Origin of the sequence: Caulobacter sp. D5, assembly GCF_003185805.1 — a bacterium.
GTDB lineage: Bacteria > Pseudomonadota > Alphaproteobacteria > Caulobacterales > Caulobacteraceae > Caulobacter.
Map to the genome: position 1 here is coordinate 1 of NZ_QHJY01000137.1, position 52996 is coordinate 52996.

A 52996-nucleotide genomic window follows, 5' to 3' on the forward strand; every position below is an offset into this window, starting at 1 on the left:
CACGCCGGTCACCCGGCCCAGGGCCTCGCCGACGTTCTTGTCGGGGAACTGGCTGATGTCTTCGGCGACGATCGAGTCCGAGATCGTGCCCGCCCGCTTCTTGCGGCCCATGGCCGACTGCAGGCTGGCGCGGGTGCCGACGACGACGATTTCCGCGACCTTGTTCTCGACCGTGGCTTCGGGCGCGGCCTTGGCCGTATCGGTGGGCTGGGCGGCTTGGGCCAGGGCGATCGACGAGCTCGAGCCCAGGATGGCCGCGGCCAGGCCCGTGGTCATCAGCAATTGGGTTTCGAAGCGTGATCTGCGGACGTTCTTCATGAGTTCCCTCCGAGAGTGCAGGCGGTGACCGCCCTTGTTCAGCGCGGCGCCCCCTCCGGTCGCCGCGGTGTGTGTTGGCCGAAATCGAGACGCGCCAGGTCGAGCCGCCGAACGCCGCTGTGGTCGCGGGCGTGGCGGTTGGATCGAAGCTGGCGTGTGGAAACACCGGGGCCTTGGCGATCGGTCGCCGACGCTTCGTTGCGTCGGGAGCAGCGCTCGCTGGCAGAACACGAGCGCCGAAGTTTCGACGTCATGCCTCGATGTGTTGACGATCGTACGCGGGGGTTATCGCGGCGTCGCCTATGTGAGCGGTCTTCACGTTCGCTGCGGATCTTTGCGATCTCTGCAACGATTTTGGCAATCTTGTCGAAGTCGATGGTTTGTCAATTCGGAAGCGTGCGCTTCATGACTATATAACGGCGAATTTCGGCCAATCTGCATTCAGCGAAAACGAATGGAAATCTATTGGAAATCTATGTTTCAAGATTGAATTGAAATCTCAGCCTTCGAGGCGTTGTTTCCCAATTTGTGAAACGTTCGGCAGGCTTGTGGGAATCAAGATCGCCGCGTCCGAAGCCTGCTCTCGCCGCCAGCGGTTCGGCGAGCTGCCGACGATGGCGCGGAAGGTGCGGGACATGTGCGCCTGGTCGCTGAAGCCGCAATCCATTGCGATCTGACACAGTGGCAAGCGGGTATGCAGCATCAGGCTCTTGGCGCGCTCCAGGCGTCTGCGGATCACATATCCGCGCGGGGCGACGCCGAAGCTGCTCTTGAAGCAGCGCGAGAAGTGGCTGGGGCTGAAGCCGACGCCTTCGGCCAGTTCGGCGACGCCGATCGGTTGACCGAGGCGCTCGTCGATATGGCGCACGACCCTGCGCTCCTGCCATGGCGCGAGCGTCAGGTCCGAACGCCGCCTCGGCGTGAGGCGGGCATCGCGGGCCGGCGCCAGAAGGCGCGACACCTGGCCGATGAGGATCCGGGCCTGACGGGGATCGACCTCCACCGCCCGGTCGGCGCGATCCAGCATGTCCAGCACGGTCAGCGCCATCGGATCGATCGGCGAGGCGAGCGCCGAGGCGAGGTCCGTCTTGTCCATCGAGGGATCGCACATCGTCATCTCCGTCGGCGACCGTCGCTTGTGTCCGCCCGGGGAGGCATTACGCACGGGCGACGAAAACCCTCATTCGCCACCGGTGCGAGCCGGGCGACCCCGCCGGTCGATCCAGGAAATATTTTTGATGAGGACTTTCGCCGGCGCTGCGTTCTGCCCTTTCGAAAGCCCGCGCCACATGCCGTTGGACAGGGATCGGAGTCTCTGATGGGAATGGCGCGAGGGGAGCCCATGTCCGACGCCTCCGAGGCCGCTGCGCGCGCGGACGTCTTCGCCCGCCAGGCGTCGGCGATGCGCGGACCGCTGGCCGCCTATTTCCGACGCCGGGTGCGCAACCCCGTCGAGATCGAGGATCTGGTCCAGGAGGTGTTCCTGCGCCTGACCGTGCGCGGCACGCCCTCGAACACCGATCACGCCAGCGCCTACATCTTCCAGATCGCCGCCAGCGTCCTGGCCGACCGCTATCGGCGTCGGGCGGTTCGGCACGCCGACGGGCACGTGGTGCTGGACCCTAGCCTTCGCGACGAACACGACTTCGACCCCGATCGCATCTACGCCGGCAAGCAGGCGCTGAACGCCGCCGCGGCCGCCCTGATGACCATGCCGGAGCGAACGCGGACGATCTTCCTGCTGCGCCGGATCGACGGCCTGCGCCACCAGGCCATCGCCACGCGCCTTGGCCTTTCGATCAGCACGGTGGAAAAGCACATGGTCCGCGCCATCGAGCACCTGATGGCCCACGCGGGAGACGCCCGATGACCCGCGACGTCATGACCCCCGCCCAGGCCGCGGCGCGCTGGCTGGCCCGCGACGACCTCGATCAGTCGCCCCAGCGCGAGCAGTTCGCGGCCTGGCTGGAGGAAAGCCAGGACAACCGCGACGCCTGGATCCAGGCCCATCGGCTCTGGGACGTCTTCGAGGACGCCGAGGACAGCGACCTGATCGCCGCCATGGCGCGGGCGGCGCGGCGGGCCAGGCCCGAGCCGGCCGCCAAGCCGTTCTGGCCTCGGGCGATTGCGGCGTCGATCGCGGCTCTGGCGGTGTCGGCGACGCTGCTCACGGGCGTTCACCAAGGCTGGTTCGGCGGTTCAGGCGCGCCGGCCAAGGTGGCGGTCGAGGCGGGGCCTTCGCTCACCGCCGTCGGCCGGGCCGACTACGTCACCGGCAAGGGCCAGAAATCCATCGTCGATCTGCCGGACGGCACCCGGGTGACGCTGGACGTCGACAGCGGGATCGACGTGGCCTTTTCCGGCGGTCGGCGCGAGGTGCGCCTGCTGAGCGGCCGGGCGTTCTTCGACGTCGCCCATGACCGGGCCCATCCCTTCGCGGTTCGCGCCGGCGGGCGCGTGGTCACCGCGCTGGGCACCCAATTCGATGTACGCCTGGCGCCGGGCGCCTTGCGGGTCGTGCTGGCCGAAGGCGCCGTGTCGGTAGCCCCGGTCCAGGTGCGGGCGAGCGAGCCGCCGGTCCGGCTCGCGCCCGGCCAGGCCTTCACCGCCAGGGACGGCGCGCAGGGCAGGGTGGCGCCGGTCGATCTCGACGAGGCCCTCGGCTGGAAGCAGGGCGTCCTGGAGTTTCACGACCAGCCGCTGTCCGAAGCCGTCGGCCTGCTGAACCGCTACACGCGAGCCAGGATCGTCATCCGCGACCCGAAGGTCGCGGCGCTGCGCATCACCGGCGTCTTCAGGACGGGCGACGCCAGGCGGTTCGGACGTTCGGTGTCGCAGGTGCTGCCGGTCCGGATGGTCGCCCGCGACGCCGACACCTACGAACTCGTCTCCACGCGGCGCTGAACCGCGGCTTCCTGGTCCGATCGGACGAAGGGGGCAAGGCGTCTGCCTTGCCCCCCAAGGTCGATGTTGTCAGGGCTTGGGCGCGTCGGCCGCCTCGACATAGTCGGTGCTGGTCGGGCCGAAGCCGGAGATATAGACGCTGGCGCCTTCCGGTCCGGTCATGGCGAAATGCTCCACCCCGGCCGGCTCGCTGTAGAAGCTGCCCGGCGGCAGGATCTTGACCAGGGCCTCTTCGGCCTTGCGCCCGTAGCCGAAGCGCCAGACGCCGGCGACGACCACGGCGGTGCGGTCGTCGCGGTGCCCGTGGGCGGCGATGCGGGTGTTGGGCGGGACTTGCAGCGCGATCGTGTAGGGACCGGCCTTGATCGGGTCGCCGTACAGGACCGTCGTGCGGATGCCCGATACGCCCGAGGTGCCGGCCGTGGCGCCGCCCTTGGCCAGGCCGTCGATCTCTGACGGCGTCAGGCGAGCCAGGGGCTCGGCGGCCCAGGCGCCGCCCGCGAGGGCGAAGGTCGCCAGCAGGGTCGCGGCGCCGGCCGATATGGCAACGAGGCGGCTCACGGCTTGGCGTCCAGGAAGTCGCGCACCATCGCCACGGTGGCCTTGGGGTTCTCCTCCATGATCCAGTGGCCGGAATCGGGGACGACGCCTTGGGTCACGTTGCTGGCCGCGAACCGCATCACCGTCGCCATCATCGGTCCGAACGACTTCTCGCCGCCCAGCGCGAGCACCGGCACGGTCAGCTTGCCCTCGGCGACGAAGGCCTTGTTGTCGATGGCGTCCTGGTCGAAGGCGGCGAACTGCGAGAAGCCGCCGTGCATGGCGCCGGGCTGGGCGTAGAGCTTGGCGTAGTGCTGGCGCGAGGCCTCGGTGAACCGGGCGGGATTGGCCGAGAACTCGTTCCAGAAACGGTCGAGATAGATGCGCTCGCGGCCGGCGACCAGGCGCTCCATGTCGGGACCGCCGAACCGGAAGTGCCACAGCAGCGGGTTCTTCAGGATCTCGTCCCACGGCCCGACGCCGGGCAGCGGCGCGTCGATCAGCACGAACCGGCCCACCCGATCGCGATGCTCGGCGGCGAAGGCGTAGCCGACCATGTTGCCGATGTCGTGGGTGACCAGGTCGGCCTTGTTGATCTTCAGCGCGTCGAGCACGCCAGCCACGTCCTGGCCCTGGTTCTTCTTGTCGTAGCCGCCGGAAGCGGGCTTGGACGACAGGCCAAGACCGCGCAGGTCGGGCACGACGACGGTGTGATCCTTGGCCAGTTCGACGGCCAGCGGCTCCCACATGTCGCCGGTCTCGCCATAGCCATGCAGCAGCACGACGGCCGGTCCCGAACCGCCGACGCGGACGTGGATCGTCGCGCCGTTGGTGGCGATCTCCTGGGTCTTGAAGCTGGCCGGGAAAGGCTTGACCTGCGCCATGGCGGGGGTCGCGAGAAGTAGGGTCGCCAAGGCGATTGGCGCGAGCTTGAACACTTGCTGTCCTCCAGGGATGAGCGCGGCGCGAGGCCGCGTCCGGACGTCCGGGCGGACGCCTTCAGCGGGGGGAACGCAGGTTTTCCAGGAACCCTCATCCGGGCTCGCCAGGCCCTAGAAATGACCGACCAGGCCGAACTCGAAACGCCGCCCGCGCGGGTCGCCATAGGCGCTGTAGGGCAGGGAGCGGTCTGACGGGCTCGACTGCGCGATCAGGGGCGGATCGTGATCGAGGACGTTCTGCACGCCGAAGCGCAGCTGGACTTCCCGCAGCCCGCCGGCCGTGGTTTCGAGCGCCACGCGACGGGTCGCGTAGAGATCGACATAGGCCTGTGGCGGAACCCGGCTCGCGCCCTGTTGCAACACCTTCCTGGCCGCGGTGTCAGCGCTGTCGGTGCTGTCGAACACGCGATAGCCGTCATAGAAGGCCACGGTCACGCCCAGGGTCGTGGCCCCCTTCGCCCAGTCCAGGCCGCCGTTCGCGCGCCAGATCAGGGGACCGTCGGCGTAGCCCGCCGCTTCGACCGCCTCGCTCTGCGGATCGGCCTGCCGTCTCAGATGCGGCTGCCAGGTGGCCGCCGCGCGCAGCTTGAAGTCTCCCAGGCGCGCGGTCGGGATCAGGTAGTCGCCCTGCAGGTCGATCGCCTCGACCAGCGTCCTGCCGATGTTCAGGGCCGTGGTGTCCACGGCGGTGACGACGCCGGCGGTGAAGCCCCTGGCGCGATCGGCGTCGCTGAGCGGCGCGCGCGTCACGCGTCCGGGAAACAGCGCCTCGTTGTCGAGGAAGTAGTCCACGTCATGGGCGCTGGCGCTGACGATCTCCCGCCGCTTGTCGATCCGGGTGTAGTCGATGGAGACCCGCAGCCGCTCCAGCCAGGTCGGCGTCAGCACGACGCCAGCGGACAGGCTGCGCGCGCGCTCCGGCAGCAGGTTCGTCGATCCGCCCTCGACGATGTCATAGCCGCCCGCGAGGCCCAGCGCCTCGCCGCCGCGCCTGGGGTCCTTCGGAGCGAACGCGGCCGGCAGGTAGAGATAGCGCGACGAGGTCGCGAACGTGTCGGGGTCAGAGGTGTAGGCGCCGGTCGTCGACCATAGCTGGTCGGTCCGAGGCGGCAGGAAGCCCGACGCCGCGCTGGCCCGGACCATCAGGCCGGTGACGGGAAAGACCTTGAAGCCCGCAGTGTAGACCGTCGTGGTCTGGGCGGCCTCTTTCGTGGTCTCGTAGCGTGGATCCTCGGAGGCGAGGTTGGCGGGCAGGCGTTCCCGGTTGCGTTCGCGGCTGACGGCTAGCTGGAACTCCAGGCCCTTCAATCCGGTCGGGCCGTCGCGGCGGTCCGTCAGCGGCGCGCGGAGTTCGGCGTCGTAGTGGCGGGCCGACTGGGTCAGGCTCGTCATCGGCGCCTCGGTGGCGAGGCCGGTAAGCGGGGCCCATCGACGATAGACGGCGCTCGGGACATGGTCGCGCCGGTCCCCCGCCGTCAGGGACAGGGTCAAAGGACCGCCGCCGAGGTCGAGGATCGGTCCCGCCAGCCGGATCGACCGGTCCTGGAAGCGGTCGACCTGCGAAAACGCATAGCCGGCGTCGACGGTATGGCTGGCCAGCGCGCCGAGAAACGCCTCCAGCCCGCCCAGGGGGCTGAGCGGCGCGCTGCCATCGAGGCCTCGGCCCTGCATGACCGCGGTGGAGACGATCGGACCCGGCGGTCTGGCGGTCAGGGCGACGTCGATCCGCGCGCTGCCGGCGCTGTAGTCGGCGCTGAGCTTCCAGCCGCGCGACAGCTCCGCGATCACCCCGACCGATCCCCGCGTCGTCCGGCTGCGGTTGCGGACGACCGGGTCGAAGCCAGGCGCCGGAAAGGTGACGTAGATGTCCTGCTGGAACGGATTGGTCGGCGCGCCCGCGACGATGCGGACGGCTTGTGACGTGTTCCACGGGATCACCGCCTCGCCGTCGTTCTGCAGGACCAGCAGGTCGGCATAGGCCTCGACCGCCTCGCCGAACCGGCGGCGGACGCTGCCGATCAGGGACGAGGTCTCGTGCTTGCTCAGGAGCGTCTGGCGCTCGCCGCTGACGTCGGGCGACAGGCCGAGGTCCAATCGTCCGGCGTTGGCCAGCAGCAGGGCGGCGCCGTCGGTCGTCGCGCCGCCGTAGGACGCTGGCGCGAAGGTCGTCGCCGCGCCCAGGCTGGCGCCGCCATAGGCGGGATCGAGCACCAGGGCGGCGCCAGAGGCGCTGAAGATGTTGATCGACCGGCTGACCGGGTAGTCGGCGAGGGCGGAGGCCGGATCGTTCGCCAGGCGTCTCGCGCGGGCCCTGGCGCTGTAGTCGCGTGCTCCGGCGCTCAGGGCGTCGGCGCGCAGCAGGCCGAACGTGACCATCACTTCCGTGCGGCCGTCGTCAGGGGAAAAGCCGACCCGTCCGTCGAGCCGGCGGGTCGCGGCGTCGCCGCCGTCGGTGATCCCGTAGTCGCCGGAGAGATCGGCGCCCTGATAATCGCGCTTGAGCACGATGTTGATCGCGCCGGCGGTCGCTCCCGACCCGTAGACGCCGCCGGCCGTGGAATTCAGGACTTCGATCCGCTCGATCGCGGCGAGCGGCAGGCCGTTGAGGTCCGATTGCAGGATGGAGGCGGATGCGCCCGAGGGCAGGGCGGGCATTCGCCTGCCGTCCACCAGGACGAGCGTCTGGTTGGAGCCTAGGCCCCGCAGGTCGACTTCGGAGCGGTTGCTGGCGTTGTTGCCGGCCGGGGTCTGCAGCGCCGACGCGATCTGGGCGTTGGCGGTCGTCGTCACGCGCAGGAAGTCGTTGATGTCGGTCGAGCCGGTCTGCTCTATGCCGCGACTGGTCCAGACCTTGTAGGGCTGGATGTCGTTCTCTGTGCGCTGGATGTCGCTGTTCTGGCTGCGGGCGGTCACGAGCAGTTCGGGCAAGGCGACCGGGACATCCGGCTGCGGTGGCGGAAGCCTCGGCGCGACCTCGATGATGTAGATGCCGTCGGCCGTGCGACGGTGGCCAAGGCCCGATCCGGCCAGCAGCAGCGGCAGGGCCTGGTCGAGCGTGTAGCGGCCCTTGAGGCGGGGCGCGCTCCGTCCGCCGATCGTCGGCGCGGCCAGCAGCAATTCGCGGCCCGATCGCCGGGCGATGTCGGTCAGGGCCGTGGCCAGCGACTGGCCCGTCGTGTCGATTTGCAGAGCGCGGGCGCTTTGCGCCTGCGCCGGCGACGCCGAGATAGCCGCCGCGGCGATGCCCCAGGCCAACAGCGCTGCGTACGCACCGTTCCTGCGCATTCGGGATCCCCTCACGCGCCGCCACTAGCAGGTCGAGTAACGACGATCAATCAACCGCGCCGCAAGAAGGAGCGATTGCCGGATCCGGCGTCGTGGGTGCAGCGCCCTCGGTCAGCCCATCCAGCGGCTGACCGGCACGGCGGCTTCCTCCAGCGGCTGTGAGATCACGTCGATCAGGGTGGGGCCTTCGTGGGCCAGGGCGGCGCGGACCACGCCGTCCAGCGCCGCTGGATCGCTCACCGACCAGGCTTTCAGCCCGAACGCTTCGGCGATACGGGCATGGTCGGAGCGGCCGAAATCGACCGAGAAGTAGCGCTCGCCATAGCCGCTCTTCTGGCTGGCCTTGATCCAGCCGTAGGAGGAATTGGAGAACACGATCAGGGTGATCGGCAGGCGCTTGCGGACGATGGTCTCCAGTTCGCCGACCGCGAAGCCGAAGCTGCCGTCGCCCATCACCGCCACCACCTTGGAATTGGGCGCGCCATAGGCCGCGCCGATCGAGGCGGGCAGGGAGAAGCCCAGCGCTCCGTGCGCCCGGTTGGTGATGAACCGCCGGCCCGTGAAGTTGAAGTCGAAATAGCCCGAGAAGTAGGGGCAGGGCGTGCCGGGGTCGGCGACGATGATCCCGTCGCGGGGCAGGGCGGCTTGCAGCGCCGCCAGCACGCGCTCGGGGCGGATCGGGCGATCCGTGGACTGGGCCAGGTCTTCGAAGCGGGCGCGCTTGGCCAGGCGCATGGCCTTCAGGCGTTCGGCCGCGCCCGTGTCGCGCGCCTCGCCGTCCAGCCGGCGGGCGATCGCCGAGCCCAGGGCGGCCAGGCACAGCCGGGCGTCGCCGACCAGGCCGGCCTCGACGCGATAGTTGGCCCCGACCACCATCGGATCGACGTCGATATGGACGATCGGCACGTCGCGGCCGGGAACCTCGCCATGTTCGGTGGTGGTCGAGCCGGCGCGGCAGCCGACGAAGATCACCGTGTCGGCGCCGGCCACGATCTCGCGCGTCTGGTCCACCCCGCCATTGGCCCCGACCACGCCGACGGCCAGCGGATGGTCGTCGGCGATCGCGCCATGGCCGCTGACGGTCGAGGCGACCGGCGCGTCGAGCAAGGCCGCCAGGGCGGCCAGTTCGGCGCTGGCGCCGGAGATGATCACGCCGCCGCCGACCACGAACACCGGCCGCTTCGCCGCCAGGATCACGTCCGTGGCCGCCGCTACGAGGTCGGGCGAAGGCCCGGTCCGGAAAGCGGGAAAGGACCCGTGCTCGGCCTGGGCCCAGAGGTCGAAGTCCGCCGTCTGCTTCTGCAGGTCGTAGGGCAGGCCGATATGGGTCGCGCCGGGGCGGCCGGTGGTCGCGGCGCGGAAGGCGGTGCGGAAGACGTGCGGGATCTGGCCGACGTGATCGACCACGGTGTTCCACTTGGTCAGCGGCCGGAAGAGGGCCTTCTGGTCCAGCTCGGTCAGGGGATAGCGGCCGCGCGCGGTCACCGGCACGTCGGAAGTGATCGACAGCAGGGCGATCGACGACTCGTTGGCCTCGACCACCCCGGGCAGGATGTAGGTCGCCCCGCCGCCGCTGGGGCCTTCGCAGACCCCGACCTTGCCGGTCACCCGGGCATAGGCGTCGGCCATGTAGGCGGCGCTGCGCTCGTCGCGGGTCAGCACGTGCTCCATGCCGTGGTCGAGGCGGGCGAGCGCGTCGTAGAACGGCAGGCTGGTGTCGCCGCACAGGCCGAAGATGTGCTTGACGCCGTGATGCTGCAGCATCCGGACGGCGGCTTCCGCGCCCGTGGTCATGGTCCTGGCTCCTCCCGTAGCCGTCCTTGGTACGAGCGCCTGCGAGGAGCTGGCCATTCAAGACGGGCCGGCGGCTATCGGTTCTGTGCGAAAGAACGCGCCTCAAGGACGCGCCTGGCGTGACTGTCCCGTCCGGGCGGCGCTAAAGGTGCGCACCGCCGCCGTCCGATCGCGGCCAGGAGTATCCGATGGCCCAGCCGCGCCACCCCTTCGCGTTCGCCAGTTTTCGCTATTTCTGGACGGCGCGGATGTGTTCGGTGCTGGCCCAGAACATCCTGGTCATCGTCGTCGGCTGGCAGGTCTACGACCTGGCGCGCGCGACCATGGACACCAAGGACGCCGCGCTTCAGCTCGGCTTCGTGGGCCTGGCCCAGTTCGCGCCGCTGTTCGCCCTGACCCTGGTGACCGGCTGGGCGGCCGACCGCTACGATCGCCGGCTGATCGTCTGCCTCACCACCTCGCTGCAACTGCTGTGCGCCGTCGCCCTGGGCTGGCTGACCTGGTCGGGCGGGGCGACCATTCCGGCCCTGCTGGGCGTGGCGGTGTTTCTCGGCGTGGCGCGGGCCTTCTCGATGCCGGCCCTGAACGCCCTGGGACCCAACATCGTACCGCCCGAGGTGCTGCCCCTGGCCATCGCCACCAACGCCATCGCCGGCCGTGTCGGCTCGATCCTCGGCCCGGCCGCCGGCGGTTATCTCTACGCCTGGTCGCCGCCGGTTCCCTACGTCGTCAGCGCCTTGCTGTTCGCCCTGTCGCTGCTGTGCATGCTGCTGGTGCGTCCGGCCGCCCGTACGATCGGCCCGCCGCGCAAGCCCTGGAAGCTGATGATCGAGGGGCTCGTTTACGTCCGCGCCAACAGGCTGGTGCTGGGCGCGATCTCGCTCGACCTCTTCGCCGTGCTGCTGGGGGGCGCCACGGCCATGCTGCCGATCTTCGCGCGCGACATCCTGCATGTCGGGCCGGAGGGACTGGGACACCTGCGCGCCGCCCCCGCGGTCGGGGCCATGGTCACCGCGCTGCTGTTCTCCTGGCGACCGCTGAAGCACGATGTCGGCGTGAAGATGCTGGTCTCGGTCGCTGTCTTCGGCGTCGCCACCGTGGTCTTCGGCCTGTCGCGCTGGTTGCCGCTGTCCCTGGTCTGCCTGGCCGTGCTGGGCGCAGCCGACATGCTGTCGGTCTATGTCCGCCAGTCGCTGATCCAGCTGTCGACGCCCGACGCGATGCGGGGACGGGTGGCGGCGGTCTCGTCGCTGTTCATCTCGGCCTCAAACGAACTGGGCGAGGCGGAGTCCGGCTTCCTCGCCGCCGCTATCGGACCGGTGCCGGCGGTGGTGTTCGGCGGCGTGGGCGCCATCATCGTCACCGGCCTCTGGGCCTGGTGGTTCCCAGCCCTGCGCCGGGCGCGGACCTTCGAATCCGCCCAGGTCGAGGAGGCGCCGCGCCGAAATGGATAGGACCGGACGCAATTCTGATCGACACGCCGGGCCTTCCTCCGGCTTAGCCTAGAAGAACAAGAAGACGGAGCCGACGCCGTCCGACGAACACCAAGCCGCCGCGTGACAGGCGGCGCGTACCAGGAGGAATACATGGACCGCCGACACTTCCTCGCCGCTGTCCCGGCCGCGTTGATGGCGGGCAAGGCGATGGCCGCGGCGCCCGCGTCGTCTCCGGCGGGGGGCAAAGGCGTGATGCTGATGAACCGCATCGGCCCTTCGTCGTCCGAACTTTACATCGCCAATGCCGACGGCTCGAACGAGCGCAAGCTGCTCCAGGCCTCGGTGTTCGACTATCACGCCAGCTTCAGCGCCGACGGCAAGTCGGTGGTCTTCACCTCCGAGCGCAACGGCGACGGCCAGTCCGACCTGTTCCGCGCCAATCTCGACGGCTCAAGCATCCAGCCCCTGGTGGTCGGCTCGGCGGTCGACGACTCCGGCGAGCTGTCGCCGGACGGCTCGCGCCTGGCCTTCGTCTCGACCCGCCAGGGTTACGTCGCCAATGTCTGGATCCTGGACCTGAAGGCCAAGCGCCTGACCAACCTGACCGGCGCGCCCGAGGTGCAGGGCGATCCCAGCCTGCCCAACGGCTTCTTTCGCCCGTCCTGGTCGCCTGACGGCAAATGGATCGCCTTCTCGTCCGATCGCAACACCGACTGGCGCGGCCACCACGAGGGCAAGGGCTGGGAGCACACCCAGGAGCTGTCGATCTACGTCATCGGCGCCGACGGCAAGGGCTTCCGCCGCATCGCCTCCAAGCCGGGCTACTGCCTGGGCTCGCCCAAGTGGTCGCCGGATGGCAAGCGCGTAGCCTTCTATGAACTGACCACGGAAGACACCTGGTTCACCCGCCGGCCCGACACCGTCGGCGGCGTCACCTCGCAGATCGTCTCGGTCGACGTGGCCACCGGCGCGCGCGCCGAGCTGACCTCGGGCCCGGGCTTCAAGCTCTTCCCGCAGTTTATCGGCAACGACGTCGTCGCCTACCAGCGCAAGGGCGGGCCGGAAGAGGGGCTCTACACCACCGACGGCAAGGCCCCGGTGAAGCGCGTGGTGCGCTCGCCCGTCTGGTCGCCGGACGGCAAGAGCGTCATCTACGAGAAGGTCGGCTTCAAGGCCCGCGGCCAGTTCAAGCCGCTCTACAGCTGGGACCCGAAGTTCGACTACCTGCACACCGACGTCTTCCCGGTCGTCTCCAAGGACGGCGTCCTGGCGATCACCGAGAAGCAGCAGGGCAACTCCTCGCTGGTGACCATGAACCGCGACGGTTCGAACCGCCGCGTGGTGTTCGACGTCGAGGGCAAGGGGCTGGACCCGGTGCTGCTCAAGAAGGGCCTGGCCGGCGCCTTCATGCCGGGCTGGTCGCCCGACGGCCAGTGGCTGACCTTCGGCATGGGCGTCTGGTTCCAGGAACGCGCCAAGGGCAAGGCCACGCTGATGCGGGTGCGCGCCGACGGGACCGACTATGAGCCCCTGACCGACGGCACGATCCATTCGGGCTTCCCCAGCTATTCGGCTGACGGCAAGGAGATCGTCTTCCGCGTCTGGGGCGAGAGTGAGAAGGGCCTGCGGGTCATCAATCTCGACACCCGCCAGATCCGGGTGCTGACCACCGGCTACGACAACCTTCCGTTCTGGTCGCCGGACGGCAAGCGCATCGTCTTCACGCGAAAGGTGGACGCGGTGAACTTCGACGTCTTCACGATCCGGCCGGACGGCTCGGATTTGCAGCGCCTGACCACCAACCGCGGCAACGACGGCCACGCCGTCTGGAGCGCCGACGGCCGCATCCTGTTCAGCACCGGCATGTACGGCTTCCGCGAGGAGGCCGCGCTCTACGACAACACCTTCCAGCCCTACGGCCAGATCATGGTCATGAACGCCGACGGCACGGGCAAGCGCCTGCTGACCGACAGCCTGTGGGAAGACTCCATGCCCATGTACCTGCCGGCCGGATAAGGGAAACGGCGTTCGGTAAAGCTATCGGGCGCTGCGGGTTTTCGATCCCTCTCTTCCGCCTTCCGCCTGATCTACTTCAACTCGGAGATCAGCGGGGGCGGGAGAGACCTCAGGGGATCGTCAGCAGACATCGAGAGCGCGTCTCGGCGCAGGGCTCCGCATGCGACATCGCGGCGGGCGCGCGAGGCTTCGCGTCTTGATCTCTGGCGATCCTCCGAGGACTCGACCCCGCGAAATTCAGGTCGGCGACCGGTCGTGTGCGGGGCCGTCGATCCAAGAACCAATCAACGACCCCAGTCCAAAGAGGCGGGGCGATGACATATGAGGGAGGTTACGAATGAGGGGTCAAACCATGCCCGGACGTCGCCCGCTGAAGGCCGCGCTGCTCGCCGGCGCCGGCATCGCGATCGGCTGGAGCGCCGTCGCCAACGCCCAGGCCGCCGGCCAGGCGCCGGTCGAGCCCGCCGCGCTGGAAGAGGTGGTCGTCACCGCCCAGAAGCGCAGCGAAAACGTCCAGAACATTCCGGTGGCCGTCACGGCCATCAGCGCCGACAGCCTGGAGAAGCAGGCCGCGCCGAACCTGCAGGCGCTGCAAGGCTCGGCTCCGAACGTCGAGATCAACTCCAGCAACGCCGCCACCGGCGTCGCCATTCGCGGCATCTTCAGCACCAATGACGGCCCGCAGGGCGACCCGGCCGTCGCCTATCACATCGACGGCGTCTATCTGGGCCGGCCGCAGTCGACCGGCGGCTTGATCTACGACATCCAGCAGGTGGAAGTGCTGCGCGGCCCGCAGGGCACGCTCTACGGCCGCAACGCCACCGCCGGCGCCATCAACGTCATTTCGGCCCGCCCGCGCTTCGACTTCGAAGCCGCCCTGGGCGCCGAGTACGGCTCCTACAACCAGGTCGGCGTCAGCGGCATGGCCAACCTGCCGTTCAGCGACAAGGTCGCCGCCCGGGTCGCCATGCGCACCCTGAAGCGCGACGGCTACGCCGCCGACGGCAAGAGCGAGGACCAGGATTCCCGGGCCTTCCGCGGCCAGCTGCTGGTCAAGCCGACCGAGGACCTGTCGATCCTGCTGGGCGCCGACTACGACCTGCGCAAGGGCGTCGGTCCGGCGGCCTACAAGCTGAACGTGGCCGGCGTGGATCCGCGCTCGACCAACACCACCAACCCCGGCGCCCCCATCGACAACCGCAACTGGGGCGTCCACAGCGAGATCACCTGGGACTTCGGCCCGGCGACGCTCACCGTGCTTCCGGCCTATCACGAGATGAAGCTGGACAACCTCTACGCCAGCGACCGCCGCATCCAGCTGAACCAGGAAGCCAAGCAGCAGTCGGTGGAAGTGCGCCTGGCCTCGCCCGGCGACCAGACCGTGTCGTGGATCCTCGGCGCCTACTACTGGGGCGAGGCCCAGAGTTCCTACCAGGTGCTGCTGGCGCCGCCGACCCAGGTCACCTTCGGCTATCCGGACATCGACGCCTTCTCGCGCGCCCTGTTCGGCCAGGCCACCTGGCACGTCACCGACAAGCTGCGCCTGACCGGCGGCCTGCGCTACACCAACGACCAGAAGAAGCAGACCGGCAGCACCCAGGTGCGCAACGCCGCGGGCGTGCTGCTGTCCAACATCACCAATACCGCCAACGCCGAGTGGAAGGCGACCAACTGGAAGGCCTCGGCCGAGTACCAGCTGGCCGAGCGCTCGTTGATCTATTTCACCGCCGCGACCGGCTACAAGGCCGGCGGCAACTACGACGGCCTGCCGCCCAATTCGTATGAGCCCGAGAAGGTGCTGTCGTTCGAGGCGGGGTCGAAGAACCGTCTGTTCAGCAACGCGCTGCAGCTGAACCTCACGGCCTTCCACTACGGCTACAAGAACTACCAGGCCAGCCAGCTGGGCTGCCTGAACCTGCCGTCCAACCTGGCGGCCTGCACCGCCTCGGGCCGGATCACCTACAACGCCGACAAGGCGACGGTGTACGGCCTGGAGCTGGAATCGCAGTGGGCCATCAGCTCCGCCGACCGCCTCGGCGTGGTCGCGGCCCTGACCCATTCGGAGTTCAACGACTTCGTTCTGCCGGTCACGCCCTATTCGTCGGGCGGCGACTTCTCGGGCAACCCGCTGCCCAAGTCGCCGAAGTCGACGGTGACGGTGGACTACTCGCACCGCTTCGACCTGCCCAACGGCGGCAGCCTGACGGCGGCGGCCCGGGCCCGGTTCGTCAGCAAGCAGTACCTGCTGTTCGACATCCGCAGCCCGATCATCCGCCAGGACGCCTACACGACGGGCGACCTGAACCTGAGCTACGACTCGCCGGAAGGCGTGTGGTCGGTCACGGCCTACGCCAACAACATCACCGACGAACTGGTGAAGTCCTACGCCTTCGCCACCTCGACGGCCGGCGTCTACTACGGCTCCTACCTGCCGCCCCGCACCTACGGTCTGCGGGTGGGCGCGAAGTTCTAGTGCAAGGCCTGGCTGGAGGCGCCTGGGCGCTTCCGGCCGCTTTTTGCGGGAATGCAGAAAGGGCGAAGCCGGCAAGGCTTCGCCCTTTTTCTTTACCCTCCAGCCGCCTCCCTCGCCCTTGTGGCGAGGGCCCATGCCGGCGTCCGCTCAGACCCGAGCAAGTTTTCTACTGTCTGAGCGGCTGAACGATGGGTCCTGGGCGCAAGGCCCAGGAAGGCGGTCTGGAGGGACGTTAGGGGGCGTCCCGAACGTCCTAAGCCACCACCTCGTCCGGCAGCAGCTCGGTGTCGATCTGCGCCTGGGCCTCGGCCGGATAGCGCGGGCCGCGTACGGCGTCTCCCTCGAAGAGGGCGTCCACGCGGGCAAGCACATCTGCCGAAAGCTCCACCCCAGCCGCGCCAAGGTTCTCCTCCAGGTGCGCCAGGCTCGTGGTCCCGGGGATCGGCACGACGTGCTCGCCGCGCGCCAGGGTCCAGGCCAGCGACAGCTGGGCCGGCGTCAGGCCGAGTTCGCCGGCGAGGGCGTCGAAGGCTCTCACGGCGATCAGGTTATGGGCCAGATTCGGCTCGACGAAGCGCGGCATCCAGGCGCGGATGTCGCCCTTGGCGTAGGCCGCGCTGGTCACGCCGCCGGCCAGCAGGCCCCGCGCCACCGGCGAGAAGGCCACGAAGCCGACGCCCAGGCGCCGGCAGGCCTCCAGCACCGCCATCTCGGGATTGCGCACCATCGGCGAATATTCGCTCTGCATGGCGGCGACCGGATGGACGGCGTGGGCCCGCTCCAGCGTGGCGGCCGACATCTCCGACAGGCCGATCGCCCGGATCTTGCCGGCCTCGACCGCGCGCGACAGGGCGCCGACCGAGTCTTCGACCGGCACGTTCCGATCCAGGCGGTGCAGGTAGAAGAGGTCGATATGATCCACGCCCAGCCGCTGCAGCGAGCGGTCCAGGCTGGCGGTGATCGCCTCGGGCGAGCCGTCGAGCACGCGCCTGGCGCCGTCCATGTCGAGCACGCACTTGCTAGCCAGGATGTATTCCTCCCGGCGATGAGCGACCGCGCGGCCGACCAGCTTCTCATTGTTGCCGCCGCCATAGAGGGCGGCGGTGTCCAGCAGGGTGACGCCCAGGTCCAGCGCCCGGTTCAGCAGCCGCTCGCCGTCCTCGCTCGGCGGCGGCGCGCCGTAGGCGTGGCTGAGGTTCATGCAGCCAAGGCCGATCGGGGCGACCTCGAACGGGCCGATCTTGCGGGTAGGGGAAGCTTTCACAGGATATCCGTCGATGGGCGCGACCTAGCGGGCGGCCAGGAACGCGAGGCTGGTGGGCTTGCCGACCGCCAGGGACTGGTCGGTCGGGGCGAGGCGGCCGGTTGCCGGATCCCGCGCCAGGACGGTCACGGTATTCGAGCCTTGGTTGGCCGCCAACAGCCAACGGCCGGTCTGGTCGATTCCAAAGCTCCATGGCGTCTGGCCGCCCGAGGCGATGCGCTGGATCTCGGTCAGGGCGCCGGTGCGCGGATCGACGGCGAAGGCGACGATGACGTTCTCCACCCGCACCGAGGCGTAGACGAACCGGCCGTCGCGGCTGATCGCGATCTCGGCGCCGCTGGCCTTCGGCGTCTCGGAAAGCGGCGGCGTCGCATGCGCCAGGGTCAGCCGTCCCTGACGGGCGTCCCAGGCGTAGGCGCGAAGTTGCGGGACCAACTCGCTGATCAGGAAGACGAAACGGCCGCCTGGATGGAAGGCCAGGTGACGCGGTCCCGAGCCCGGCGGCAGGGCGAGGCTGTCGGTCGTCGCCGGTCCCAGCCGTCGCGCGCGGCGATCATAGGGATAGACGAACACCCGGTCGGCGCCGAGATCGGCGACCAGCGCGAAGCGGCCGGAAGGATCGATGACCGAGCCGTGTGCGTGCGGCCCCTTCTGGCGCGGCGAGGGACCTGAGCCCTGGTCGGCCTGCACCGAGGCCGGCGCCTCCAGCCCGCCATCGGCGCGGACGGGCAGGGCGGCGACATGGCCCGAGGCGTAGTTGGCGACCAGCAGCCCCTTGGCCGCCGCATCGAGCGTCAGATGGGTCGGCCCGCCGCCACCCGAGTCCACTGCCGAGATCGGGTTCAGTCGGCCCGTGGCAGGATCGGCGCGCAGGGCGTGGACCTTGCCCTGCACCTGGCCGTCGGCGGCGCCGGTCTCGCTGACGGCGTAGAGCACCGGGCGAGACGGATGGGCCAGCATCCAGGTCGGGCGGGCGATCTCGGCGACGACGCCGAGCGGGGTCAGCTTGCCGGTGCGGGAGTCTAGCCTGGCCGCGACGATCCCCTGGCCGCCTTCCGTGGCCTGGGTTCCGATATAGACCAGTTGCTCGCCCTTCGGCGCGGCCTGGGCGGTTCCGGCCGCCAGCAGCGCCAGGGCGCCGGCGCCGAGCGTGCGGCGGGTGAGGGCGGGGTCAGTCATCGGGCCTTTTCCTTCAGCACGCCGTCGAACAGCGGGACCAGCGTGGCCCAATGGTGCTCTGCCTCGGCGGAATCGTGCACCGGCATGTCGCTGGGCACCCAGCCGTGCTTGGCCGGATAGGTCTCGACCCGATGATCGACGCCAGCCTCGGTCAGGGCCGCTTCCAGTCGGGCCTTCTGGGCGTCGTCGAAATTGGCGTCCTCGATCGCGCCGGCCACATAGACGCGGGCCTTGATCTTCGGGGCCAGCAGGTGCGGGCTGGACGGCGTGTCGTTGGCCAGGCCGCCGCCGTGATAGGAGGCGACCACGGCGATGCTGTCGGGATAGGTCCCGGCCGCGATCAAGGCGAGCCGTCCGCCCATGCAGTAGCCGACCACGCCGATCGGGCCATCGGCCACCTGGGGCGCGTCGCGCAGAAAGGTCAGGAAGGCGGCGGTGTCGGCCATCACCCGGGCCGGGGTGGCCGGGGCCATCAACGTCTCGCGATGGGCCTCGCGCAGCTTGGGATCGGTGAAGACGATCTTCGGGTCGACGGGCCCGTAGGGGCCCGAGCGATAGAACAGATCGGGCAGCAGGACGGCGTAGCCGTTGCTGGCCAGCCGCTCGGCGATCTCGTGCACCGCCGGCCGGATGCCGGGGCCGTCCATGTAGAGGATCACGCCCGGCCAGGGGCCTTGGCCCTGCGGCGTCTTCAACCAGGCGGGGCAGGGGCCGTCGGCGGCCGCGATTTCCAGGGTCTTCATGCAGGGACTCGAAACAGCCGGATGGGGCGGCAGATGATAGCCGCCGCCCCATCCGTCGGCGCCAGATTCGGCGCGCCAGGCGATCGAAACGCCGTCAGCCGGCGTGCCGCACCAGGGTCGGGGTCGTGGTGTCGGCGGTGTGGCGGCGCAGCAGGTCGATGAACTCCTGGTGCAGGGCCGTCGGCAGCCAGCCGGCCCGCATGGTCACCCCGATGGCCGGCGCCGGTCCGGCGGGGCCGAAGGGCAGGGCGGTCAGGTCGTTCTCGTGCATCACCTCGTACGAGGTCATCAGGGCCAGGCGTTCGCTGCGCAGCAGCAGGTGGCGGACGATCGGCAGGGCGCTGGTGGCGATCGAGGTCTTGGGCCCCGGGCCGCCCTCGAACATCCGCTCGAAACAGGCCCGGCGGCTGGAGCCCGGCGTGCCGACCACCCAGTCGTACTGCAGCAGGTCCTCGAGCCTGATCTCGCCCTGCCGCGCCAGCTTGTGGCCGCGGCGGGCGACGACGGTGTAGGGCGTGCGCGCCAGGGCCTCGTTGACCAGGTCGTCGGCCGTGGTCTCCTGCACCAGGCCGATGACGAAATCGACCTCGCCGTCGCGCAGACGCTTCAGCATCTCCGAGGCGCTTTCGTTGACGATCTTGACGTCGACCTTGGGGTTGGCCTGGACAAAGGCGTCGAGCACCGAGGCCAGCAGCATGCTGCCGCCGAACGGCATGGCCCCGATGGCGATCTGGCTGGCGACGCTGCCGCGCGCGGCCTCGATCTCCTGGATGCCCCACTCGATCTCCTGGGTGGCCAGCTTGATGCGGCGGCCGAACTCGACCCCGGCCGGCGTCACCATCACCCCGGCGGCGGTGCGGTAGTAGATCGACTTCTTGAGGTTGCCCTCCAGGTCGCGCGCCGCCCGTTGCAGCGAGGCCTGGGACAGCTCCAGCGACTGCGCCGCCTGGGCGAACGAGCCGCTCTCGACGATGGCGATCAGGCTGCGGGCCTGGGAGCGGGAGATGCGCTTGGCGATCACCGGCGCGGTGTCTTCCGGCACGCCCAGGATCGTCAGCGCCTGCTCGAACTGCTCGAACAGGCGGGTGGTGCGGCGGTGGAAGATTTCGCCCAGCTCGTTGAGGTAGCTGCCGCTGGCGCGGCGCTCCAGCAGGACGGCGCCGATCTGCTGCTCCAGCTTGGCCAGGGCCTGGGTCACGGCGGGCTGGGAGAGATTGCACTCTTCCGACGCCCTGCGGACGCTGCAAAGCCGCCCGACGCTTTCGAACAGCTTCAGCTGGCGAAAGCTCAGCGACGCGGCCCTGTGTTCAGGATCCATGTCGATCATTTTTCTTCCTCCGATCGCCAACGGGTAACAGGAATCAATCGGGGTGCAAGTCGGGCGGAAAGGGGCTGAATACGGTCGGTTCGGGCGCCGAGCCGGCCGCGACGACGCCTTTGACGGCCTCCAGCTCACGGGCGAAAACAGCGAAAAACATCGGGAATTCCGCAATCATTCCGGGCTCTTGGCCTGGGCGTTTGGTTGCGGTCGAAACGCGTGCGTTTGCGCTGAAGTGGGGCTCCGGGGTGATAAGAAACCCGTCGCCAGGCGCACGATCTATGACGCCGTACGGCGCAAAACTTATCACCTGTCGCGCCGAACCTATCGCGGGCCTCGCGCGCCGCCGATAGGAAATGGAGCGCGCCCTCAAGGTTTCGCGGTGCGTCGGTTGCGATCGTCCGAGCGTCAACGCCTCTGTCGGTGCGAACGGGGACGACGCCTGGTCCGATGACCGCCGGCCATTCCCCGGATACAGACAGAATCCAAGGAGAGGAACTTTGGCCGGGAAGAAGGTGCCCCTTAAGATCGCCGTGGCGGAACATCCGCACACGTCGGCCATCCGCGACGGCTCGATCCCCATCGAGGGCGTCGAGGCCGAGATCATCACCGTCAAGCCGCAGATCGGGGCCTTCCGGCGGATGGTGCGCGACGTCGAGTTCGACGTCTGCGAGATCGCGCCCACGACCTATATCATCGCGCGGGCCTATGGCGCGCCGTTCAAGGCGCTGCCGATCTTCGTGGTCCGGCGCTTCCACCACTCGGGCATGCTGATCCGCCCCGACGCCGGCATCGTCACGGCCAAGGATCTGGAAGGCAAGAAGGTCGGGGTGCGCGCCTACTCCGTCACCACCGGCGTCTGGCTGCGCCAGGCCCTGATGGACGACTGCGGCCTGGATGCCTCGAAGGTCACCTGGGTGGTCGACGATGAGGAGCACGTTCGCGAGCTGAAGCTGCCGGGCAACGTCATCCACGCTGACCGCCCGCTGGCCGACATGATGGCCGACGGCGAGCTGTCGGCGGGCGTCGAGGGCGCGGCCGGCATCGGTCGCACCGGCGCCCCGACCGGCGGCTGGCAGGAGGTCGAGGCCGACTATCCGGACCTGCTGCCCAACGCCGCCGAGCTGGAGGCCGACTACTTCCGCCGCACCGGCGTCTATCCGATGCACGGCACCATCGTGGTCAAGGACTCGGTGCTGGAAGAGCATCCGTGGGTGGCCCAGTCGCTCTACAAGGCCTTCAAGCAGGCCAAGGACGAGTGGCTGGAGCGCGTGCGCGCCAATGGCCCGCAGAACGCCACCGAGAAGAAGTACGTCAAGCTGACCGAGATCGTCGGTCCCGACCCGCTGCCCTACGGCATCGAGGCCAATCGTCCGACCATCGAGGCGCTCGAGCGCACCGCCTTCGCCCAGGGCCTGACCCCCAAGCGGATGAGCATCGACGACCTGTTCGTCGATCCGGACAAGCAGTGAGCGTTGGGGAAGACACGACCATGATCATCGATTGCCACGGCCACTTCACCACCGTTCCGAAGTCGTTCCGCGACTGGCGCCAGCGCCAGGTCGACGCCGCCGACAGCCCGTCCACCGCGCCGCCCGTCTCCGAGGCCCACGTCAGCGACGACGAGATCCGCGAAGGCGTCGGCAACGGCCAGCTGAAGCTCCAGCAGGAGCGGGGATCCGACGTCACCCTGTTCTCGCCGATCGCGGGCCTGATGAGCCACCATCTCGGCAACGAGCGCACCAGCCTGCAATGGGCCGAGGTCTCCAACAACCTGGTCAAGCGGGTGACCGAGATCTATCCGGACAACTTCGTGCCGGTCTGCCAGCTGCCGCAGTCGCCCGGCGCGCCGCCGGCCAACTCGATCCCCGAGCTGCGCCGCTGCGTCGAGGAACTGGGCTTCGTCGGCGCCAACGTGAACCCCGACCCGACCGGCGGCTACTGGACCGGCAAGCCGCTGACCGACCGCGAATGGTATCCGCTGTTCGAGGCCCTCTGCGATCTCGACGTGCCGGCCATGGTGCACGTGGCCGCCTCGTGCAATCCGAACTTCCACGGCACCGGCGCCCACTACCTGAACGCCGACACCTCGGTGTTCATGCAGATCCTGCAGAGCGACCTCTTCAAGGACTTCCCGACCCTGCGCCTGGTGATCCCGCACGGCGGCGGCGCGGTGCCCTACCACTGGGGCCGTTATCGCGGCATGTCGCTGGAGATGGCCAACCGGCCGCTGGAGGGCCTGCTGGACAACATCTTCTTCGACAGCTGCGTCTACCACCACCCGGGGGTCGATCTGCTGACCAAGGTGATCCCGTCGAAGAACGTGCTGTTCGGCTCGGAGATGATCGGCGCCGTCCGCGGCAAGGATCCCGACACCGGCCACTACTTCGACGACACCAAGCGCTATGTCGACGCCTGCGTCGGCCTGACCGACGAGGACCGCTTCAACATCTACGAAGGCAACGCCCGCCGGGTCTATCCGCGCCTCGACGCCCACCTGAAGGCGCAAGGCAAATAGGCTAGCATATCAAGGCGCTAGGAGGGCGTGGCGCGGGCGATCCGCGCCGCGCCCTCTGTCGTTCCGACGGGCTTTCGGAGCGGCCCGAAACTTATACCTCGCCGCATAGCTTCGACTGCTCCCGGCCTGCGATCTCGCGTTCCATGGCCCTCGAACAACGGCGGCGAACAACCCGCCGGAGGCCAGTCTAGGGAGCGCTTATGTCCTCGGTGATCGACATCCATCCGCACGTGATTTCGGATGACGAGGGCCGCTATCCGCCGGCGCCGCTGTTCGGCAAGCGCTCGGACTGGTCGCAGGAGCGGCCCTGCGTGGTCGAGACCCTGATCGCGGCCATGGACGAGGCGGGCGTGGCCAAGGCGGCCGTCGTGCACTCTTCCACCACCTACGGCTTCGACAACAGCTACGTCGTCGACGCCTGCAACCGCTACGCGGACCGCCTGATCGCCGTCGGCTCGGTCGACGTGCGTGCGCCCGACGCGGTCGAGACCATCAAGGCCTGGACCGACAAGGGCCTGGCCGGCCTGCGCATCTTCACCGGCGGTAGCACCAAGGACTTCGACCCCACCGAACTGGAGGACGAAAGCGCCTATCCGGCCTGGGAGCTGCTGGGCGAGCTGGGCCTGACCATGTGCATCCAGACCGGCCCCGTCGGCCTGCCGCAGGTGCGGGCCCTGGCCGAGCGCTTCCCCAACGTGCCGATCATCCTTGACCACCTGGGCCGCCCGGAGGTCGCCGACGGCCCTCCCTACGCCGATGCGCAGAGCCTGTTCGACCTGGCCGACCTGCCGTCGATCTACATGAAGCTCACCCCTCGGATCATGGGCGACAGCACCAAGGGCGCGGCGACGCCGGAGACCTGGTTCCCTAAGCTGGTCGAAGTGTTCGGCGCGAACCGCCTGGCCTGGGGCTCCAATTTCCCGACCTCGCCGGGGACGCTGTCGGAGATCCTCGACACCGCCCGCCAGCGCCTGGCCACGCTTTCGCCGGCCGACCAGGAATGGGTCTTCGGCAAAACCGCCCAGACGCTGTATCCGAAGCTGGGCGAATAAGATGACAAACGCTCGGGAGGAAAACATGGCCAGCATCGATCCGGCCGCGACGGCCGCCCCCGCCGGGGTCAAGGCGGTCGAGAACGCCGCCTGGAAGCGGTGGGCGATCCTCGCGCTGCTGGCCGCCGGAGCGCTGATCGCCTTCGTCGACCGCACCAGCATCTCGTCGGCCCTGGCTGTGCCGTCGTTCAAGGCGCACTTCCATCTCTCCAACCTCGACCGGGGCTGGATCAACTCGGCGTTCTTCTGGTCGTACGCGGCCCTGCAGATCCCGATGGGCTGGGTGGTCGACCGCTACGGCGTCAAGGTACCCTACACGATCTGCTTCGTGCTCTGGTGCCTGGCCTCGGCCCTGACCGGCCTGACGACCACCCTGGCGGCCCTGATCGTCATGCGCCTGATTGTCGGCGCGGCCGAGGCGGTGGTTGTGCCGGCCAGCTATCGCTGGATCCGCAACAACTTCCACGAGGGGCAGAGCGGCACGGCCGTCGGCCTCTACATGCTGGGCAACAAGTTCGGTCCCGCCATCGGCGCGCCGGTCGCCGCCTGGCTGATCGTCGCCTACGACTGGCGCGCCATGTTCGTCATCACCGGCGCAGTCGGCCTGCTGTGGCTGGTGCCGTGGCTGTTCGGGGTCAAGAACGACCTGCCGGCCAAGAGCGACATGGTCGCCGTGCGGGCCAAGGCCTCGGCCGTGCCGCTGAAGAACATCCTGGCCAGCCCGCTCGTCTGGGGCACGCTGGTGGTCAACTTCTGCTACAACTACTTCACCTTCTACTGCATGACCTGGATGCCGGCCTATCTGGTCGAGCATCGCGGCCTGACGCTGGAGAAGATGGGGCTCTATTCCTTCTTCAGTTTCGCGGGCATCGCCATCGTCGCGCTGGTCGCCGGCTGGACGGCCGACAAGCTGATCGCCCGGGGCGGCGACGCCGTGGTGGTGCGCAAGAGCTTCGTGGTCGCCGGCTTCCTGGTCGCCTCGACGGTGATCCTGGGCGCCAAGACCGAGAACACGGCCCTGGCCCTGTTCTGGAACGTGTTCTCGCTGTCGGGCCTGGGCCTGGCCACCGCCAACAACCTGGCCCTCTGCCGCCTGACCCTGATCCCCAAACCCGCCGTCGGCGTGGTCACCGGCATCCAGCAGGTGGCCGTCAGCCTGGCCGGCATGGTCGCGCCGATCCTGTCGGGCTGGCTGCTCGACGTCAGCGGCGGCTACACCGTGCCGATGTACGTGATCTTCGCCTTCCTGCTGCTGGGCGCCCTGACGACCCTGTTCGTCCTGCGCCGCGACTGGGCTCCGAAGGTGCCCGAGGGCGTGGTGGTCTGATCTGAATATCCCGGCGTGAAGCGATCACGCCGGGCCTGAAACGAATTGGCGGGTCTGGGGCGCGAGCCCTAGGCCTCGCCGATCAAGGAGACGCGTATGGCCAAGATCGTATTTGGCATGGCTGTGCCGCACAGCGGCATGCTGGGGCAGGCGCCCGAGGACTGGCTGACCAATGGCGAGCGGGACCGCAAGAACCCCGAGCTGTGGTTCCGCAACCGCACCTGGACCTATCCGGAGCTGGAGGCCCATCGCGAGGCCGCCTTCGAACCGTTCCTGACCATCGAGGAGCGCACCGAGCGCGCTGGCCGTTGCCGCGCCGCGCTGGACAAGATGGCCGAGGCCTATGGCCGCGCCAAGATCGACGTGGCCATCGTGCTGGGCAAGGACCAGAAGGAGATCTGGCCCGACCAGTCGCCGTCGATCACCATCTATACCGGCGAGGACGTCCACAACGGCCCGCCCCAGCGCCCCGTCTATGCCCCCGACCACCACGTCGTGCACAAGGCCTATCCGGAGCTGGCCACCTATCTGATCAAGGCCTTCCAGAAGGAGGGTTTCGACCTCAACGACCTGCAGGCCTGGCCCGACAACGTCTGGATGGAGCAGCGCCAGGGCATGAAGCCCGACTATCCGGTGGTGCCGCACGCCTACAGCTTCGTCTATCACCAGATCATGGGCGACCAGCCGCCGCCGCACGTGCCGGTGCTGTTCAACCTGTTCTATCCGCCGACCCAGCCCTCGATGAGCCGCTGCATCGAGTTCGGCCGCGTGCTGCGCGAGGCGATCGAGGCCTGGCCGGCCGACGTGCGCGTGGCGATCATCGCCTCGGGCGGGCTGTCGCACTTCGTCAATGACGAGGAGTTCGACCGCGATGTCATGGGCAAGCTGGCGGCCTACGACTACGACGGCCTCGCCGCGATCCCCGACGGCTACTACCAGTCGGGCACCTCCGAGGTGAAGATCTACAGCATCGTCATGATGGCCCTGCAGCACACCGGCGCGCAGATGACCCTGGTCGACTACGTGCCCTGCTGGCGCACCGCCGCCGGCACGGGCGAGGGCATGGGCTTCATGTACTGGAATCCCGAGGAGTAGGGGGCTTTGCGCCCTTGCTCCTCCACCTCCGCCCTCATCCGCCTTCATCCAAACGCTGCCTCCCTGGGCCTTGTGCCCAGGGCCTATCGTTCAGCCGCTCAGATCGTTGGAAGTCCGCCAAGGTTTGAGCGGTCGCCGGCATGGGCCCTCGCCACGAGGGCGAGGGAGGCATGTTTGGTGGGTAAGTGAAGGTTGATCCGACGTCCTTCCCGATCCCCGTCCTGAAAGCGCATGGGGACACTTGGCGCGCGGGGGCTTGACCGGCTCCCGCGCGCTTTTTCTATCGGCGGGGAAGGTTCATCGATCAGGGCGAGACGACCGCGCGGGTCTAGCTCAGTCGGACAGAAACCACGGGGAAGAACCATGACCGACACCCGCCTGAACGGCGTCATCCGCGCCTGGGAAGCCGGCAAGCCCGCCTTCACCTGCTTCGCCAAGGCCGACAAGCAGAGCGCCATCGACCTTTCGGACTCGCCCTATGACGGCCTGGTGTTCGAGATGGAGCACAATCCCTGGGACATGGCCGCCCTCGGCGATTCCCTGCAGTACCTGCTGAACCGCAAGCAGATCCATTCGGCGCCCACCCTGGCCCCGCAGGTCACCCCGATCGTCCGCGTGCCGGCCAACGGCGTCGAGATGAACCAGGCCTACGCCAAGCAGGCGCTCGACCGCGGCGTCTACGGCGTGATCTGGCCGCACATCAACGACGTGGCTCAGGCCTACAACGCCGTCGCCTCGTGCCGCTACGCCCGTCCCAAGAACGCCCCGCTGTACGAGCCGCGCGGCGTGCGCGGCGATGGTCCCGCCACCGCCGCCCGCTACTGGGGCCTGTCGATGGCCGACTACTACGCCAAGGCCGACGTCTGGCCGCTGGCCCCGCAGGGCGAGCTGCTGGTCGGCCTGATGATCGAGAGCGTCAAGGGCGTCGAGAACCTCGATGAGATCCTGAAAGAGGTGCCCGGCATCGGCTTCGTGCTGATCGGGGAGGGCGACCTTTCCCAGGAAATGGGCTTCCCGCGCCAGTACGATCATCCCGACGTGCGCGACGCCATGAAGAAGGTCGCCGAGACCTGCGTGCGCCACGGCGTGCCGGTCGGCAACCCGCACACCAACGCCGGCAACCTCGAGCGTCTGCTGTCGGAAGGCTACCGCTGGCTGATGGCCGCCCCGCAGCGCTCCTACGGCGTGGTCGGCAAGGGCAAGGAACTGGCCGGCTACTAGTCTCCGGAAAATACTCCAAGGGCCGGAAATCTATCGCTTTCCGGCCCGATTGGATTGGAGGCTTCCCCCTCCGCCGTGGTCTCAACTTCCCATGATCGAACAACACCCGGCCGCGTAATCGCCGGGGAACGGGGAGTAGCCATGAACGGCGCCGAAAGCCTTGTGAACACGCTGGCCGACCAGGGCGTCGAGGTCTGTTTCGCCAATCCCGGCACCTCGGAAATGCACTTCCTGGCGGCGCTGGAAAATCCCCGCATCCGCAGCGTCCTGTGCCTGTTCGAGGGCGTGGCCACCGGCGCGGCCGACGGTTGGGCCCGGATGAAGGACAAGCCGGCCTCCACCCTGCTGCACCTGGGGCCCGGCCTCGCCAACGGCCTGGCCAACATCCACAACGCCAAGCGGGCCGGCGTCGGCATGGTCAACATCATCGGCGAGCACGCCGCCTCGCACCTGAAGTACGACGCGCCGCTGACTTCCGACATCCAGGGCCTGGCCAGGCCCCTGTGCCACTGGGTGCGCACCACCGACAGCTCGGAGTCGATCGCCACCGACACCGCCGCCGCCGTCGCCAAGGCCAATGAGGGCCTGGTCTCGGCCCTGATCCTGCCCGGCGACGCCAGCTGGGGCGAGGCGGGCGAGGTTCCCAAGCTTCCCAAGCGCGAGCCGGCCCGCCGCGCGCCGCCGGCCGACAAGGTCGAGCACATCGCCAAGGTGCTGGCCTCGGGCGAGCCGACCCTGATCATCTTCGGCGGCAAGTCCATGCGGGGGCGCTCGCTGGATCTGGCCGGCCGCGTCGCCGCCGCCACCGGCTGTCGGATCGCCACCCAGTTCTTCAGCGTCCGCATCGAGCGTGGCGCGGGCCGCACGCCGCTGGAGCGCATCCCCTACGCCGTGAACCAGGCCGTGGCGTTCCTCAGCGGCTTCAAGCACATCGTCACGGTCGAGACCGGCGAGCCGATCGCCTTCTTCAGCTATCCCGACAAGCCCAGCGTGCTGAAGCCCGCCGGCTGCCAGGTGCATGAGCTGGTCGCCAAGGACGAGGACAGCATCCTGGGCCTGGAGATGCTGGCGCAGGCCCTTGGCGCGCTGAAGACCGATCCGGTGCTCCAGGCGCGCTCGGAGCAGGCGGCCCCGCAGGGCGCGCTGAACCCCGTCAGCATCGCCCACGCCCTCAGCTACGCCATGCCCGAGAACTGCATCCTGGTGGACGAGTCCCTGACCACCGGCCGGGAGTCGATGGGCCTGACCGCCGGGGCGCGGCCGCACGACACCATCCAGAACATGGGCGGCTCGATCGGCTACGGCACGCCGGTGGCGACGGGGGCGGCAATGGCCTGCCCGGACCGCCGGACCTTCTGCATGGTGGGCGACGGCAGCGCCATGTACACGATCCAGTCGCTGTGGACCCAGGCCCGCGAAGGCCTGCCGGTCACGACGATCATCTTCGCCAACAACAGCTACGCCATCCTCAAGGCCGAATATTCGAACATGGGCGCGGGCGCCGCGCCGGGGCCGCGCGCCCTGTCGATGATCGACATCGGCAACCCGACCATCGACTGGGTCGCCATGGCCAAGAGCATGGGCGTGCCGGCGGTCAGCGTCGAGACGGCGGAAGACTTCACCCAGGCCATGATCAACTCCACCCGCGAGGCGGGCCCGGTGCTGATCGAAGTCAAACTCTAAAAGAACGAACCGGGAGGGACCGCGTCATGAGCGACGTTGCGACCGAAGTGCTGACCCTGAAGACCAACCTGGCCGACTATCCGGTGACCAAGGCCATGAAGGACGGCCGGGTGACGTCCGACATCGTCACCCTGGACTTCTGCGGCCCCGAACAGGCCCACAACGGCTTCAAGGACATGGTCCGCCGCAACCAGTACGACGCCGGCGAGCTGGCGATCGTCACCTACCTGCAGGCCAAGTGCTACGGGAAGCCCTATGTGCTGCTGCCGGCCCCGATCTCGGGCCGCTTCCAGCACCATTGCGCGGGCTTCAACAAGGAACTCGGCCACCTCGACCCCAAGGACATCGAGGGCAGGGAAGTGGGGGTGCGCACCTACGCCCAGACCACCGGCCTGTGGATCCGCGGCGTGCTCCAGCATGAATACGGCGTCGACCTCGACAAGGTCACCTGGCGCACCACCGGCGACGGCCACCTGGAAGAATACTCCGACCCGGCCAACTGCGTGCGCCTGCCCAAGGGTTCGGACATCGGCCAGATGATGCTCGACGGCGAACTGGCGGCCACGCTGCAAGGCGTCGATCTGCCCAAGGATCCGCGCGTGCAGTACCTGGTGCCGGACCCGTTCAACGCCGCCAAGGCCTGGTTCGAGCGCGAGCAGGTCGTGCCGATCAACCACATCTTCGTGGTCCACGAGGATGTCGCCAGGCAGCGCCCCGACGTGGTCCGCGAGATCTATCGGATGATCGTCGAGAGCCGCGCCCTGACCGAGGGCGGCCCGCCGGCCGTCTATCCGCCGTTTGGCCTGGAAGCCAACCGTAAGGGCCTACAGCTGGCCATCGACTGGGCCTTCGACCAGAAGATCATCCCGCGCAAGCTGTCGGTCGACGAGCTATTCGACGACTTCACGGCCAGCCTCGGCGCCTGATCCAGATCATCTCGGTTTCTTCGACGCCGGCGCGCCCGGACCTCGCGGTCCGGACGCGTCGGCGTTCGTCGTTGTGAAGTCGTCACAGAATATTTCTTGAGATTCCAGCCGGTCGCGGCGGCGAAAAATGAATAGGCCTGCCCGGTAAAGCAATCATCGGGCGAGGCGAAGGCGCGTCATCCTCCTGACGCTGCGTCAATGAACGCGGCGAACCATAAGAACAGGCCGACCGGACAGCGGATACGGCGTGGAGGGAACGATGAAGAACCTCGGAAGGACCGCCGTCTTTCTGGCCGGGGCCAGCGCGCTCGCGCTCGCCACCTCGGCCTTCGCCCAGACCAATCCGCCTGAAACGCCGCCCGCCGGCGAAACCGTCGAGACCACGGTCGACGCCGTGGTCGTCACCGGCTCGCGCGTCATCCGTAATGGCGACGCCAGCCCGTCGCCTGTCACCGTGGTCCAGGCCGACGACGTGCTGCGCGCAGCCCCCGGCAACCTGGCCGAAGCCCTCACCGTCCTGCCGGTGTTCGCCGGTTCGCGCGGGGCGGGGGTCAACCCGACCTCGACCGGCAGCGTCGGGGCCGGCAACGCCTCGGCCAACCAGCTGAACCTGCGCAACATCGGCGCCAACCGCACCCTGATCCTGCTGGACGGACTGCGCGTGCCGCCGACCCTGCTGAACGGGGTCGTCGACGTCGACCTGATCCCGCAGATGCTGGTGCAGCGGGTCGACACCGTCACCGGCGGCGTCTCGGCGGTCTATGGCTCCGACGCCGTCACCGGCGTCGTGAACTACGTCGTCGACAAGAAGTTCGAGGGCCTGAAGATGCTGGCCCAGACCGGCGTCTCCCAGCAGGGCGACGGCGAGAAGATCGATGTCGGCCTTGCCGCCGGAACCCGTTTTGCCGGCGGCCGCGGCCATGTCGAGGCCAGCTACGAGTATCGCGACGAGAAGGGGATCGCCTACCGCTCCGACCGCGACTGGATGAATGTCTGGGGCGTGGCCGGGGCCGGCACGGCGGCCAATCCCTATGTGCTCTACAGCGACCTGCGCCAGGCCGGCTTCCCGTTCGGCGGCCTGATCACCAGCGGCGTGCTGTCGGGCCAGACCTTCGCCGCGAACGGAACCCTGCGGGCCTTCGTCCCAGGGACCGCCACCGGCTCGTCGGCCCTCCAGGTCGGCGGCGACGGCGGCTATTACGACTCCTCGCTGCTGGCGCCGATGAAGGGCCACCAGCTGTTCGGCCGCGTCGACTACGACCTCACCGACAACGTCCACGGCTATCTGCAGGTGGGCGGCAACCTCAAGACCAACGCCAACTATTCCGACTATGTCCGCCTGACCAACGTCCAGCTCAGCTCGACCAACGCCTTCCTGTCGCCGACCTACCAGGCGCAGCTGGCCGGCGCGAACCAGTCGACCTTCCGTCTCAGCGAACTGATGAGCAGCGGCGGCCGGCTGGAAGCGCGCTCCAAGTCGCGTCAGTGGATCTACATGGGCGGGCTGAACGGTTCGCTGGGCGACTACAAGTGGGGCCTCGACTTCACCCACGGCCAGACGCGCCTGGGCACGACCCTGGCCAACAACCTCAACAACCAGCGCCTGGCCGCGGCCCTCGACGCCGTCGTCGATCCGTCCAGCGGCAAGATCGTCTGCAACATCGCCCTGACCAATCCAAGCCTGGCCCAGGGCTGCGCGCCGCTCAACGTCTTCGGCCCGACCGCCGCCAGCGCCGAGGCCATCGACTACGTCTTCCAGGAGACCCACTACACGGCCCGCACGGTCATGGATTCGATGTCTGGCCACATCGACGGCTCGCCGTTCAGCACCTGGGCCGGCCCCGTGGGCCTGGCCTTGTCGGGCGAGTGGCGCAAGCTGAGCTTCGAGTCCGCCAGCGACGCCCTGCCGTCCGACGTCGTGAACTGCACGGGCATCCGCTACAACTGCACCGCCGGTTCGGCCCTGTGGACCCAGACCTTCGCCAGCAGCCCCAAGGTCAGCCAGACCGTCAAGGAGGCCGCGCTGGAAGCCGACGTGCCGCTGGTCAAGGACCTGCCTCTGATCCGCGTGCTCAGCGTCAACGGCGCGGCCCGCTTCACCAGCTATGACACCAGCGGCGACTACTGGACCTGGAAGCTGGGCCTCGACTGGCGGCTGAACGACACCGTGCGCCTGCGCGGCACCCGCTCGCGCGACATCCGTGCGCCGACGCTCTACGAGCTGTTCGCCCCGGTCAATTCTGTGCCGGTCAGCACCCAGGACCTGCTGACGACCCTCAGCCCGACCGTGGCCTCGGTCGATCTCTCCAACCCCGACCTCAAGGCCGAGATCGGCGACACCGCCACGCTAGGCGTGGTCTGGAGCCCGATCCCGCGCTTTTCGGTGGCGCTGGACGCCTACCACATCACCGTCAAGGACGCGGTCACCCAGGTGAACGGCGCCACGGCCGCCTACCAGCGCGCCTGCTACGACAGCGGCGGGACCTCGCCGTTCTGCGCCCTGCAGGACCGCCTCAACGGCTATGCCGACAAGAGCGCCTCCAACGTCGTGCAGCGCTGGTACACCAAGTACTACAACATCGCCCAGGTCGAGACCTGGGGCGCGGACCTGGAGGTCAACTACGCCACGACGGCCTTCGAGCGGCCCGCCTCGCTGCGGTTCCTGGCCGCCTTCCAGCCGCACGTCTACTACCGCCAGCCGGGGGTCACGACCACCGACCAGGGCGGGGTCGCCTTCGGTCCGCTGGGGGCCGCCGCCGGCCCGTCGCTGCGTCTAACGGCGCTGGCCCGCTTCCAGCCGCTGGAGAACCTGACGGTCGACGTCATGCAGCGCTGGCGCGACGACATGAAGCTGGGCGGCGACCCGTCGCAGATCTGGGCGAACAACAAGATCGACGCTTTCGCCACCACCAGCCTGACCCTGACCTACCAGGCCGACACCCGTGCGGGGCGGACGGACTTCTTCTTCAACGTCCAGAACCTGTTCGACGCCGATCCGCCGCCCGGGGCCTACGCCCTGAACGGCACGCGAGCGGGTCTGCGCGACGGCTACGCCATCGGCGACGACGTCATGGGTCGCTACTTCACGATCGGCGCGCGGCTGAAGATGTAACGACAAGCGGAAACGGCCGGAGAGCGTCTCCGGCCGTTTCACGCCGTGGTCCATGGCGGGAGGTCAGCCGACCGGATGGCCCTCGAACCAGAAGGCGGCCGAGGCCAGCATCAGCGTCCAGGCGGACGCCGGGCGCGCGGCTTGCGGGCGAGGGGGCTTCTGCGCCGGCGAGCGCGTGGAAACCGAGGCGCGCGGCGCCGTCGCGGCAATTGACCTGGACACTTCCAACCCTCGTATTTTTCGCGAGTAGGCGCGGAAGGCGCGGGCGAAGCAACGGGGCGGGCTGGTGAGAGGCCTGGTCGTGCGCGAAACTTATCGCGCCGAACGACAAACTAATATGCGGGCCGCGTCAGGGCGGTGCGGGCGCCCATCCACGCGAGGGCGTGGCCAGGGCGCCGTCCTCGGGGTTCGTTCAGCGCGCCGGCAGAGGACGCGTCGAAGCCGTGCGCAGCATATTACGCAGAGCTGGCGGGATGGCCGGCCGGCGTTCGCTATCGCGTTGGATGTAAAGAAGGAAAATGGTGGATGCTGCAGGGATTGAACCTGCGACCCCCTCGGTGTGAACGAGGTGCTCTCCCGCTGAGCTAAGCATCCGCCGGGTGGGCTGGGCCTTCCGAAGAAGTCCCCGCCGCGAGAGGAAGGGGGCTATAGACCGCTCTTTTCCGCGCCGCAAGAGCCCAAAAGCGAGATTGCCGCCTCCGGGACCTCGGAAAAGCGATCTATCAACAGATCTCCGCCGAGGGTCTCGACCGGAGCCTCGGTGTAGCCGAACGAGACCAGCAGGGCCGGCACGTTCGCTGCCTTGGCGCTCAGGACGTCGTTGATGCTGTCGCCGACCATCACCGCCCGGGTGGGATCGCCGCCGACCGCGGCGATGGCCGCCAGCACGTGGCGCGGGTCGGGCTTGGGGGCGGGGGCGTCGTCGGCGCCGACCACGGCGTCGAAGAATCGGGTCAGGTCGACGGCGTCCAGCAGGGCGACCGACAGGTGGGTCAGCTTGTTGGTGCAGACGACGAGGCGCGCGCCGGCGGCCTTCAGGTCGGCAAGCACCTCGACCACGCCCTCGAACGGCGCGCTCTCGTGGGCGATGCGGCCCAGATAGATGGCGATGAAGCGCTCGACCAGCCGAGGCGCGCGTTCGGCGTCCAGCGGCGCGCCGGCGGCGGCGAAGCCTCGCTCCAGCAGCGCCTTGGCGCCGCGGCCGACCATCTTGCGCACGTCGTCGAAGGGCAGGGCGGGCAGGCCCTCCTCGGCGAGGATGGTGTTCAGCGCGCCCACCAGGTCCGGCGCGGTGTCGACCAGGGTGCCGTCGAGGTCGAAGGCGATCGTCGTGTCCCGAAGGGCGGTTTCATGGGCGTGCGAAAGAGACATGCTCTGGCCTTTCGGCTAAAGGCGCGGCTAATGCAACTTTGGTTCGCTTCGGAGTCGCTCTGGTCATGACTACGACCACCCCCTCTCGCCCCCGCGCCGCCGTGATCCTGGCCGCCGGTCAGGGCACGCGGATGAAGTCTCCGACGCCCAAGGTGCTGCACAAGGTCGGCGGCCGGCCGATGCTCGACCACGCCATCGACGCCGCGCAGGCCCTGGGCTGCGAGCGCATCGTGGTGGTCGTGGGCGCGCACAGCCCGCAGGTCGGCGAGCACGCCCGCAAGCGCCTGGGCCCGAACGCCACCGTCGTGCAGGATCCGCCGCTGGGCACCGGCCACGCCGTGCTGGCCGCCAAGGACGCCCTGGCCGACTTCGACGGCGACGTGGTCGTCACCTATGCCGACTGCCCGCTGCTCAATGCTCCGGTGATCGCGCCGCTGTTCGACCTGCGCGCCGCCGGGACCGACGTCGCCGTGCTGGGCTTCGAGGCCGCCGATCCAGGCGCCTATGGCCGCCTGGTGCTGGCCCCCGGCCACGTGCTGCTGCGCATCGTCGAGGCCAAGGACGCCGAGCCGGCCGTCCTGGCCCTCAAGCACTGCAATTCCGGCGTCCTGGCCGCCGATCGCGCCCAGCTGTTCGACCTGCTGGCCGCCGTCGGCCACGACAACGCCAAGGGCGAGTACTATCTGACCGACATCGTCGGCATCGCCCATGACCGCAAGCTGGCCACCCGCGCGGCCTTCGCGCCCGAGGCCGCCGTGCAGGGCGTCAATTCCCAGGCCGAGCTGGCCGCCGCCGAGGCCGTCTGGCAGGCCGGCCGCCGCGCCGTCTTGATGGCCGAAGGCGTGACCATGCCCGCGCCGGAGACCGTCCACCTGTCGTGGGACACGGCGATCGCCGCCGGCGTCACGGTGGAACAGTTCGTGGTGTTCGGCGCGGGCGTCAGCGTCGCTTCCGGCGCGGTGATCAAGGCCTTCAGCCACCTGGAAGGCGCCTTGGTCGGGGAGGGCGCCCTGATCGGTCCCTACGCCCGCCTGCGTCCGGGGGCCGAGATCGGTCCGGAGGCTCACATCGGCAACTTCGTCGAGGTCAAGAAGGTCAAGGTCGGGGCCGGCGCCAAGGCCAACCACCTGAGCTATCTGGGCGACGGCTCGGTCGGCCCGAAGGCCAACATCGGGGCCGGCACGATCTTCTGCAATTACGACGGCTTCGAGAAGTTCGAGACCCATGTCGGCGCGGGCGCCTTCATCGGCTCCAACTCGGCCCTGGTCGCCCCGGTGCGGATCGGCGACGGGGCCATGACCGGCTCGGGCTCGGTGATTACCGCCGACGTTCCCGCCGGCGACCTGGCGCTGAGCCGCGCGCCGCAAGCCATCAAGACCGGTTGGGCGGCCAGGTTCCGCGCCCTGAAACAGGCCCAAAAGCAGGCGAAGAAGGATAAGAAGGCATGAGCGCCGACGACCAGAAGAGAATTTCGGGCGAAGCGGCCGCGCAGCTCGTCGAAGCCGGCATGGTCGTGGGCCTGGGCACCGGCTCGACCGCCGCCTGGTTCGTGAAGGCCCTGGCCGCCCGCAAGCTCGACATCCGCGGCGTGCCGACCTCGGAAGCCACCGCCAGCCTCGCCCGTGAGCTCGGCATCACGCTGGTGGCCCTGGACGACGTCAAGACGATCGACCTGACCGTCGACGGCGCCGACGAGATCGGCCCGGGCCTGTCCCTGATCAAGGGCGGCGGCGCGGCCCTGCTGCGCGAGAAGCTGGTCTGGGAGGCCTCGAGCCGCTGCGTCGTCATCGCCGACGCCGCCAAGCACGTGAAGGTGCTGGGCAAGTTCCCGCTGCCGATCGAGGTGGTGCGCTTCGGCCACCCCCACACCGGTTATCGCCTGGGCGACATCGCCGCCGAGTTCGACCTGCCGCCGCCCCGCCTGCGCATGGCCGACCGCGGCGTCGTCGCCACCGACGGCGGCAATGTGATCTACGACATGGCCTCGGGCGCGATCCCCGACCCTGCGGCCCTGGCGGCGGCGCTGAAGACCGTCACCGGCGTGGTCGATCACGGCCTGTTCCTCGACCTCGCCGACGAGGCCCTGGTCGGGACCGACGACGGGGTGGTCAAGCTTCTGCCTTGATCCCATATCCCGATCCCGACGCTGTAAATTCGCTTTGATCCGGAGCCGATGATGGCTGAGTACGACTTCGACCTCTTCGTCATCGGCGCCGGCTCGGGCGGCGTGCGCGCTGCGCGGCTGGCGGCCCTGTCGGGCGCCAAGGTGGCCGTGGCCGAGGAATACCGGGTCGGCGGCACCTGCGTGGTGCGCGGCTGCGTGCCCAAGAAGTTCATGGTCTACGCCAGCGAGGTCTCCAGCCAGCTGAAGACCGCCAAGGGCTACGGCTGGACGATCGGGCAGGCCAGCTTCGACTGGAAGACCTTCCTGCACGACAAGGACGTCGAAATCGCGCGGCTGTCGGGCATCTACGTCACCAACCTGCGCAAGGCCGGCGCCCACCTGCTGCACGGCAAGGCCCGCATCCTCGACGCCCACACCGTCGAGGTGCTTCCCAAGGAGGGGTCCGAAGGCGACGCCGGCCGCTACACCGCCAGGCGGATCCTGGTGGCCACCGGCGGTCGTCCGGTGCGTCCTGAGTTCGAGGGCGCCGAGCACGGCATCACCTCGGACGAGGCCTTCCACCTGCCGACCCTGCCCAAGCGGGTGCTGGTGGTCGGCGGCGGCTACATCGCCGTCGAGTTCGCCGGCATCTATGCCGGCCTCGGCGTCGAGACCACGCTCTGCTACCGCGGCTCCAACATCCTGCGCGGCTTCGACGACGACGTCCGCGCCCATCTCGCCGACGAGATGGAGAAGCGCGGCGTCAAGGTGGTGCTGGGCTGCTCGCACAAGTCGATCGAGAAGACCGACACGGGCCTCGTCAGCACCTTCAACAACAACCTGACCTTCGAAAGCGACGTCGTGCTCTTCGCCACCGGCCGCGACCCTTATGTCGAGGGCCTGGGCCTCGAGAACGCCGGGGTGAAGCTGAACGACAAGGGCGCCATCGCCGTCGACGCCCATTCGAAGACCAATGTCGACAGCATCTGGGCCGTCGGCGACGTCACCGACCGCATCAACCTGACGCCGGTGGCCATCCGCGAGGGCGCGGCCTTCGCCCAGACCGAGTTCTACGGCAATCCCACGACCTTCGATCACGATCTGGTCGCTTCGGCCGTGTTCTCGCAGCCGCCGATCGGCGCGGTGGGCATGAGCGAGGCGGAGGCCCGCCACGCCTTCGGCAAGGTCGACGTCTACCGCTCGGTCTTCCGTCCGATGAAGGTCACTTTCTACGGCGGCCAGGAGCGGGCGCTGATCAAGCTGGTCGTCCGCCAGGACAGCGAGCAGGTCGTCGGCGTCCACGTGGTCGGCCCCGACGCGCCCGAGATCATCCAGATGGCCGCCATCGCCGTGAAGATGGGCGTGACCAAGCCGCAGTGGGACAGCACCTGCGCCGTCCACCCGACCCTGGCCGAGGAACTGGTGACCATGCGCGAGAAGTACGTCCCGGCCGAGGTGGGCGGCGTATGAACCAGGCGGCCGTGACCGAGAAGCCGACGCCGTGGCTGGGCGGCGTCATGATCTTCCTGTTCGTGATGACGCCGCTGCTGGGCTATCTGGCTCAGCTCGGTTTCGCGCCGCTGCTGTCCCTTGTCGGGCTGCTGGCCCTGCCGGTCGTCGGCCGTCCGCGCGCCCCGATCGCTCCAGCCTTCATCCTGCTGCTGCTGGCCCTGTGGGGCGTGTGGAGCATGGCCTGGAGCCCGGCCGCGCCGCCGCCCGGCTCGCTCAAGGCCTATGGCGACATCGAGAAGCTGACGGCGGCCAAGCTCGTCCTGCAGCTCCTGCTCTATGGCGCCGCGGTCGCCGCGGCGTTCCGCCTGTCGGCCCGTGCGGCCGACCGGGCCACGACCGTCATGGGGTTCGGCGTCTTGGCCCTGGCGGTCGTCGTCGGCCTGGACGCCCTGACCGGCGCCTCGATCTTCCAGCGGTTTCGCGAACTGACCGGCGATCCGGTGCGGCCCGACATAGCCAAGGTGAAGATCAGCATCGGCTGCTACGTGCTGGCGGTGATGTTCTGGCCGGCCGCCGCGGCGCTGGCGCGGCGGGGCAAGGCGGCGGCCGTGCTGCTGCTGCTGGCCGGCGCGGTCGTCACCTCGGTGCTGTCGAGCGCCGACTCCTGTCTGGTCGCGCTCGCGGCCGGACTGCTGACCTGGGCGCTGATCAAGTTCGGCGGCAAGATCGGCGGCCGGGTGCTGACCGTAATCGTGGCCTTGCCGTTCATCCTCGCGCCCATCGCCGTGCTCTGGGCCATCCAGAGCGGCTTCTGGGGCTGGCTGCACGCCCTGGTGCCGCCGTCCTGGGACGCGCGCCTGAACATCTGGGCCTTCGCCGCCGACCACGTGCAGACCCATCCGTTCCGGGGCTGGGGCCTGGACGCCAGCCGCACCTTCGGCGACGCTATCCCGCTGCACACCCACAACGCCCAGCTTCAGCTATGGCTCGAGCTCGGCGCGATCGGCGCGGCCCTAGCCGGCGCCTTCTTCTGCTGGCTGGCCTATGGCGTGGCGCGCACGGCCGAGACGGACCGCGGCGCGGCGGCGACGGCGGGCGCGGCTCTGATCAGCTACCTGGTCATCGGCGCGCTCAGCTTCGGGGTCTGGCAGGAGTGGTGGATCGCCGTCGGCGCCCTGGCCATCATCGCCTGTGTCGCCCTGCGTCGTTCGAGCAGCGAACACAGCGACGAGTTGGTTGAAATTTCCCCGCTGGGCTAAAATATACAGCTTCGCCGCACGATTTTTGCTTTTACCCTCCGGGTGCGCTATCAGCGCTCCCCTTTAGAACGTTTGAGAACATCATGACCGCCCGGTGGACCCCCGCGACCTGGAGAGCCAAACCCGCCAAGCACGTGCCGACGGATTATCCGGACGCCGGCGCTGTCGAGCGGGTCGAGCAGACCCTCCGCCAGATGCCGCCGCTGGTCTTCGCCGGCGAGGCGCGCCGTCTGAAGAGCCTGCTGGGCGACGTGGCCGAGGGCCGGGCCTTCCTGCTGCAGGGCGGCGACTGCGCCGAGAGCTTCAAGGAATTCCACGCCGACAACATCCGCGACACCTTCCGCCTGATCCTGCAGATGGCGGTGGTGCTGACCTTCGCCGGCGGCAAGCCGGTGGTGAAGGTGGGCCGCATCGCCGGCCAGTTCGCCAAGCCGCGCTCCGAGCCGATCGAGACCATCGGCGAGACGACGCTGCCTTCGTACCGCGGCGACATCATCAACGGCATGGACTTCAACGAGGCCGAGCGCGTTCCCGACCCCGATCGCCTGCTGAAGGCCTACGGCCAGTCGGCCGCGACGCTGAACCTGCTGCGCGCCTTCGCCAGCGGCGGCTATGCCGACCTCTACAACATCCACCGCTGGACCCTGGGCTTCGTCGGCGACAGCCCGCAGGGCGCGCGCTACCGCGAACTGTCGGAGAAGATCTCCGAGGCCCTGACCTTCATGTCGGCCGTCGGCGTCACGCCCGACACCCAACCCGACCTGAAGCGCGTGGAGTTCTTCACCAGCCACGAGGCCCTGCTGCTGGGCTTCGAGGAAGCCATGACCCGTGTCGATAGCACCTCGGGCGACTGGTACGACACCAGCGCCCACCTGCTGTGGATCGGCGAGCGCACCCGCCAACTGGACGGCGCCCACATCGAGTTCATGCGCGGCGTGAAGAACCCGATCGGCCTCAAGTGCGGCCCGACCATGGAGGGCGACGACCTTCTGCGGCTGATCGACGTGCTGAACCCCAACAACGAGCCGGGCCGTCTGACCCTCTACGGCCGTTTCGGTTCGGACAAGATCGCCGACCGCCTGCCGCGCCTGATGAAGGCCACCAAGGCCGACGGCCGCGCGGTGGTCTGGGCCACCGACCCGATGCACGGCAACACGCTGAAGGCCTCGACCGGCTACAAGACCCGTCCGTTCGACCGCATCCTCTCCGAAGTGAAGAGCTTCGTGGAAGTGGCCCATTCGGAAGGCGTCCACCCGGGCGGCGTGCACCTCGAGATGACCGGCCAGAACGTCACCGAATGCCTGGGCGGCGCCCGAGCCGTGTCGGAGACCGATCTCGCCGACCGCTACCACACCCACTGCGACCCGCGTCTGAACGGCGAGCAGGCGCTGGAGCTGGCCTTCCTGGTGGCTGAAAAGCTGAAGACCGCCCGCGACGACCAGCGCAAGGCCGCCAACGGCTGAACACAGTTCAAGCTGACCCTAAGGGAAGGCTCGAATCCGAGACCAAAAGGGGCCGCGTGGATCAGTTCCACGCGGCCCTTTCAATAGTGCCCTTACGGCATGCGAGACGATTTCGCCACTGCGAGCGATTGCGTTTCGCAGATGCACACGCAAGACCTTCCAACGACTTGACCGCTAGCCCGGCGCTCTCCAATGGTTGTTTGAAGGGAGTGAATATATGCGTCTGCAGGCCAAGTTGAAGCGGGAGTGGCGGTTCCTCAAGGGGCTGACTCGCACTCTGAAGCGCGTGAACTCGATAGCGCCGGACAGCGACAACCTGATCTGCGACGACCTCGAGGCCGCCGTCGATAAGTGGAAGTCCAGCCCGGCGATCACCTTCGAGGGCAAGACGATCACCTATGGCGAGCTCGACGCCATCGCCAACCGCTACGCCCATTGGGCGAAGGGGCAGGGGATCACGCGGGGCCAGACCGTGGCTCTCTTCATGCCCAACCGCATCGAGTACCTGGCGATCTGGTACGGCCTTTCGAAGGTCGGCGTCGCCACCGCTCTCATCAATAACCAACTGACGGGCGCCGCCCTGGCGCACTGCCTCAACATCTCCCAGGCGCTGCACTGCATCGTCGATCCGGAGACCTCGCCGTGCTTCGAGCAGGTGAAGGACCAGCTGGGCCGTCACATCCAGCAGTGGGTGCTGGGCCCGGTCCACGGCGACCAGCGCGACCTCGTCAATGCGCTGAAGAGCTGCAGCCAGCTGCGTCCCGACCGCGAGACCGCCCGTGGCGGCCTGACCGCCAAGGACACCGCCCTCTACATCTTCACCAGCGGCACCACCGGCCTGCCCAAGGCCGCGCGCATCACCCACATGCGCGCCCAGCTCTACATGCGCGGCTTCGCCGGCTCGACGGACTCGCGGGCCAGCGACCGCATCTACGTCACCCTGCCGCTCTATCACGCCACCGGCGGCCTCTGCGCCATGGGCGCGGGCCTGCTGAACGGCGGCAGCATCGTGCTGCGCAAGAAGTTCTCGGCCACCCACTTCTGGAGCGACATCGTCGCCGAGAAGTGCACCATGTTCGTCTATATCGGCGAGCTGTGCCGCTACCTCGCCAACCAGCCCGAGAACGAGTACGAGCGCGCTCACAAGATCCGCCTGATCTTTGGCAACGGTCTGCGCCCCGACGTCTGGGACGACATGCTCGACCGCTTCAAGGTCGGCGGCGTGCTGGAGTTCTACGGCGCGACCGAGGGCAACGTCTCGCTGTTCAACTTCGACGGCCGCCGCGGCGCCATCGGCCGGGTGCCAGGCTATCTGCGCAAGAAGTTCAACATCCGCATCGTCAAGTTCGACGTCGAGACCGAGACCCCGGTGCGGGGCCCCAACGGCTGCTGCGTCGAGGTCAAGCCCGGCGAGATCGGCGAGTGCATCGGCCACATCGCCAGCGACGCCCGCTCCAACTTCACCGGCTATGCCGACAAGGCCGCCACCGAGAAGAAGGTGCTGCACGACGTCTTCGAAAAGGGCGACGCCTGGTTCCGCACCGGCGACCTGATGCGCCAGGACAGCGACGGCTACATCTACTTCGTCGACCGCATCGGCGACACCTTCCGCTGGAAGGGCGAGAACGTCGCCACCAGCGAGGTCTCCGAGCGCCTGGCGGGCTTCCCGGGCGTCAAGGAGATCAACGTCTACGGCGTGCCGGTGGGCGACCTCGACGGCAAGGCCGGCATGGCCTCGCTGGTCGTCGGTCCCGAGTTCGAGATCGATAACCTGGCCGAATATGTCGACCGCGAGATGCCGGCCTACGCCCGTCCGGTGTTCGTGCGCCTGCAGCCCGAGATCGAGACCACCGGCACCTTCAAGTACCGCAAGATCGATCTGGTCCAGGAAGGCTTCGATCCGGCCAAGATCAAGGATCCGCTGTACTTCCGCGAGCCCGGCAAGGGCTATGTGAAGATCACCAAGGCGGTGCACGCCAAGATCGTCGCGGGCGGATTCAAGCTGTAGCCTTGCCTCCGATCGCCTCCCGCTTGCGTATCTCTTGCGAACGCGAGGGACGGATGCGGGCATGGATCTTCGAATGACGCGCCGGACGGGCCTTGCGACCCTGGCGGCGAGCCTGGCTTCGGCCTGCTCGCCGCTGTCGCTGTTCGCCACCCTGACGCCCAAGGACGCCGCCACGTCTCCTCTGCGCGGGACCGCCTATGGCGCGCATCCGCGCCAGCGGTTGGACGTCTACGCCCCGCCGGGCGGGATCCAGGGCGCGCCGGTGCTGGTGTTCTTCTACGGCGGCGGCTGGAACTCCGGCCGGCGCGCGGAATACGGCTGGGTCGGACGGGCGCTGGCGGCCCAGGGCTTCCTCGTCGTCGTGCCCGACTACCGGCTCTATCCCGAGGTGCGGTTCCCGAGCTTCCTGGAGGACGCGGCCCTGGCCGTGCGCTGGACCGTCGATCACGCCGCCGGCCTTGGCGGGGATCCGTCCCGCCTGCTGTTCGCCGGCCATTCGGCCGGAGCCTATATCGCCGCCATGCTGGCGCTGGACGCCCGGTACCTTCGAGCCGCCGGCGTCGATCCCGGCGCGGTGAAGGCCTTCGCGGGCCTTTCGGGGCCTTACGCCTTCCTGCCGCTGGACGGCGAGATCTCCACCCGCACCTTCGGCGGCGCGCCCGACCTGTTGGCCACCCAGCCGATCAGCTTCGTCCGCGCCGACGCGCCGGCCGCCTTCCTGGCCACCGGCGAGGCCGACACCACCGTGCGCCCGCGCAACACCCGCAAGCTGGCCAAGGCCCTGCGTGAGGCCGGGGTCATCGTGGAAGAGCAGGTCTATCCCGGCCTCGACCACGCGGCCCCGCTGCTGGCCCTGTCGCGGCCGTTGCGGAACAAGGCGCCGGTGCTGGCGGGAATGGCGGCGTTCCTGAAGGCCGCGGCGGCCTGAACTTCCGCCATGTCCGGCGCAGCCATCCACCGCGCCGTGCTGCGCTGCGATTGAACGCGCGGCCCATCCTGTCTATATGGCCGTGACTGAACGCGGGTCATGTGTGTGGCGACCTCGCGAAATCCCAGTGACTCAAAGAGATAAGAAGGGGCGTCGCCATGCTTCTGACCATGATGAAGGCCAAGCTGCACCGCGCCACGGTGACCCAGGCCGACCTCGACTACGAAGGTTCGATCGCCATCGATCGCGACCTGCTGGACGCCTCGGGCATCCTGCCCAACGAACAGGTCGACGTGCTCAACATCACCACCGGCGCGCGCTTCACCACCTACGCCATCGAGGCCCCCCGCGGCTCGAAGGTGATCGGCGTCAACGGCGCCGCCGCCCGCCTGGTGCAGAAGAACGACACCGTCATCGTCGTCACCTACTGCCAGATGCCGGCCGAAGAGGCGCGCAACTACGCCCCGACCGTCGTGCTGCTCGACGAAGGCAACCTGATCAAGAAGGCCGCCTGATGCGGTCCGGCGCCGTCCTGGTTCTCCTGGCCGGCGCCCTGGCGCTCGCCGGCTGCGCCCCGAAACTGCCCAAGGGCGTCGACGAGGACGCCCTGACCCAGTACGTCGGCCGCGCCATCGGCTCGGCCTCGCCCTGCGTGCTGGTCGCCGACGCCAGGGGCAAGACCGTCTGGACCGGCGGCGGCTACGTCACCTGCGCCCGCAACCTGCCGACCTGCGAAGGCAAGGTGACGACGGCGCAAGAGGTTCTGAAGGCCAATCTGTCCGGCGAGGCCCGCTTCCTCAGTTGCGACAGCGCCGGCGCCAACACCGTCGGCTGGGCCATGGGCCCGGTCCCGGCCGGCAAGGGCCGCCAGCCCTCCGGCCTGCGCTATCTCGCCGTCATGGAGGGCGAGCGCGCCCTGCCGGGCATCGAGATCCAGGACCGCGTCGAACGGGCCTTCGTCCGCGCTGGCTTCTGACCAGCGCGGACTTGGCGTTCGCCTACTGGCGCGCCTCGTAGGTCGCGCTGACCTCGATCCGCACCTTCAGTTCGCCGCCCGAGATCGCCGTGGAATCGGCCATCTCGCGCTTGGCCATGGCGAACATCGGCGCGGGCTGCGGGGAGGGGGTGTAGCCGCCGGCCTCGTTCAGGCTGACCAGGCGCACGACCTTGTAGCCGGTGGCCCGGGCGTAGAGGTCGGACTTGGCCTTCAGGGCCTCCACCGCCTTCACGCGCGCGGCGTCCTCGGCCTTCTGCGGGTCCTGCAGGCCGAAGCTGACGCCGCCCACCGTGTTGGCCCCGGCCGAGGCGGCCGCGTCGATCGTCTGGCCCAGCTTGGAAAGGTCGCGCGCCAGGATCGTCACCTGGTTGCTGGCCTGGTAGCCGGTCAGGCGCGGCGGCTGGTTCTGCTCGTAGACGTACTGCGGATTGACGTTGAGGTTCGAGGTCTGGATGTCGCGCTCGGCGACCCCGGCCTTCTTCAGCGCCGCGAGCACCTTGTTCATCGCCGTCCCGTTGGCCGACAGGGCCGCCTGGGCGCTGGCGCCTTCGGTCTGCACGCCCAGGGTGATGGTCGCCATGTCCGGCGCGATCACGGTCTCGCCCGCGGCCGACAGGTTGAAGGTGGTGGCGCGGAACGCCGCGTCGTTGGCGCTCTGGGCGCTCGCGGGCAGGGCCGACAGGGCCAGGGCGGCGGCGCCAAAGGAGGCTATGGCCAGGGCGGTCGTGCGGGTGCGGGTCATGCTCGTTCTCCAGCGAAGGGCAGGACGCCACAGTGCGTCGCCCCTCGGTTGGTTCCCGTGTCGCAAACTCAACCTGAACCGCACCTTTAAGCCGCGTGCAGCCCATGCTAATCGACCCGTCCTCGCCCGCGCCGACTCTACTGTTCCGCGCGGTCCCTGGGGGCCTGTAGCTCAATGGTTAGAGCCGACCGCTCATAACGGTCTGGTTGGGGGTTCGAGTCCCTCCGGGCCTACCACTCTTCTTCCAGCATGGACGCCCTGCGGCGATCGGCCGGAGACCGGGGCGGCGGCCCGGCGGTCGATAGGGGCATCGTGGATTTCACGTGGTCGGCGACCAGCCGTCGGTGCGCGCGAAGGAAGCGACGACCGCGGCCGGTCAGCGCCGCCTGGGTGCTCCAGCCGCCGCCGGCGCTTGCCAGGCCCAGTTCCAGAGCCTGTTCCCAGCACGGATCGTCCAGGAGCTGGTCGTCTTCGGCCACCACGCCGCCGCGGTTCGCCAGCAGGGTCAGAAAAGTCGCGAGATCGGGCTCATAGGCGGGCGGCGTTTTTCGGCGTCCGGCCCAAAGACCAAGAGTGAGCAAGAGAATGAAGAGCAGGCCAAAGCCCGCCGCTGGCAGTATCGACACCTTCGCCCCCCGGCAGGTTCACACGCAGTTCAGCGCATCGCACACCCTAGAGTCAAGCGATCGCATTAACTAAACCCTTGCGGTTGCGATGCGCCTGTCGAGTGTCGTTCACGTAGCAATCCGGGGCGGGGCGAGCGCCTTCAGCTGTGGCTGCCCAGGTACTTGCGCACTTCCTCGGCCGACACGCCGGCGTGCTCGACGGCCGTGTGGAGCTGTTCCTCGCTGACGCCCAGGGTTTCGGTCCAGTAGCGGACGGTGCGGGGCTCCTCGAGATCGACGGAGTCGCGGTCGGCGGCGGCCGCGCTTTCCTCGGGCTGCTCGGAAGGATCGGGCTTGCGAGCGGGCGGAATGATTTTGGTCGGATCGGCGTCGGGCATGGCGGGCCTCCTGTGACTAGGAAGCCGTAGCGCGGCCGTACGTTCCCTCTCCGGGGACCGCCGCCTCGCCCGCGGGGGGCGGGGAGGGCGAAGCGGCGGTCGGGCGGCCGTCTTTGGGGGAGAGGCGAGGCCGCGAGGAGCGGTCGGCGCCGCGGTGAAGCGCCCGACCAACGCCGTCATGCTGCCGGTCGAGCGGCGTCAGGGATTGGAGGCCGTCGCCGGCTTTTGTCGAAAGCCGGCGCGTCCGTCGCCGGGCTGGGCCCGAGACCCCGGTTTTTCCACCGTCGGCGAGGTGCGACATGTTGCCTCTGCGACGGGTCCGGACTTTGCGGAAAAGGGCGAAATTCCGTTGCCGCGGCTCAGCTTGCGTAACGAGGGTCGGAAACCGACGTTTTCCTTACTGACTCAATCTTTCCGGGTCCCAAAAGTGGACTTACCGCCACTTTCGATAGAGGCGTGTATCGGAATTCCCCGCTCAGGCGAGTGAACCTGTGTGGCGGGCCGTCGCAGCCCACCCCTAATACGCGTTAATCACTCGGCAATGGCGAGCGCAGCAAGTCTTACGCGAGTGAAAACCTGTTCGAATTTCCAGAAGGGGCGGCCGGACATGAAAAAAATAGCGACTTCAGTTTTCGTCATTGGAACCCTGGCGGTCATGGCGATGTCTGGTTCGGCGACCGCTGCGACGGCGTCGAGTTCCTTTCAGGTCAACTTGACCATCCAGGGCGAATGCAAGGTGCAGTCGGCCTCTAATGTGAGTTTCGGCTCGCGCGGCGTCATCGACGCCAATATCGATACTACCAGCACCATCGGCGTGCAGTGCACCAACTCCACCCCCTACACCGTCGCCCTGAGCGCCGGGGCGGGCACGGGGGCCACGGTGGCCGCGCGCAAGATGACCAGCGCCGCCAACGACACGGTCAGCTACGCCCTCTACCGCGACGCGAGCCGCACCCAGGTCTGGGGCGTCACCCAGAACGTCGACACCCAGGCCGGCACCGGCAACGGCGCCGTGCAGTCCTACACCGCCTATGGCCGCGTCGCGGCCCAGTCCACCCCGGCCGAGGGCGCCTACAGCGACCTCGTCGCGGTGACGATCACCTACTGACATGCGCGCGGTCGCTCTCCTGGCCGGTCTGGCCCTGGCCGCGCTTGGCGGCGCTCAAGCGACCGCCGCGTCGCTGCGCGTCAGCCCGGTGAGCCTGGACCTGCCCGCCGGCCAGAACGCGACCACCCTGACGCTGCAGAACGACGACACCGCGGCGCTGAACGTCCAGATCCGGGTCTTCCGCTGGACCCAGGCCAACGGCCGCGACGTGCTGGTGCCCGCCACCGGCGTCGTCGTCAGCCCGCCGATCGCCAAGGTCGATCCGGGCGCCAGCCGCACGGTGCGGGTGGTGCGGCTCGACGGGCGCCCGCCGGAAGGCGAGGAGTCCTACCGCCTCATCGTCGACGAACTGCCGCCGCCGCTCAGCGACACCGGCCGGCAGGTCACGCTGCTGATGCGCCATTCCATCCCTCTCTTCTTCGGTTCCGGTCGCGAGCGGCCCAAGATCGAGTGGCACCTGCGGCCGTCCGAGGACGGCGGCGCGGCCCTCGTCGGGCGCAACACCGGAACCCGTCGCCTGCGCCTGGCCAACCTGCGCATCGGCGACGCCAGCGGCGCGGTCCTTGCCGAACGCAAGGGCCTTGTGGGTTATGTCCTGCCCGGAGCGGAAGTCTCCTGGCCCGCGGGGGCGTTCCAGCCCGCCGCCGGCGTGCGGCTGATCGCCGACACCGACACCGGGCCAATCGATGCGCCGCTCAAGAGCGACTGAAGCGGTCGCCCTCAGCCTCGCCTTCGCCGCCTTGGGAACCTCGGCGTCCGCTCAGGACCTGCCGCTGCCGGATCTGAAGGCTGTCGAGACGATGCGCGAAGACCTTCAGCTGGAAGTCTGGATCAACGGGCGCAACACCGGCCTGGTGGCCGCCGTCGCGCGCGAGGCCGACGGCCGCCTGGAGATGCGAGCCGACGAGATGCGGGCCGTGGGCCTGTCCGCCGGCGGCGTCGGGCTGGTCGACCTCTCCGCGCTCCGCGGGCTGTCGGCGGCCTATGACGACGTCGGCCAGCGGCTGATGGTCAATGCCGACATCGACCTGCTCGCCGTTCAGCGCTTCAACCTGGCCGCCAATCGCGATGCGGCCGGGGCGCCGCGCCAGGACCTGGGCGCGGTGCTCAACTACGTGTTCTCCGCCGACGGGGGACAGGTCGACGACAACGACGACCTGGGCGTGCAGTCGCTGGGCCTGGCGCTCGACGGCCGCGTCTTCGGCCGCTTTGGAACCCTCTCCAGCAGCGTGGCGGCCAGCCGTGTCGGCGACACGGGACGGATCGTGCGGCTCGACACGACGTGGTCCTGGTTCGAGCCTCGGCGGATGATGGGGCTGAAGGCCGGCGACTACATCAATGGCGGCTTTGCCTGGACCCGCCCGATCCGGATGGCCGGCTTCCAGCTGCGGCGCGACTTCGCCACCCGCCCCGACATCGTCACCATGCCGTCGCCGCGCCTGGCGACCACCGCCGCCGCGCCCTCGACGCTGGAACTCTATGTCAACGACACCCGGATCCTCAGCCGGCCGGTGGGCGCGGGCCCGATCGAGATCGACGGCCTGCCGCCGGGCCAGGGCTACAGCGACGTGCGCCTGGTCCTGAACGACGCGGCCGGCCGGCAGGTGGCCGTCAGCGCGCCGTTCTTCGCCACGCCCCTGCTGCTGCGCAAGGGCCTGGCCGACTTCTCGGCCGAGGCGGGCTTCGCCCGCCGCGGCTTCGGCGTCGAGTCCGGCGACTACGCCGGCTCGCCCATCGCCTCGGCCAGCCTGCGCTACGGCGTGCTCGACGCCCTGACGGTGGAAGGCCATGTCGAGGCCGGCGCGGGCCTGATCCAGGGCGGCGGCGGCCTGACGGCCCAGGTCGGCGGCCTGGGCGTGGTGTCGGGTTCGTTCGCCGCCAGCCGGACCGACGACCAGAGCGGCGCGCTGGCGGCCGTGGTCTTCGACAGCCGCTTCGCCGGCTTCTACCTGTCGGGCATGAGCATGCGGGCCTCGGCCGGCTATCGCGACCTGGCCGCCGTCACCTCGCGCCCCTCGTTCTACCGCAACTGGAAGATGGGCGGCGACGAGCCGCCGCGCGCCATCGACCAGTTCACCGTCTCGACGCCCCTGCGGCTGGCCCTGCTGATGCGCAAGGGCGAAGCGCCGGTGGCCAGCGCCTCCTACAGCGCCCAGACCGCCGCCGCCGGCCTGCGTCGACAGGTGTGGAGCGGATCCTTGCGCCATACCTTCGGCGAGCGCCTGACGGCCTACCTCACCGGCTATGTCAGCCGGGGAGAACAGCGCGACACCGGCGCCTTCCTGGGCCTGTCGGTGCCGCTGGGCTCGCGCAGTTCCTCGTCGGCCGGCGTGCAGGTCCAGGGCGGCGACACCACGGCCTTCGTCGAGGCCAGCCGGGCCGAGACCCAGGCCGACGGAACCTATGGCTGGCGGGCCCGCATCGAGCAGGGCGCCCACCAGGGCTTCGAGGGGCAGGCGGCCTATCGCGGCCGCAACGCCCGCGTCTCGGCGGCCGCCCAGTACGCCGACGGCGCGGTGCGCGGCCAGCTGCAGGTCGACGGCGCGGTGGCCTGGCTCGGCGGCGTCGCGGCGACCACCAACCGGCTCGAGGGCTCGTTCGCCCTGGTCGAGGTCGGCGCCCCCGACGTGCCGGTGCTCTATCAGAACCAGAAGGTCGGCCGCAGCGACCGCAACGGCCGCCTGCTGGTGCGCAATCTCGAGGCCTTCGACGTCAACCGCCTGTCGATCGACAGCCAGGACCTGCCGCTGGAACTGGAAGCCGCCCAGACCGAGCGCAGCGTGGTCCCTATGGCCAACGGCGGCGCGATCGTCCGCTTCGGCGTCGGCAAGAGCCCGCCGGCCGTGCTGCTGACCCTGCGCCGCCCGGACGGAAGCTTCGTGCCGCCCGGCGCCGAAGTGATCCGCGCGGGCGTCGCCGAGCGGGTCATCGTCGGCTATGACGGCCAGGCGTTCCTGACCGGGGTGAGCGAAGACGCCGACCTGCGCGTTGTCGTCGAGGATGGAAACGAATGCTTCGCGCGCCTGGTGATCGGCGCCGCCAGCGAGGGAGGCCGGCATGTGGTCGACGCCGTCTGTCGTTAGCCTCTGGCGGGCGCGCCTCGTCGCCCTGACCGGCCTGCTGGTCGCCGCCTTCGTCTGGTTCGGCGCGCCGTCCTCGGCTAACGCCGCCGCCAGTTGCACGGCCTCGGTCACCAGCGTCAATCTGGGCTCGACCCTCAGCCCGCTGACGGCGGGGACGGTGGACGCCACGGCCAACCTGAACTTCAGCTGCACGGGCCTGGGCTCGCTGCTCTCCTACACCCTGTGCCCCAATCTCGACGCGGGCTCGGGCGGCTCGAACGGCTCGGGCGGGCGCTATCTGGTCGGGCCCGGCGGGGCGACCGTGGCGTTCCAGGTCTATCAGGACGCCGGCCGCACCCAGCCCTGGGGATCCTCGTCCCTGCTGGTGTTCGGCACGGTGCCGACCATCACCGCCAGTCCTGGCACAGGCACCTCGATCAACGTCAACCAGACCGTCTATCTGCGGCTGACGACCACGACCACGACCGTTCCCGGCGCCTATTCGACCAGCTTTTCTGGGCAGAACTTCTTCTGGGGCCTGAACCTGCTGAGCTGCGCGGGGGTGACGATCGGCTATGCGGTCGTGCCGGCGACCTTCACCTACAGCGCCACCCTGATCCCCGACTGCACGATCTCGACCGGCAATCTCGGCTTCGGAAACGCCGGCGTGCTCAGCGCCGTCAAGGACGCCCAGAGCGCCATGTCGGTGACCTGCACCAAGGACACCCCGTACGCCATCGGGCTGGACAACGGCCAGCAGGGAACTTCGGCCACGGCGCGGCGGATGAAGGCGGGAACCGAGTACGTCACCTACGGCATCTATCAGGACGCGGCGCGCACCTCGCCCTGGGGATCGACGGCCGGCCAGACAGCGGGGGGCACCGGCACGGGCGGCGCCCAGCCGCTGACGCTCTATGGCCGCGTGCCGGCCCAGACCACGCCGGCGCCCGCGACCTATGGCGACCAGGTGGTGGCGACGGTCACCTACTGATCAGGCTCTCAGCCAGATCCCACGCGAAAGCCTCGCCCTCGAAGCAGTCCGCGCCCCGCCCGATGGCCTCGATCGCCGCCGACATCCGCCCGTCACGATCCAGCGCCGCATCGGCCAGGGCGACCATCAGCCGATTGGGCGTGGCTGACGGCGACAGGCGCCGCAGGGTCTTGGCCAGCTCAGCCTCGTCGCGGTCCGGGCGTCGGGCGCAGGCCAGGATGAATGCGGCGGCCGTCGATCGGCTGACGCCGGCGTAGCAATGCAGCAGCAGCGGCCGCTCGCCGGTCCAGCCCTCGGCGAAGGCCAGCAGGGCGGCGATGGTGTCCGCGCTGGGCGCGATCAGGTCGGCCCGCGGCTCGGCGATGTCGTGAAACGCCAGATGCAGCCGCTCCACGTCCTCGACCGGCGGCGGCTCGGCGGCGGGCGACAACAGGCTGACGAGGTGCGAGGGACGATGCGCCGCCAGATGCTCGTCCAGCCGGCTGAGCGGGCAGACGGCCAGGATCACGCCAGCACCGCCGCCAGGCCCAGCAGCGCGCCCAGCTCGGCGACCTGCTCGATCCCGCCCAGCACGTCGCCGACATAGCCGCCGATCAGCCGCCGGGAGAGCAGGGCCAGGGCGATGGCAAGGACGGCCGCCAGCGCCAGGCCAGCCAGGGCGGCGAGGGGCGGGACCAGCAGCAGCGGCCACAGGCCCAGCGCGGCGGCGGCCAGCACCTCCACCGGCTTCACCCCGTCCGGTGCGGGCTTGTACTTGGCGTCGGCGCGGTCGCTGACGTGGGGCAGGGCGGCCATGGCGACGACGGCGGCGACGCGTCCAACGCCGTGGGCGGCCAGCAGGGCCAGGGCGGCGTTCAGGGGCGTCAGCGTCGCCAGGGTCGCGGCCTTGGCGCCCAGCACCACGACCAGGGCCAGGACGCCGTAGGTCCCGACCCGGCTGTCCTTCATGATCTCCAGCCGCCGCTCGCGGGTCTGGCCGCCGCCCAGGCCGTCGGCGGTGTCGGCCAGGCCGTCTTCGTGGAAACCGCCGGTCAGCAGGAAGCCGGCGCCCAGGGCCAGGATCGCCGGAACCCAGCCGCTCCAGACCTGGCTGGCGCCCAGCAGCACCAGCGCGCAGATCCCGCCGACCAGCAGCCCGACCAGCGGAAAGTAGCGGGCCGAGCGGGTGATCCAGTCGGGCTCGAACCCGCGCAGGGGCGGGGTGGGCAGGCGGGTCAGGAACTGCACCGCGCAGAGCAGAAGCTGGACCTGCCGGCCGATCATCCCAGCACGTCGGCGAGGTCGGCGACCTCGTTCAGCAGGTTGGCGGCCGCCGCCAGCAGGGGCGCAGCCAGCGCCGCGCCGGTGCCTTCGCCCAGCCGCA

Annotated in this window: 45 protein-coding genes, 2 tRNA genes and 1 pseudogene; 28 read left to right on the forward strand and 20 right to left on the reverse strand. The window is 69.1% G+C overall.

What is annotated here, in order from left to right:
• Nucleotides 1-318 (reverse strand): annotated as a pseudogene (locus DMC18_RS09885) (hypothetical protein); the annotation flags it as partial.
• A gap of 499 nt (nt 319-817) precedes the next feature.
• Complete coding sequence (locus DMC18_RS09890) at nt 818-1414, reverse strand: AraC family transcriptional regulator (RefSeq protein WP_158285891.1); 597 nt, start codon at nt 1412-1414, stop codon at nt 818-820.
• Between the two features lie 246 nt (nt 1415-1660).
• On the opposite strand from DMC18_RS09890, the gene DMC18_RS25975 reads away from it, so the two are divergent.
• The gene (locus DMC18_RS25975) at nt 1661-2188 is read left to right on the forward strand and encodes an RNA polymerase sigma factor (RefSeq protein ID WP_158285892.1); all 528 of its coding nucleotides are present in this window, start codon (nt 1661-1663) and stop codon (nt 2186-2188) included.
• Complete coding sequence (locus DMC18_RS09900) at nt 2185-3222, forward strand: FecR family protein (RefSeq protein WP_110118517.1); 1038 nt, start codon at nt 2185-2187, stop codon at nt 3220-3222. Before DMC18_RS25975 ends, DMC18_RS09900 begins: the two co-directional genes overlap by 4 nt.
• A gap of 69 nt (nt 3223-3291) precedes the next feature.
• Here the strand turns inward: DMC18_RS09900 and DMC18_RS09905 are convergent, their stop codons facing one another.
• The 4 genes from DMC18_RS09905 to DMC18_RS09920 all read right to left on the reverse strand — a co-directional run bounded on the left by DMC18_RS09905 (nt 3292) and on the right by DMC18_RS09920 (nt 9782).
• Nucleotides 3292-3783, reverse strand: coding sequence for a cupin domain-containing protein (locus DMC18_RS09905; protein WP_110118516.1), 492 nt, complete (start codon nt 3781-3783; stop codon nt 3292-3294).
• A complete protein-coding gene (locus tag DMC18_RS09910) occupies nt 3780-4646 on the reverse strand; it encodes an alpha/beta fold hydrolase (protein WP_110118515.1) in 867 nt (288 codons plus the stop codon). Before DMC18_RS09910 ends, DMC18_RS09905 begins: the two co-directional genes overlap by 4 nt.
• Nucleotides 4647-4814: 168 nt before the next feature.
• Nucleotides 4815-7988, reverse strand: coding sequence for a TonB-dependent receptor (locus tag DMC18_RS09915; protein ID WP_110118514.1), 3174 nt, complete (start codon nt 7986-7988; stop codon nt 4815-4817).
• Nucleotides 7989-8099: 111 nt separating this feature from the next.
• Nucleotides 8100-9782: a thiamine pyrophosphate-binding protein gene (locus DMC18_RS09920; protein ID WP_110132906.1), complete on the reverse strand. Its 1683-nt coding sequence runs from the start codon at nt 9780-9782 to the stop codon at nt 8100-8102.
• Nucleotides 9783-9970: 188 nt separating this feature from the next.
• On the opposite strand from DMC18_RS09920, the gene DMC18_RS09925 reads away from it, so the two are divergent.
• From DMC18_RS09925 to DMC18_RS09935, 3 genes are all read left to right on the forward strand, one after another.
• Complete coding sequence (locus DMC18_RS09925) at nt 9971-11236, forward strand: MFS transporter (protein WP_110118520.1); 1266 nt, start codon at nt 9971-9973, stop codon at nt 11234-11236.
• Between the two features lie 132 nt (nt 11237-11368).
• Nucleotides 11369-13234: a PD40 domain-containing protein gene (locus DMC18_RS09930; RefSeq protein ID WP_110118521.1), complete on the forward strand. Its 1866-nt coding sequence runs from the start codon at nt 11369-11371 to the stop codon at nt 13232-13234.
• 352 nt (nt 13235-13586) lie between these two features.
• Complete coding sequence (locus DMC18_RS09935) at nt 13587-15707, forward strand: TonB-dependent receptor (protein WP_110132907.1); 2121 nt, start codon at nt 13587-13589, stop codon at nt 15705-15707.
• A 253-nt stretch (nt 15708-15960) separates the two neighbouring features.
• Here the strand turns inward: DMC18_RS09935 and DMC18_RS09940 are convergent, their stop codons facing one another.
• The 5 genes from DMC18_RS09940 to DMC18_RS27165 all read right to left on the reverse strand — a co-directional run bounded on the left by DMC18_RS09940 (nt 15961) and on the right by DMC18_RS27165 (nt 20389).
• Nucleotides 15961-16971, reverse strand: a complete 1011-nt coding sequence (locus DMC18_RS09940; protein ID WP_110132908.1) for an aldo/keto reductase — start codon at nt 16969-16971, stop codon at nt 15961-15963.
• 24 nt (nt 16972-16995) lie between these two features.
• Entirely contained in the window at nt 16996-18150 is a 1155-nt protein-coding gene (locus DMC18_RS09945) for a lactonase family protein (RefSeq protein ID WP_110118524.1), read from the reverse strand.
• Nucleotides 18147-18893 (reverse strand): dienelactone hydrolase family protein, encoded by a 747-nt coding sequence (locus DMC18_RS09950; protein WP_110118525.1) that lies wholly within the window; start codon nt 18891-18893, stop codon nt 18147-18149. Before DMC18_RS09950 ends, DMC18_RS09945 begins: the two co-directional genes overlap by 4 nt.
• Before the next feature lie 94 nt (nt 18894-18987).
• Nucleotides 18988-20220 (reverse strand): LysR substrate-binding domain-containing protein, encoded by a 1233-nt coding sequence (locus tag DMC18_RS09955; protein ID WP_110118526.1) that lies wholly within the window; start codon nt 20218-20220, stop codon nt 18988-18990.
• Between the two features lie 34 nt (nt 20221-20254).
• Nucleotides 20255-20389 (reverse strand): hypothetical protein, encoded by a 135-nt coding sequence (locus tag DMC18_RS27165; protein ID WP_255580319.1) that lies wholly within the window; start codon nt 20387-20389, stop codon nt 20255-20257.
• 337 nt (nt 20390-20726) lie between these two features.
• On the opposite strand from DMC18_RS27165, the gene DMC18_RS09960 reads away from it, so the two are divergent.
• The 9 genes from DMC18_RS09960 (at nt 20727) to DMC18_RS10000 (ending at nt 33145) form a co-directional block, all read left to right on the forward strand.
• Nucleotides 20727-21683: an ABC transporter substrate-binding protein gene (locus tag DMC18_RS09960; protein WP_199232561.1), complete on the forward strand. Its 957-nt coding sequence runs from the start codon at nt 20727-20729 to the stop codon at nt 21681-21683.
• 20 nt (nt 21684-21703) lie between these two features.
• Nucleotides 21704-22729 carry an amidohydrolase family protein gene (locus DMC18_RS09965; RefSeq protein ID WP_110118528.1) on the forward strand — a complete coding sequence of 342 codons (1026 nt, stop codon included), beginning with the start codon at nt 21704-21706 and terminating at the stop codon, nt 22727-22729.
• 200 nt (nt 22730-22929) lie between these two features.
• Complete coding sequence (locus tag DMC18_RS09970) at nt 22930-23781, forward strand: amidohydrolase (protein ID WP_110118529.1); 852 nt, start codon at nt 22930-22932, stop codon at nt 23779-23781.
• Nucleotides 23782-23806: 25 nt separating this feature from the next.
• On the forward strand, nt 23807-25108 hold the full coding sequence (locus DMC18_RS09975) for an MFS transporter (RefSeq protein WP_110118530.1): 1302 nt from the start codon (nt 23807-23809) through the stop codon (nt 25106-25108).
• A gap of 96 nt (nt 25109-25204) precedes the next feature.
• Nucleotides 25205-26203: a protocatechuate 3,4-dioxygenase gene (locus tag DMC18_RS09980; RefSeq protein WP_110118531.1), complete on the forward strand. Its 999-nt coding sequence runs from the start codon at nt 25205-25207 to the stop codon at nt 26201-26203.
• A 363-nt stretch (nt 26204-26566) separates the two neighbouring features.
• A complete protein-coding gene (locus DMC18_RS09985) occupies nt 26567-27424 on the forward strand; it encodes an HpcH/HpaI aldolase/citrate lyase family protein (RefSeq protein WP_110118532.1) in 858 nt (285 codons plus the stop codon).
• A 141-nt stretch (nt 27425-27565) separates the two neighbouring features.
• Complete coding sequence (locus tag DMC18_RS09990; protein WP_110118533.1) at nt 27566-29107, forward strand: acetolactate synthase large subunit; 1542 nt, start codon at nt 27566-27568, stop codon at nt 29105-29107.
• Between the two features lie 26 nt (nt 29108-29133).
• Entirely contained in the window at nt 29134-30033 is a 900-nt protein-coding gene (locus tag DMC18_RS09995) for a phosphate ABC transporter substrate-binding protein (protein WP_110118534.1), read from the forward strand.
• Between the two features lie 259 nt (nt 30034-30292).
• The gene (locus DMC18_RS10000) at nt 30293-33145 is read left to right on the forward strand and encodes a TonB-dependent siderophore receptor (protein WP_110132909.1); all 2853 of its coding nucleotides are present in this window, start codon (nt 30293-30295) and stop codon (nt 33143-33145) included.
• 63 nt (nt 33146-33208) lie between these two features.
• Here DMC18_RS10000 and DMC18_RS25980 read toward each other — a convergent pair whose 3' ends face one another.
• The 3 genes from DMC18_RS25980 to gph form a co-directional block, all read right to left on the reverse strand.
• Entirely contained in the window at nt 33209-33367 is a 159-nt protein-coding gene (locus tag DMC18_RS25980; RefSeq protein WP_158285893.1) for a hypothetical protein, read from the reverse strand.
• 297 nt (nt 33368-33664) lie between these two features.
• Nucleotides 33665-33739: transfer RNA gene (locus DMC18_RS10010), tRNA-Val, on the reverse strand.
• Between the two features lie 51 nt (nt 33740-33790).
• Nucleotides 33791-34516 (reverse strand): phosphoglycolate phosphatase, encoded by a 726-nt coding sequence (gph, locus tag DMC18_RS10015; protein WP_110118537.1) that lies wholly within the window; start codon nt 34514-34516, stop codon nt 33791-33793.
• Nucleotides 34517-34581: 65 nt separating this feature from the next.
• On the opposite strand from gph, the gene glmU reads away from it, so the two are divergent.
• The 9 genes from glmU to DMC18_RS10060 all read left to right on the forward strand — a co-directional run bounded on the left by glmU (nt 34582) and on the right by DMC18_RS10060 (nt 44706).
• Nucleotides 34582-35964 (forward strand): bifunctional UDP-N-acetylglucosamine diphosphorylase/glucosamine-1-phosphate N-acetyltransferase GlmU, encoded by a 1383-nt coding sequence (gene glmU, locus DMC18_RS10020; RefSeq protein ID WP_110118538.1) that lies wholly within the window; start codon nt 34582-34584, stop codon nt 35962-35964.
• Nucleotides 35961-36641 carry a ribose-5-phosphate isomerase RpiA gene (gene rpiA / locus DMC18_RS10025; RefSeq protein ID WP_110118539.1) on the forward strand — a complete coding sequence of 227 codons (681 nt, stop codon included), beginning with the start codon at nt 35961-35963 and terminating at the stop codon, nt 36639-36641. Before glmU ends, rpiA begins: the two co-directional genes overlap by 4 nt.
• 51 nt (nt 36642-36692) lie before the next feature.
• Nucleotides 36693-38090: a glutathione-disulfide reductase gene (gene gor, locus DMC18_RS10030; RefSeq protein ID WP_110118552.1), complete on the forward strand. Its 1398-nt coding sequence runs from the start codon at nt 36693-36695 to the stop codon at nt 38088-38090.
• A complete protein-coding gene (locus tag DMC18_RS10035; protein ID WP_110118540.1) occupies nt 38087-39331 on the forward strand; it encodes an O-antigen ligase in 1245 nt (414 codons plus the stop codon). The genes gor and DMC18_RS10035 overlap by 4 nt, the downstream gene beginning before the upstream one ends.
• Before the next feature lie 83 nt (nt 39332-39414).
• On the forward strand, nt 39415-40794 hold the full coding sequence (locus DMC18_RS10040; RefSeq protein WP_110118541.1) for a class II 3-deoxy-7-phosphoheptulonate synthase: 1380 nt from the start codon (nt 39415-39417) through the stop codon (nt 40792-40794).
• Nucleotides 40795-41011: 217 nt separating this feature from the next.
• Entirely contained in the window at nt 41012-42802 is a 1791-nt protein-coding gene (locus tag DMC18_RS10045) for a long-chain-acyl-CoA synthetase (RefSeq protein WP_110118542.1), read from the forward strand.
• A gap of 73 nt (nt 42803-42875) precedes the next feature.
• Nucleotides 42876-43730, forward strand: a complete 855-nt coding sequence (locus DMC18_RS10050) for an alpha/beta hydrolase (protein ID WP_110118543.1) — start codon at nt 42876-42878, stop codon at nt 43728-43730.
• Between the two features lie 158 nt (nt 43731-43888).
• Nucleotides 43889-44245: an aspartate 1-decarboxylase gene (gene panD / locus DMC18_RS10055; RefSeq protein ID WP_110118544.1), complete on the forward strand. Its 357-nt coding sequence runs from the start codon at nt 43889-43891 to the stop codon at nt 44243-44245.
• Nucleotides 44245-44706 (forward strand): hypothetical protein, encoded by a 462-nt coding sequence (locus DMC18_RS10060; protein WP_110132910.1) that lies wholly within the window; start codon nt 44245-44247, stop codon nt 44704-44706. The genes panD and DMC18_RS10060 overlap by 1 nt, the downstream gene beginning before the upstream one ends.
• Before the next feature lie 22 nt (nt 44707-44728).
• On the opposite strand, the gene DMC18_RS10065 is transcribed toward DMC18_RS10060, so the two are convergent.
• Nucleotides 44729-45469 (reverse strand): SIMPL domain-containing protein, encoded by a 741-nt coding sequence (locus tag DMC18_RS10065; RefSeq protein WP_110118546.1) that lies wholly within the window; start codon nt 45467-45469, stop codon nt 44729-44731.
• A 160-nt stretch (nt 45470-45629) separates the two neighbouring features.
• Here DMC18_RS10065 and DMC18_RS10070 point away from each other — a divergent pair.
• Nucleotides 45630-45705 (forward strand) — tRNA-Ile (locus DMC18_RS10070).
• On the opposite strand, the gene DMC18_RS25620 is transcribed toward DMC18_RS10070, so the two are convergent.
• Together DMC18_RS25620 and DMC18_RS10080 are read right to left on the reverse strand one after the other, a co-directional pair.
• A complete protein-coding gene (locus tag DMC18_RS25620; RefSeq protein WP_146218032.1) occupies nt 45700-46095 on the reverse strand; it encodes a hypothetical protein in 396 nt (131 codons plus the stop codon). The two genes, DMC18_RS10070 and DMC18_RS25620, sit on opposite strands and share 6 nt — an antisense overlap.
• A 140-nt stretch (nt 46096-46235) precedes the next feature.
• Nucleotides 46236-46472, reverse strand: coding sequence for a DUF3606 domain-containing protein (locus DMC18_RS10080; protein WP_110118548.1), 237 nt, complete (start codon nt 46470-46472; stop codon nt 46236-46238).
• 661 nt (nt 46473-47133) lie between these two features.
• Between DMC18_RS10080 and DMC18_RS10085 the strand changes: the two genes are divergently transcribed.
• Genes DMC18_RS10085 through DMC18_RS10100 form a run of 4 tightly spaced genes read left to right on the forward strand, consistent with a single transcriptional unit; the run spans nt 47134 to nt 51633 of the window.
• A complete protein-coding gene (locus DMC18_RS10085; RefSeq protein WP_255580321.1) occupies nt 47134-47580 on the forward strand; it encodes a spore coat U domain-containing protein in 447 nt (148 codons plus the stop codon).
• A 1-nt stretch (nt 47581) separates the two neighbouring features.
• Nucleotides 47582-48289 carry a molecular chaperone gene (locus DMC18_RS10090; RefSeq protein ID WP_110118550.1) on the forward strand — a complete coding sequence of 236 codons (708 nt, stop codon included), beginning with the start codon at nt 47582-47584 and terminating at the stop codon, nt 48287-48289.
• Nucleotides 48267-50663 carry a fimbria/pilus outer membrane usher protein gene (locus DMC18_RS10095; RefSeq protein WP_146218033.1) on the forward strand — a complete coding sequence of 799 codons (2397 nt, stop codon included), beginning with the start codon at nt 48267-48269 and terminating at the stop codon, nt 50661-50663. Before DMC18_RS10090 ends, DMC18_RS10095 begins: the two co-directional genes overlap by 23 nt.
• Complete coding sequence (locus DMC18_RS10100; RefSeq protein ID WP_110118553.1) at nt 50638-51633, forward strand: spore coat U domain-containing protein; 996 nt, start codon at nt 50638-50640, stop codon at nt 51631-51633. The genes DMC18_RS10095 and DMC18_RS10100 overlap by 26 nt, the downstream gene beginning before the upstream one ends.
• On the opposite strand, the gene DMC18_RS10105 is transcribed toward DMC18_RS10100, so the two are convergent.
• From DMC18_RS10105 to DMC18_RS27285, 3 genes are read right to left on the reverse strand one after another with little or no spacing between them, the layout of a single operon-like run.
• Nucleotides 51623-52141, reverse strand: a complete 519-nt coding sequence (locus tag DMC18_RS10105; protein ID WP_110118554.1) for a tyrosine phosphatase family protein — start codon at nt 52139-52141, stop codon at nt 51623-51625. The two genes, DMC18_RS10100 and DMC18_RS10105, sit on opposite strands and share 11 nt — an antisense overlap.
• Nucleotides 52138-52896: an adenosylcobinamide-GDP ribazoletransferase gene (cobS, locus tag DMC18_RS10110; RefSeq protein WP_233248112.1), complete on the reverse strand. Its 759-nt coding sequence runs from the start codon at nt 52894-52896 to the stop codon at nt 52138-52140. Before cobS ends, DMC18_RS10105 begins: the two co-directional genes overlap by 4 nt.
• Entirely contained in the window at nt 52893-52991 is a 99-nt protein-coding gene (locus DMC18_RS27285) for a nicotinate-nucleotide--dimethylbenzimidazole phosphoribosyltransferase (RefSeq protein WP_255580322.1), read from the reverse strand. Before DMC18_RS27285 ends, cobS begins: the two co-directional genes overlap by 4 nt.
• Between the last annotated feature and the right edge of the window lie 5 nt (nt 52992-52996).

Coding starts and splice junctions, on each gene's coding strand:
- DMC18_RS09890 (WP_158285891.1), bottom strand. CDS start 1,414: ATGGACAAGACGGACCTCGCCTCGGCGCTCGCCTCGCCGATCGATCCG.
- DMC18_RS25975 (WP_158285892.1), top strand. CDS start 1,661: ATGTCCGACGCCTCCGAGGCCGCTGCGCGCGCGGACGTCTTCGCCCGC.
- DMC18_RS09900 (WP_110118517.1), top strand. CDS start 2,185: ATGACCCGCGACGTCATGACCCCCGCCCAGGCCGCGGCGCGCTGGCTG.
- DMC18_RS09910 (WP_110118515.1), bottom strand. CDS start 4,646: ATGGCGCAGGTCAAGCCTTTCCCGGCCAGCTTCAAGACCCAGGAGATC.
- DMC18_RS09915 (WP_110118514.1), bottom strand. CDS start 7,988: ATGCGCAGGAACGGTGCGTACGCAGCGCTGTTGGCCTGGGGCATCGCC.
- DMC18_RS09920 (WP_110132906.1), bottom strand. CDS start 9,782: ATGACCACGGGCGCGGAAGCCGCCGTCCGGATGCTGCAGCATCACGGC.
- DMC18_RS09925 (WP_110118520.1), top strand. CDS start 9,971: ATGGCCCAGCCGCGCCACCCCTTCGCGTTCGCCAGTTTTCGCTATTTC.
- DMC18_RS09930 (WP_110118521.1), top strand. CDS start 11,369: ATGGACCGCCGACACTTCCTCGCCGCTGTCCCGGCCGCGTTGATGGCG.
- DMC18_RS09935 (WP_110132907.1), top strand. CDS start 13,587: ATGCCCGGACGTCGCCCGCTGAAGGCCGCGCTGCTCGCCGGCGCCGGC.
- DMC18_RS09945 (WP_110118524.1), bottom strand. CDS start 18,150: ATGACTGACCCCGCCCTCACCCGCCGCACGCTCGGCGCCGGCGCCCTG.
- DMC18_RS09950 (WP_110118525.1), bottom strand. CDS start 18,893: ATGAAGACCCTGGAAATCGCGGCCGCCGACGGCCCCTGCCCCGCCTGG.
- DMC18_RS09955 (WP_110118526.1), bottom strand. CDS start 20,220: ATGATCGACATGGATCCTGAACACAGGGCCGCGTCGCTGAGCTTTCGC.
- DMC18_RS27165 (WP_255580319.1), bottom strand. CDS start 20,389: ATGATTGCGGAATTCCCGATGTTTTTCGCTGTTTTCGCCCGTGAGCTG.
- DMC18_RS09965 (WP_110118528.1), top strand. CDS start 21,704: ATGATCATCGATTGCCACGGCCACTTCACCACCGTTCCGAAGTCGTTC.
- DMC18_RS09970 (WP_110118529.1), top strand. CDS start 22,930: ATGTCCTCGGTGATCGACATCCATCCGCACGTGATTTCGGATGACGAG.
- DMC18_RS09975 (WP_110118530.1), top strand. CDS start 23,807: ATGGCCAGCATCGATCCGGCCGCGACGGCCGCCCCCGCCGGGGTCAAG.
- DMC18_RS09980 (WP_110118531.1), top strand. CDS start 25,205: ATGGCCAAGATCGTATTTGGCATGGCTGTGCCGCACAGCGGCATGCTG.
- DMC18_RS09985 (WP_110118532.1), top strand. CDS start 26,567: ATGACCGACACCCGCCTGAACGGCGTCATCCGCGCCTGGGAAGCCGGC.
- DMC18_RS09990 (WP_110118533.1), top strand. CDS start 27,566: ATGAACGGCGCCGAAAGCCTTGTGAACACGCTGGCCGACCAGGGCGTC.
- DMC18_RS09995 (WP_110118534.1), top strand. CDS start 29,134: ATGAGCGACGTTGCGACCGAAGTGCTGACCCTGAAGACCAACCTGGCC.
- DMC18_RS10000 (WP_110132909.1), top strand. CDS start 30,293: ATGAAGAACCTCGGAAGGACCGCCGTCTTTCTGGCCGGGGCCAGCGCG.
- gph (WP_110118537.1), bottom strand. CDS start 34,516: ATGTCTCTTTCGCACGCCCATGAAACCGCCCTTCGGGACACGACGATC.
- glmU (WP_110118538.1), top strand. CDS start 34,582: ATGACTACGACCACCCCCTCTCGCCCCCGCGCCGCCGTGATCCTGGCC.
- rpiA (WP_110118539.1), top strand. CDS start 35,961: ATGAGCGCCGACGACCAGAAGAGAATTTCGGGCGAAGCGGCCGCGCAG.
- gor (WP_110118552.1), top strand. CDS start 36,693: ATGGCTGAGTACGACTTCGACCTCTTCGTCATCGGCGCCGGCTCGGGC.
- DMC18_RS10035 (WP_110118540.1), top strand. CDS start 38,087: ATGAACCAGGCGGCCGTGACCGAGAAGCCGACGCCGTGGCTGGGCGGC.
- DMC18_RS10040 (WP_110118541.1), top strand. CDS start 39,415: ATGACCGCCCGGTGGACCCCCGCGACCTGGAGAGCCAAACCCGCCAAG.
- DMC18_RS10045 (WP_110118542.1), top strand. CDS start 41,012: ATGCGTCTGCAGGCCAAGTTGAAGCGGGAGTGGCGGTTCCTCAAGGGG.
- DMC18_RS10050 (WP_110118543.1), top strand. CDS start 42,876: ATGACGCGCCGGACGGGCCTTGCGACCCTGGCGGCGAGCCTGGCTTCG.
- panD (WP_110118544.1), top strand. CDS start 43,889: ATGCTTCTGACCATGATGAAGGCCAAGCTGCACCGCGCCACGGTGACC.
- DMC18_RS10060 (WP_110132910.1), top strand. CDS start 44,245: ATGCGGTCCGGCGCCGTCCTGGTTCTCCTGGCCGGCGCCCTGGCGCTC.
- DMC18_RS10065 (WP_110118546.1), bottom strand. CDS start 45,469: ATGACCCGCACCCGCACGACCGCCCTGGCCATAGCCTCCTTTGGCGCC.
- DMC18_RS10080 (WP_110118548.1), bottom strand. CDS start 46,472: ATGCCCGACGCCGATCCGACCAAAATCATTCCGCCCGCTCGCAAGCCC.
- DMC18_RS10085 (WP_255580321.1), top strand. CDS start 47,134: ATGTCTGGTTCGGCGACCGCTGCGACGGCGTCGAGTTCCTTTCAGGTC.
- DMC18_RS10090 (WP_110118550.1), top strand. CDS start 47,582: ATGCGCGCGGTCGCTCTCCTGGCCGGTCTGGCCCTGGCCGCGCTTGGC.
- DMC18_RS10095 (WP_146218033.1), top strand. CDS start 48,267: ATGCGCCGCTCAAGAGCGACTGAAGCGGTCGCCCTCAGCCTCGCCTTC.
- DMC18_RS10100 (WP_110118553.1), top strand. CDS start 50,638: ATGTGGTCGACGCCGTCTGTCGTTAGCCTCTGGCGGGCGCGCCTCGTC.
- cobS (WP_233248112.1), bottom strand. CDS start 52,896: ATGATCGGCCGGCAGGTCCAGCTTCTGCTCTGCGCGGTGCAGTTCCTG.